The 57,671-nt window shown below is 37.7% G+C and carries 53 protein-coding genes and 1 tRNA gene (2 of these 54 only partly in view); 37 read left to right on the top strand and 17 right to left on the bottom strand.

Going from position 1 to position 57,671, the window contains the following annotated elements; genetic code table 11:
- From NDQ75_RS03935 to NDQ75_RS03905, 7 genes are all read left to right on the top strand, one after another.
- A protein-coding gene (locus NDQ75_RS03935; protein ID WP_202028070.1) for an FdhF/YdeP family oxidoreductase crosses the window boundary here: on the top strand, positions 1–454 show its end. 1,853 nt of this gene lie to the left of the window's left edge; the window shows 454 of its 2,307 coding nt (coding positions 1,854–2,307); its start codon lies off the left edge, out of view; its stop codon occupies positions 452–454.
- Between the two features lie 3 nt (positions 455–457).
- On the top strand, positions 458–1,096 hold the full coding sequence (gene pdeM, locus NDQ75_RS03930) for a ligase-associated DNA damage response endonuclease PdeM (RefSeq protein WP_202028069.1): 639 nt from the start codon (positions 458–460) through the stop codon (positions 1,094–1,096).
- A gap of 702 nt (positions 1,097–1,798) precedes the next feature.
- Positions 1,799–2,938: a radical SAM family heme chaperone HemW gene (gene hemW, locus NDQ75_RS03925; protein ID WP_202028068.1), complete on the top strand. Its 1,140-nt coding sequence runs from the start codon at positions 1,799–1,801 to the stop codon at positions 2,936–2,938.
- A gap of 15 nt (positions 2,939–2,953) precedes the next feature.
- Positions 2,954–3,706: a cyclase family protein gene (locus NDQ75_RS03920; RefSeq protein WP_202028067.1), complete on the top strand. Its 753-nt coding sequence runs from the start codon at positions 2,954–2,956 to the stop codon at positions 3,704–3,706.
- 10 nt (positions 3,707–3,716) lie between these two features.
- Entirely contained in the window at positions 3,717–4,064 is a 348-nt protein-coding gene (locus NDQ75_RS03915) for a DUF4260 domain-containing protein (protein WP_202028066.1), read from the top strand.
- A 1-nt stretch (position 4,065) separates the two neighbouring features.
- Positions 4,066–4,710 carry a DUF4230 domain-containing protein gene (locus NDQ75_RS03910; protein ID WP_202028065.1) on the top strand — a complete coding sequence of 215 codons (645 nt, stop codon included), beginning with the start codon at positions 4,066–4,068 and terminating at the stop codon, positions 4,708–4,710.
- A gap of 129 nt (positions 4,711–4,839) precedes the next feature.
- Positions 4,840–5,844: a DUF4421 family protein gene (locus tag NDQ75_RS03905; RefSeq protein WP_202028064.1), complete on the top strand. Its 1,005-nt coding sequence runs from the start codon at positions 4,840–4,842 to the stop codon at positions 5,842–5,844.
- Between the two features lie 105 nt (positions 5,845–5,949).
- Here NDQ75_RS03905 and NDQ75_RS03900 read toward each other — a convergent pair whose 3' ends face one another.
- The gene (locus NDQ75_RS03900) at positions 5,950–6,558 is read right to left on the bottom strand and encodes a superoxide dismutase (protein ID WP_202028063.1); all 609 of its coding nucleotides are present in this window, start codon (positions 6,556–6,558) and stop codon (positions 5,950–5,952) included.
- Positions 6,559–6,679: 121 nt separating this feature from the next.
- Between NDQ75_RS03900 and NDQ75_RS03895 the strand changes: the two genes are divergently transcribed.
- From NDQ75_RS03895 to NDQ75_RS03875, 5 genes are all read left to right on the top strand, one after another.
- On the top strand, positions 6,680–9,811 hold the full coding sequence (locus NDQ75_RS03895; protein WP_202028062.1) for a UvrD-helicase domain-containing protein: 3,132 nt from the start codon (positions 6,680–6,682) through the stop codon (positions 9,809–9,811).
- A 39-nt stretch (positions 9,812–9,850) separates the two neighbouring features.
- Entirely contained in the window at positions 9,851–11,044 is a 1,194-nt protein-coding gene (gene kbl, locus NDQ75_RS03890; RefSeq protein WP_202028061.1) for a glycine C-acetyltransferase, read from the top strand.
- A gap of 109 nt (positions 11,045–11,153) precedes the next feature.
- Positions 11,154–12,506: an OmpA family protein gene (locus tag NDQ75_RS03885; RefSeq protein WP_202028060.1), complete on the top strand. Its 1,353-nt coding sequence runs from the start codon at positions 11,154–11,156 to the stop codon at positions 12,504–12,506.
- Positions 12,507–12,610: 104 nt separating this feature from the next.
- Positions 12,611–15,370: a PD-(D/E)XK nuclease family protein gene (locus tag NDQ75_RS03880; RefSeq protein WP_202028059.1), complete on the top strand. Its 2,760-nt coding sequence runs from the start codon at positions 12,611–12,613 to the stop codon at positions 15,368–15,370.
- Positions 15,360–16,196 carry an alpha/beta hydrolase family protein gene (locus NDQ75_RS03875; RefSeq protein ID WP_202028058.1) on the top strand — a complete coding sequence of 279 codons (837 nt, stop codon included), beginning with the start codon at positions 15,360–15,362 and terminating at the stop codon, positions 16,194–16,196. Before NDQ75_RS03880 ends, NDQ75_RS03875 begins: the two co-directional genes overlap by 11 nt.
- Positions 16,197–16,286: 90 nt before the next feature.
- On the opposite strand, the gene NDQ75_RS03870 is transcribed toward NDQ75_RS03875, so the two are convergent.
- The gene (locus NDQ75_RS03870) at positions 16,287–16,982 is read right to left on the bottom strand and encodes a hypothetical protein (RefSeq protein ID WP_202028057.1); all 696 of its coding nucleotides are present in this window, start codon (positions 16,980–16,982) and stop codon (positions 16,287–16,289) included.
- Between the two features lie 44 nt (positions 16,983–17,026).
- On the bottom strand, positions 17,027–17,734 hold the full coding sequence (locus NDQ75_RS03865) for a hypothetical protein (RefSeq protein ID WP_207190432.1): 708 nt from the start codon (positions 17,732–17,734) through the stop codon (positions 17,027–17,029).
- Positions 17,735–17,902: 168 nt separating this feature from the next.
- On the opposite strand from NDQ75_RS03865, the gene NDQ75_RS03860 reads away from it, so the two are divergent.
- A complete protein-coding gene (locus NDQ75_RS03860; RefSeq protein WP_202028056.1) occupies positions 17,903–19,630 on the top strand; it encodes a hypothetical protein in 1,728 nt (575 codons plus the stop codon).
- 100 nt (positions 19,631–19,730) lie between these two features.
- On the top strand, positions 19,731–20,108 hold the full coding sequence (locus NDQ75_RS03855; protein WP_202028055.1) for a hypothetical protein: 378 nt from the start codon (positions 19,731–19,733) through the stop codon (positions 20,106–20,108).
- Here the strand turns inward: NDQ75_RS03855 and NDQ75_RS03850 are convergent.
- The 6 genes from NDQ75_RS03850 to NDQ75_RS03825 all read right to left on the bottom strand — a co-directional run bounded on the left by NDQ75_RS03850 (position 20,098) and on the right by NDQ75_RS03825 (position 24,814).
- Positions 20,098–20,544, bottom strand: coding sequence for a GNAT family N-acetyltransferase (locus NDQ75_RS03850; RefSeq protein ID WP_202028054.1), 447 nt, complete (start codon positions 20,542–20,544; stop codon positions 20,098–20,100). The two genes, NDQ75_RS03855 and NDQ75_RS03850, sit on opposite strands and share 11 nt — an antisense overlap.
- A gap of 111 nt (positions 20,545–20,655) precedes the next feature.
- Positions 20,656–22,362, bottom strand: a complete 1,707-nt coding sequence (locus NDQ75_RS03845) for a GMC oxidoreductase (protein ID WP_202028053.1) — start codon at positions 22,360–22,362, stop codon at positions 20,656–20,658.
- Positions 22,355–22,909 carry a gluconate 2-dehydrogenase subunit 3 family protein gene (locus NDQ75_RS03840; protein ID WP_202028052.1) on the bottom strand — a complete coding sequence of 185 codons (555 nt, stop codon included), beginning with the start codon at positions 22,907–22,909 and terminating at the stop codon, positions 22,355–22,357. Before NDQ75_RS03840 ends, NDQ75_RS03845 begins: the two co-directional genes overlap by 8 nt.
- A gap of 223 nt (positions 22,910–23,132) precedes the next feature.
- Positions 23,133–23,203 (bottom strand) — tRNA-Cys (locus tag NDQ75_RS03835).
- A gap of 59 nt (positions 23,204–23,262) precedes the next feature.
- The gene (folB, locus tag NDQ75_RS03830; protein ID WP_202028051.1) at positions 23,263–23,619 is read right to left on the bottom strand and encodes a dihydroneopterin aldolase; all 357 of its coding nucleotides are present in this window, start codon (positions 23,617–23,619) and stop codon (positions 23,263–23,265) included.
- Between the two features lie 331 nt (positions 23,620–23,950).
- Positions 23,951–24,814 carry an aldo/keto reductase gene (locus NDQ75_RS03825; RefSeq protein ID WP_202028050.1) on the bottom strand — a complete coding sequence of 288 codons (864 nt, stop codon included), beginning with the start codon at positions 24,812–24,814 and terminating at the stop codon, positions 23,951–23,953.
- Positions 24,815–24,992: 178 nt separating this feature from the next.
- On the opposite strand from NDQ75_RS03825, the gene NDQ75_RS03820 reads away from it, so the two are divergent.
- The 13 genes from NDQ75_RS03820 to NDQ75_RS03760 all read left to right on the top strand — a co-directional run bounded on the left by NDQ75_RS03820 (position 24,993) and on the right by NDQ75_RS03760 (position 39,959).
- Positions 24,993–26,063, top strand: a complete 1,071-nt coding sequence (locus NDQ75_RS03820; protein WP_202028049.1) for a DUF4382 domain-containing protein — start codon at positions 24,993–24,995, stop codon at positions 26,061–26,063.
- Between the two features lie 151 nt (positions 26,064–26,214).
- Positions 26,215–27,216 carry an AAA family ATPase gene (locus tag NDQ75_RS03815; protein WP_202028048.1) on the top strand — a complete coding sequence of 334 codons (1,002 nt, stop codon included), beginning with the start codon at positions 26,215–26,217 and terminating at the stop codon, positions 27,214–27,216.
- 73 nt (positions 27,217–27,289) lie between these two features.
- Entirely contained in the window at positions 27,290–28,156 is an 867-nt protein-coding gene (locus tag NDQ75_RS03810; RefSeq protein ID WP_202028047.1) for a DUF58 domain-containing protein, read from the top strand.
- Positions 28,157–28,226: 70 nt separating this feature from the next.
- Complete coding sequence (locus tag NDQ75_RS03805; protein ID WP_202028046.1) at positions 28,227–29,885, top strand: BatD family protein; 1,659 nt, start codon at positions 28,227–28,229, stop codon at positions 29,883–29,885.
- A gap of 2 nt (positions 29,886–29,887) precedes the next feature.
- Complete coding sequence (locus NDQ75_RS03800; protein WP_202028045.1) at positions 29,888–30,889, top strand: vWA domain-containing protein; 1,002 nt, start codon at positions 29,888–29,890, stop codon at positions 30,887–30,889.
- A 9-nt stretch (positions 30,890–30,898) separates the two neighbouring features.
- Entirely contained in the window at positions 30,899–31,957 is a 1,059-nt protein-coding gene (locus tag NDQ75_RS03795; protein WP_202028681.1) for a VWA domain-containing protein, read from the top strand.
- Entirely contained in the window at positions 31,947–32,882 is a 936-nt protein-coding gene (locus NDQ75_RS03790) for a tetratricopeptide repeat protein (protein WP_202028044.1), read from the top strand. The genes NDQ75_RS03795 and NDQ75_RS03790 overlap by 11 nt, the downstream gene beginning before the upstream one ends.
- 6 nt (positions 32,883–32,888) lie before the next feature.
- Positions 32,889–34,670 (top strand): BatD family protein, encoded by a 1,782-nt coding sequence (locus NDQ75_RS03785; RefSeq protein ID WP_202028043.1) that lies wholly within the window; start codon positions 32,889–32,891, stop codon positions 34,668–34,670.
- A 2-nt stretch (positions 34,671–34,672) separates the two neighbouring features.
- Complete coding sequence (locus tag NDQ75_RS03780; protein WP_202028042.1) at positions 34,673–35,452, top strand: tetratricopeptide repeat protein; 780 nt, start codon at positions 34,673–34,675, stop codon at positions 35,450–35,452.
- A gap of 63 nt (positions 35,453–35,515) precedes the next feature.
- On the top strand, positions 35,516–35,827 hold the full coding sequence (locus tag NDQ75_RS03775) for a hypothetical protein (RefSeq protein WP_202028041.1): 312 nt from the start codon (positions 35,516–35,518) through the stop codon (positions 35,825–35,827).
- Positions 35,828–36,091: 264 nt separating this feature from the next.
- Complete coding sequence (locus tag NDQ75_RS03770; protein WP_202028040.1) at positions 36,092–37,672, top strand: SulP family inorganic anion transporter; 1,581 nt, start codon at positions 36,092–36,094, stop codon at positions 37,670–37,672.
- Between the two features lie 79 nt (positions 37,673–37,751).
- The gene (locus tag NDQ75_RS03765; protein ID WP_202028039.1) at positions 37,752–38,378 is read left to right on the top strand and encodes a carbonic anhydrase; all 627 of its coding nucleotides are present in this window, start codon (positions 37,752–37,754) and stop codon (positions 38,376–38,378) included.
- A 156-nt stretch (positions 38,379–38,534) separates the two neighbouring features.
- On the top strand, positions 38,535–39,959 hold the full coding sequence (locus tag NDQ75_RS03760) for an SDR family oxidoreductase (protein ID WP_202028038.1): 1,425 nt from the start codon (positions 38,535–38,537) through the stop codon (positions 39,957–39,959).
- Positions 39,960–39,962: 3 nt separating this feature from the next.
- On the opposite strand, the gene NDQ75_RS03755 is transcribed toward NDQ75_RS03760, so the two are convergent.
- The gene (locus NDQ75_RS03755; RefSeq protein WP_202028037.1) at positions 39,963–40,451 is read right to left on the bottom strand and encodes a CvpA family protein; all 489 of its coding nucleotides are present in this window, start codon (positions 40,449–40,451) and stop codon (positions 39,963–39,965) included.
- Positions 40,452–40,564: 113 nt separating this feature from the next.
- Here NDQ75_RS03755 and NDQ75_RS03750 point away from each other — a divergent pair, with 113 nt between their 5' ends.
- From NDQ75_RS03750 to NDQ75_RS03710, 9 genes are all read left to right on the top strand, one after another.
- Positions 40,565–40,921, top strand: a complete 357-nt coding sequence (locus NDQ75_RS03750) for a hypothetical protein (protein WP_202028036.1) — start codon at positions 40,565–40,567, stop codon at positions 40,919–40,921.
- A gap of 158 nt (positions 40,922–41,079) precedes the next feature.
- On the top strand, positions 41,080–42,099 hold the full coding sequence (gene pheS / locus NDQ75_RS03745; protein ID WP_202028035.1) for a phenylalanine--tRNA ligase subunit alpha: 1,020 nt from the start codon (positions 41,080–41,082) through the stop codon (positions 42,097–42,099).
- Between the two features lie 6 nt (positions 42,100–42,105).
- On the top strand, positions 42,106–42,501 hold the full coding sequence (locus tag NDQ75_RS03740) for a hypothetical protein (RefSeq protein ID WP_202028034.1): 396 nt from the start codon (positions 42,106–42,108) through the stop codon (positions 42,499–42,501).
- A gap of 168 nt (positions 42,502–42,669) precedes the next feature.
- Entirely contained in the window at positions 42,670–43,869 is a 1,200-nt protein-coding gene (locus tag NDQ75_RS03735; protein ID WP_202028033.1) for a pyridoxal phosphate-dependent aminotransferase, read from the top strand.
- A gap of 202 nt (positions 43,870–44,071) precedes the next feature.
- The gene (locus NDQ75_RS03730) at positions 44,072–44,584 is read left to right on the top strand and encodes a GbsR/MarR family transcriptional regulator (protein ID WP_202028032.1); all 513 of its coding nucleotides are present in this window, start codon (positions 44,072–44,074) and stop codon (positions 44,582–44,584) included.
- A gap of 2 nt (positions 44,585–44,586) precedes the next feature.
- Positions 44,587–45,708: an efflux RND transporter periplasmic adaptor subunit gene (locus tag NDQ75_RS03725; RefSeq protein WP_202028031.1), complete on the top strand. Its 1,122-nt coding sequence runs from the start codon at positions 44,587–44,589 to the stop codon at positions 45,706–45,708.
- A gap of 6 nt (positions 45,709–45,714) precedes the next feature.
- Entirely contained in the window at positions 45,715–48,864 is a 3,150-nt protein-coding gene (locus NDQ75_RS03720) for an efflux RND transporter permease subunit (RefSeq protein ID WP_202028030.1), read from the top strand.
- A 4-nt stretch (positions 48,865–48,868) separates the two neighbouring features.
- Positions 48,869–50,266 carry an efflux transporter outer membrane subunit gene (locus tag NDQ75_RS03715; RefSeq protein ID WP_202028680.1) on the top strand — a complete coding sequence of 466 codons (1,398 nt, stop codon included), beginning with the start codon at positions 48,869–48,871 and terminating at the stop codon, positions 50,264–50,266.
- Between the two features lie 103 nt (positions 50,267–50,369).
- Positions 50,370–51,065 carry a Bax inhibitor-1/YccA family protein gene (locus tag NDQ75_RS03710; protein WP_202028029.1) on the top strand — a complete coding sequence of 232 codons (696 nt, stop codon included), beginning with the start codon at positions 50,370–50,372 and terminating at the stop codon, positions 51,063–51,065.
- An 8-nt stretch (positions 51,066–51,073) separates the two neighbouring features.
- On the opposite strand, the gene NDQ75_RS03705 is transcribed toward NDQ75_RS03710, so the two are convergent.
- The 3 genes from NDQ75_RS03705 to NDQ75_RS03695 all read right to left on the bottom strand — a co-directional run bounded on the left by NDQ75_RS03705 (position 51,074) and on the right by NDQ75_RS03695 (position 53,597).
- Positions 51,074–51,976: a 3-keto-disaccharide hydrolase gene (locus NDQ75_RS03705; protein WP_202028028.1), complete on the bottom strand. Its 903-nt coding sequence runs from the start codon at positions 51,974–51,976 to the stop codon at positions 51,074–51,076.
- A gap of 29 nt (positions 51,977–52,005) precedes the next feature.
- Positions 52,006–52,500, bottom strand: a complete 495-nt coding sequence (locus tag NDQ75_RS03700; protein ID WP_242513653.1) for a c-type cytochrome — start codon at positions 52,498–52,500, stop codon at positions 52,006–52,008.
- A 140-nt stretch (positions 52,501–52,640) separates the two neighbouring features.
- A complete protein-coding gene (locus tag NDQ75_RS03695; protein WP_202028027.1) occupies positions 52,641–53,597 on the bottom strand; it encodes a YheT family hydrolase in 957 nt (318 codons plus the stop codon).
- A 302-nt stretch (positions 53,598–53,899) separates the two neighbouring features.
- Between NDQ75_RS03695 and NDQ75_RS03690 the strand changes: the two genes are divergently transcribed.
- The gene (locus tag NDQ75_RS03690) at positions 53,900–54,379 is read left to right on the top strand and encodes an acyl-CoA thioesterase (protein WP_202028678.1); all 480 of its coding nucleotides are present in this window, start codon (positions 53,900–53,902) and stop codon (positions 54,377–54,379) included.
- A gap of 468 nt (positions 54,380–54,847) precedes the next feature.
- Here the strand turns inward: NDQ75_RS03690 and thiH are convergent, their stop codons facing one another.
- The 4 genes in view from thiH to NDQ75_RS03670 are tightly spaced (each overlapping or abutting the next) and all read right to left on the bottom strand, a layout consistent with a single transcriptional unit that may run on beyond the window.
- Complete coding sequence (gene thiH / locus NDQ75_RS03685; protein WP_202028026.1) at positions 54,848–55,960, bottom strand: 2-iminoacetate synthase ThiH; 1,113 nt, start codon at positions 55,958–55,960, stop codon at positions 54,848–54,850.
- Positions 55,953–56,732: a thiazole synthase gene (locus tag NDQ75_RS03680; RefSeq protein ID WP_202028025.1), complete on the bottom strand. Its 780-nt coding sequence runs from the start codon at positions 56,730–56,732 to the stop codon at positions 55,953–55,955. Before NDQ75_RS03680 ends, thiH begins: the two co-directional genes overlap by 8 nt.
- A complete protein-coding gene (locus NDQ75_RS03675; RefSeq protein WP_202028024.1) occupies positions 56,729–57,373 on the bottom strand; it encodes a thiamine phosphate synthase in 645 nt (214 codons plus the stop codon). The genes NDQ75_RS03680 and NDQ75_RS03675 overlap by 4 nt, the downstream gene beginning before the upstream one ends.
- Positions 57,370–57,671 carry the end of a hydroxymethylpyrimidine/phosphomethylpyrimidine kinase gene (locus tag NDQ75_RS03670; protein ID WP_202028023.1) on the bottom strand. The gene runs 442 nt beyond the window's last position, so 302 of the gene's 744 nt are visible here — the last part of the coding sequence; its start codon lies beyond the right edge, outside the window; it ends in the stop codon at positions 57,370–57,372. The genes NDQ75_RS03675 and NDQ75_RS03670 overlap by 4 nt, the downstream gene beginning before the upstream one ends.

Raw genomic sequence — 57,671 nt, 5'->3', positions numbered from 1 at the left:
CTTGCCAAACAATGTGCGCGAACTAGATTTTAGCCATCTGCCGGAGGGGAAAGCACAGTTTAGTAATTGCGAGCTTCCTGAGCATGAATTGGCAGAAGACGAATTTTTGCTGATGACCATACGTTCTCACGACCAGTTCAATACCACTGTTTACGGACTCAATGATAGGTATCGTGGGGTTTACAACGAACGAAGGGTAGTTTTTATGCATCCTTCCGACATGAAAAAGATTGGAGTAGAGCGTTTGGAAAAAGTGAATCTTATAAGCAATTACGACGGAAAGCGGCGCGAAGCATTGCAGTTTTTAGTGGTTCCGCATAAAATTCCGAAAGGTAATTTGGCGGCCTATTTTCCAGAAACCAATGTGTTGGTGCCTTACAATCATTACGCCGACAAAAGCTATACGCCCATTAGCAAATCTATTAAAGTAACCGTAGAAAAATCGGTAGTGTAGTTTATGACCCAAACCATCGAAATCAGAAAGAATCATTTTGTTTTGCACCCCTTGGGCGGGGCGTACTGGCAGGAGAAAGAAATGTTGCTCATCGCCGATGTGCACTTAGGCAAAGCCACGCATTTTAGAAAAGAAGGGATTGCCATTCCGCTAAAAACAATGCATAAAAACTACTTCAATCTGGATAAGCTTATTGAATATTTTAAACCGAAAACAATCTGTTTTTTGGGAGACCTTTTCCATAGTAAAATCAACAAAGAGTGGCTGTATTTTGAAGATTGGTGCAGCGAAGTTTCTGCAAAACTGATTTTAATAAAAGGAAACCACGATATTATTGCTGAAGAAAAGTTTAAAAACTTAGATATTCTATTGATGGAAGACTGGCAATTAGACGCTTTTTTTCTTACACACCATCCGGAAGAAGCAGAAAACGTTTTTAATATTTGCGGACATGTGCATCCGGGAATTCATTTAAAAGGCCCCGGAAGACAAAAACTGAAATTGCCCTGCTTTTACCAAACCGAAAATCAACTTATTTTACCTGCTTTTGGCGATTTTACAGGTAATTTTAGCCTAAAACCGACCAAAAAAGACAAAGTTTTTGCCGTTACCCCAGATGAGGTTATTTTGGTTTCTGGGTGATGTAAGGTGTGAAGGGCACCAATAAAGTGACTAAAAGGAACTCCAAAAGGCACTTTAAATGTTACTGACTGTATTTTCCTTTCTTTTTATTTCAATATATATTTCACCAACTAAACTATATATTCCAGCGATTGCACTATATATTCTCGCAGTTGCACTTTACTTTCTTGCGACTTGACTATATATTGGAGCGATTGCACTATATATTAGAACGATTGTACTTTATTTTTTTGCAACTTGACTATATATTGGAACAATTGTATTTTATATTCTTGCTATTGCACTTTACTTTCTTGCGACTTGATTATATATTTGAGCGATTGCACTATATATTCTTGTCGTTGCACTTTATACTCGAACGACTGGACTTTATATTCTTGTCGGGGAAAAGTATATTCTTACGAGGGAACTTCATATTCTTGTCGGGGAAAATTATATTCTTGCGAGGGAACTTCATATTCTTGTCGGGGAAAATTATATTCTTGCGAGGGAACTGTATATTCTAGTCAGGGAAAAGTATATTCTTACGGGGGAACTGTATATTCCTGTCAGGGAAAAGTATATTCTTGTGAGGGAACTGTATATTTTTGTCGGGGAAAAGTATATTCTTGCGAGGGCATTTTATATTCTTGTCAGGGAAAATATTCTTGTGAGACTTGGATTTTAATAACGTAGATTTCCACAAAGTAATACCTTTGTGCTATGGCGGGAATTTATCTCCATATTCCTTTTTGCAAGCAAGCTTGTCATTATTGCGACTTCCACTTTTCTACTTCCCTAAAAAAGAAAGATGAAATGTTGCAAGCATTGGCAAAAGAATTGGTGTTGCGTAAAAGGGAACTTAATGAGCCTATAGAAACCATTTACTTTGGTGGGGGAACGCCCAGTGTGTTGGCTACTGAAGAAATCAATTTTTTAATTGAAACCGTTTATAACCATTACGAGGTGATTTCGGAACCCGAAATTACGCTCGAAGCCAATCCCGACGACCTTTCCAAAGAAAAAATTATTGCCTTAGCCGAGAGCCCGGTTAACCGCTTGAGTATTGGCATACAATCTTTTTTTGAAGAAGATTTAAAACTGATGAACCGTGCGCACAATGCTGAAGAAGCAGAGAAATGTTTGGAATGGGCTACGCGGTATTTTGCCAATATTTCCATCGACCTTATTTATGGCATTCAGCACATGAGCGAAACCTGTTGGATAGCGAATATTGAAAAGGCGTTGGGTTTTGGTGTGCCGCATATTTCTTGCTATGCACTCACCGTAGAGCCAAAAACCGCATTGGCTTCTTTCATTGATAAAGGCATTATAGACGATGTGGACGATGCACTTGCAGAAAAGCATTTCGACATCTTGGTAGATACACTAACAGCAGATAATTTTGTGCATTACGAGCTTTCCAATTTCGGGAAAGAAGGGTTTTTCAGCAAAAATAATACTGCCTATTGGTTGCAAAAAAAGTATTTAGGTGTCGGTCCTTCTGCACATAGCTTCAACGGTACGCACCGTAGTTGGAATATTAACAACAACAGTAAATATATTGCCGGAATTGCTTCAGGAAAAGTGCCAAGCGAGGTAGAAAAACTGTCCAAAACGGACCGTTACAACGAAGCAGTTATGACAGGTTTACGAACTATCTGGGGTGTTTCCCTTCATCAAATAGAAGAAGATTTTGGGGAGCGTTATAAAATGTATTTACTTCAACAGGCCGAAAAATATATCCACAAAGGATTGTTGGAAATTACCTCCGAAGAAAATAATGAAGTCCTCACTACTACTAAAAAAGGGAAATTTCTAGCCGATGGAATAGCATCCCATCTTTTTATGCTAAATTTATAAGGATTTTCAACAGGCATGAAGACGATTATTGATTATAAAAACAAGACGTACCAAATAGACCTCGCCAACCCTTTGGATATTTCTATTCCTTTGCGAGACGATAAAAACAACCCAACCGCTTGGTATTTAAGTCCGCCAACCATAAGTCCGGTTAAAGACGGGGACTTTGTGGGGAGTATAAAGAGAGGGGCTTCTACAAACTTTAATAGCATACTTTTTAATCCGCATGCACATGGTACCCATACAGAATGCATTGGCCATATTACCGAGGATTTTTACAGTATAAATGATTGTTTAAAGCGTTTTTTCTTTTATACTGAAGTCATTTCTGTGTATCCTGAGAAATGGAAAGAAGACAGTGTTATCACCAAGCAGCAAATTGAAAAAGCCTTGAAAAATCCGTCGGTTGACGCTTTGGTTATACGTACGTTGCCAAATGAACGCGATAAGCTCACCAAGCAATATTCCCATACCAATCCGCCTTATCTTTTGGAGGGTGCGGCAGCATTTATCAGGGAATGTGGTATTAAACATTTGTTGATCGATTTGCCTTCCGTAGATAAAGAAAAAGACAATGGAGCATTGTTGGCACACAAAGCTTTTTGGGATTTTCACAGGGAAAAACGTTTGGATGCTACCATTACAGAGTTCATTTACGTGCCGAGTATCATTTTAGATGGAATGTATTTTTTAAATTTACAGATAGCTTCTTTTGTAAACGACGCCTCCCCCAGCAAACCTATTTTGTATAAAGTATTGAGTCCTTAAAACCGAATAGATGAAGACATCTTTAAAAATTGAAGAATTGGCCATGTTCCTTTTGGGGATTTTTCTTTTTACTGAATTACATATCAGCTGGTGGTGGTTTGTAGGATTGTTTTTGGCACCCGATATTGGTATGTTGGGATATCTTTTTAACCCCAAAATAGGTGCCGTTACCTACAATATATTTCATCATAAAGGTGTTGCGGTAGGTTTGTATTTACTTGGAACTGTTAGTGAAAATGAAATTTTGCAATTTGTGGGAATCTTACTCTTTTCCCATGCTAGTTTTGATAGGACATTGGGCTACGGATTAAAATATAATAGCGGATTTAAAAACACCCATCTAGGGAAAATTGGTTAATATGAACGATTTAGTTGAAATAATTATAGGTTTACTTTTAGGGGTATTGGGAAGTTATTGGCTGGTTTCCGTGTTTTGGAAAAAGCGGTCTTCGGAAGACACCGAAAAACAATCTATTATCCTTCTGGAGAAAATTAGGAATGTCTATAAGCTCATTACTGTGGAAGGTGAGTTCGCGGAAATTTATCAATACCAAAATGTGCGTGGGCGTTTTTGGAAACTCATCAGCAGTAAAAAGAAAGCGTTGTTGATTATTAATGCCAAGGTGAATGTTGGGTTCGATTTAAAGAAAATTGAAATGCATGCCGATGCAGCGTCCAAAAAGATAATTCTGGCGTCTTTTCCGCAACCCGAAGTGTTAAGTATAGAGCCCGATGTTAAATATTATGATATTCAGGAAGGATTGTTCAATTGGTTTAATTCTGAAGACCTTTCTGAAATTAATAGCGAAGCGAAAGCACATATTTTGAAGAAGATTCCAGAGAGCGGCTTGATGGAATCAGCCAAAAAGGAAGCTTTAGACGCCGTTTTAATGATAGAAAACATGGTGCAAGCCATTGGTTGGAAACTCGATTACAAAGCGTTGGAGCTTAATTTAATTCCGGAAAGTAAGCCATCCGAGCTAAAAGGTGAAAAAATAAAATAAACTTCAAATGCTTAGAATTCTTACATTTACATTGCAAAAGGAGATTAGTATATCTCATACAAAACAGCTCTCTTTTTAATAGAAACCGATTTTACCGAACATTGCTTAGCTAACGAAACAACCAACCAAGTGAAACCAACTAAAATAACTTTTTCGGTACTTTTTTTTATTTGTCTTTTAGGGTTTTCCCAAGACCAAGAAGTAGATACTACAGCTTCGGAAATTGTGTACAAAAAACAGTATCCTAACAGGATTACGTTTAGAGTCGGATTAACAGACGATTTTAATTCCTACGAAATCTCAAACCCCGATACAGGTTTGGATGTGCTTTTAGGGCCCAATCAAGAGATCCGTTCTACTTTTTCGCTATTGTTTCGTTTTGTCGAAATAAATATTGGTCACACACCCAAGTTCATAAAATTTAATGATGATAACGATGAGAAAGGGGAAACCAGCTATTTTCATTTCGGAACCCGCTTTTATATCAAGAAATGGATGCAAAACTTCGAGTGGACCAAAACACAAGGGTATTTTGTGGACCTTAGAGATTTTGGAGGAGAACAGGATTATTTAATATTCCCCGATTTTAAAGTCACACGGGTTGGAGGAAATACAGCTTTTGTCTTCAATGAAAACTTTTCTTTTAGAACCATTTTCAAGCAAAACGAATGGCAACAAATAAGCGCTGGAAGTTTTGTGCCTACCTTGAGTTACTATTATTCAAGAATTTCCAATGGTACTCCAGAAAAAGACAAGGTTTTTGATATTACCGTGGGACCCGCTTATTTTTATAATTGGGTGATAAATAAACAATTTATTGTCACTTCTGGCGCCCATGCTGGGATAGGCTACACCACGATAAACACCTACGATGGAAATCATTCCGACGGTGTGAACTATCAAACGGAATTAACCTTGGGGCTTGGGTACAATCGAGATGGCTTTTTTACAGGAATCAATGCCAATTACCGTGCTTTTTACCATAACACTTCTGAGAACTTTGACTTAAAAGATCAGCACAGCTTTTTGGAATTCCACATTGGGTATCGCTTCAAAGCCCCCAAAATTATTATCGATAAAACCAATCAGTTAGAAGAAAAGGTAAATAATTTGGTAAAACCTAAAAAGGATTAATAATTAAAAGAAAAAGGCTTTAGGTAAGAATCAAAAAAAACAGCTACCAATTGGCAGCTGTTTCAAAATAACGTTTTTTAACCTATAAAATACTCGTTATTCTAATTATTTGTGCTTTGCATATAGCTCAGAAACTTTATCCCAATTAATTACATTGAAAAATGCATTAATATAATCAGGACGCTTGTTTTGGTAATTTAAGTAATAAGCGTGTTCCCAAACGTCTAAACCTAAAATTGGTTCTCCGCCACATCCTGTATCCGGCATAATTGGATTGTCCTGGTTTGGAGTAGAGCAAACTTCTACTTTACCTCCTTTATGAACACATAACCATGCCCATCCAGATCCAAAACGGGTTGCAGCGGCATTCGAAAATTCGTCTTTAAACTTATCAAATGATCCAAAAGCAGCATCTATTGCAGAAGCAAGTTCGCCGCTTGGTTTTCCACCACCGTCTGGAGACATAACTTCCCAGAATAAGCTGTGATTGTAAAAACCACCACCGTTGTTTCTAACAGCGCCATTACTCATGTCTAGATTCTTAAGGATGTCTTCAATAGATTTTCCTTCTAAATCCGTCCCTTCAATAGCACCATTCAACTTGGTAGTGTATCCTTGGTGGTGTTTTGTATGATGTATTTCCATAGTGCGCGCATCAATATTTGGTTCTAATGCGTCGTATGCATACGGTAACTTTGGTAATTCAAAAGCCATTTGTATATCTTTTTTAGTTAATAATTTTAGTTTCTCAAATTTAAGTAAAACCTATCGAAATCATGATAAGAATTTGTTAATAACCGATAGACTTTCCTTATTTTGCAATAAAGATTTTTAAATGAACGCAGCTCCCTTTCAAATTTTCAATGCTTCAGCAGGCTCAGGAAAAACGTTTACGCTGGTAAAAAGGTATTTATCAATTCTTTTAGGGAGTAGCAATCGCGATGCCTTTAAACAAGTTTTGGCAGTTACATTTACCAACAAGGCGGTGAATGAGATGAAAGAAAGAGTGCTAAAGAATTTGCACGAATTTTCTTCCGAAGAAATCTTAAATAACCCTACCGATATTTTTTCTTTAATTGCTGAAGAAATTGGCGTTTCTCCGAAGGAATTGCATGAGCGTTCCAAAGCTGTCCTCACAAGGATTCTACATAATTACGCTTTTTTTGATATCGTTACGATTGATAAATTTAACCATCGGTTATTGCGAACCTTTGCTTTCGATTTAAAACTACCCACCAATTTTGAAGTTTCCCTAGATGAAGAGGCGCTTTACAATGAAGCGGTTGACAATCTTATATATCAAGCCGGAGAGGACCCCCTTTTAACAGAAGTTCTCCTGAATTTCGCTTTGGAAAAAACCGACGATGATAAAAGTTGGGACATAGCGCGTGACTTACGTGAGATTGCCAAGCTACTCTCCAAGGAAGAATATTTGGAACATGTAAAGTTCTTGGGCGATAAAAGTCTCGAAGATTTTAAAGAGCTAGGGATTTTGTTGAAAAAAATGAGTCGGCAACAAGAAGAAGCATTGGTGGAAAACGCTCAAGGTTTGTTGGATTTGTTTTCTGAAAAAGGATTGGAAAGACTTGATTTTAATAGCGGACGGCTGCCTGATAGATTAAAAAAGATTGCTGAAAAAAGTTTTTCGCACAACTGGAGTGCTGGGTGGGTTGAAAACATTGATTCGAAACCATTGTATGCGGGTAAAGTCCCCAAGAATAATCCGGCTACCGCCGCTTTATTGGATGAGCTGCAACCCAAAATTGCTTCAGAATTTATCAAAATAAAAGAAGGTGTAATTCAGCTGGAATTTCTAAAAAACTTTTACAAGAATTTAGTGCCATTATCGCTTTTAAGCGCCATTAATTCGGAAGTAAAAAAAATAAAAGAAGATAGAAATCAATTACTCATTTCCGATTTCAACCGATTGATTTCTTCCGCAATTGCCAAGCAACCGGCTCCATTTATTTACGAGCGTATCGGCGAAAAGTACAAGAATTATTTTATTGATGAATTTCAAGACACCTCCACCATGCAGTGGGAAAATATGCAGCCGTTGGTGTCTAATGCTTTGGAGACTGAAATTTCCAGTGGCAAAACTGGCACGCTGCTAATTGTTGGCGATGCAAAACAGGCCATTTACCGTTGGCGCGGTGGAAAAGCAGAGCAGTTTATAGAACTTTATAACCAAAACAGTCCGTTTCAAACCCAACCGCATGTTGAGCCACTGCCAAGGAATTTTAGGAGTTGTGATGAGATTGTTGAATTTAATAATCGGTTTTTTGCGCATGTTTCCCAGTTTTTAAACAACGAAACTTATCGGGATCTTTTCAAAAACCACAGTCACCAGCAAACCAATGAAAAGCAGGGAGGTTACATCGATTTTACTTTTATAGATAAAGCCGAAAATAAAGAAAGTGAAGAAGATCTTTACTGCAAAGCGGCACTCGAAACCGTAATTTCTTCTATTAAAAACGGCTATTCCTACGGAGATATTTGCATTCTTACCCGTGCCAAAAAACAAGGCATCAAAATAGCTGATTACTTTTCTGAACATGAGATTCCGATTATTTCTTCGGAATCACTTTTGCTGAAGAACGATAAAAAAGTAGCTTTTCTCATAGATTTGCTTTCCTATTTTGTCCAACCCGATGATTTAGAGGTACAATGGAAAATTCTTCGGTTTCTGGCCGATGAAAAGCAGGTGGAAGATTACGATACGTTTTTTAGGAAGTTTTTAAATAATATGGACTTTCTCTTTTTGGAAGAAAATTTTCATTCGGCTTATTTTTTAGAACTTCCGTTTTATAACGCCATGGAATACGCTATAAATTCTTTCAATCTGGCAGGGACTTCCGAAGCGGCGTTGGAGTTTTTTTTAGATGAGGTTTTGGACTTCACGCAGCAGCAGAATGGAAGCATCCAAAGTTTTTTAAGTCATTGGGACCATAAAAAGGATAGTCTAAGCATCGTGGCGCCTTCCTCCTTGGATGCTGTTCAGATTATGACTGTCCATAAATCCAAAGGCTTGGAATTTCCGGTGGTTATTTTTCCCTATGCGGACACAGACATTTATCGGGAGATGAATTTTCAAATTTGGTTTCCCGTGGATAAGGATCTATTCGGGATAGACTATGCGTTGTTTAGTAGTAAGAATGTGGTAAGTAATAGCAGTGAAACAGGGAAACTGCTTATTGAAGCCCATGAACAGAAGCAAGAGCTAGACCAAATAAACATATTGTACGTGGCATTGACTCGTGCAGCAGAGCAACTGTACATTATTTCCAAAAAGGATATTAAAGCTAATGGTGTTGAAAATGAAAAAACCTTTAGTGGAATGTTCATTGGCTTTTTAAAGGAAGAGGGCAAATGGACAGATACAGAAAACCATTATTCGTTTGGGAATCCTAAGAGGCAGGTTGTTAAAAACACAAAAAAAACAACCGTGTCCAAATCGCTTCCGTTTATTAGCAATACGTCCTTTGGGCAATCTTTTCAATTGGTTACAAAAGCAGGCTCCCTTTGGGGCAGCAAACAACAAATGGCAATCGATAAAGGGAATGTATATCATCATTTGTTAGCCTCAATCTACACTGAAGATGATATTGCCAATGTGATAGAAAATGCCATAAATAATGGATTAATTTCTTCCGAAGAAGAAAGTACTTACAGCGGCTACTTGCAAAATTTAGTCACGCATCCCGGACTCAAAGAATATTTTTCCGAGGATTATGAAGTGTTTAATGAGCGGGAAATAATTACTGCTGAAGGAATTCTTTTACGCCCGGATAGATTCGTGGTAAAAGGGGAAGAGGCCGTAATTATCGATTATAAAACGGGAACGCCTTCAGAAAATCATGCCTTCCAAATACAAAGGTATGCCCAAGCACTAACAGAAATGGGTTATCAAGTTAAGAAAAGGATTTTGGTTTACATTAATGAGAATATTCAGCTTATAGACGCTTAATTTTAACAATCCTGATTAACTTTGTAAAAAATAGAACAGATGTACGGAAAAATAAAAGAACATTTACAGCAAGAATTAGAAGAAATAAAGAAAGCGGGCCTCTACAAAAAAGAGCGAATTATTACATCTCAACAAGGTGCCGAAATTACAATTAGCACTGGAGAAACCGTCATAAATTTTTGCGCCAATAATTACTTGGGACTTTCATCGCATCCAGAAGTGATTCAGGCAGCAAAAGATACCTTGGACTCTCACGGCTTCGGGATGTCTTCGGTACGTTTTATCTGTGGAACACAGGATATTCATAAGGAATTAGAGCAAAAAATAGCTGATTTTTACGGGACTGAGGATACTATTTTGTATGCCGCAGCATTCGATGCGAATGGAGGTGTTTTTGAGCCTTTGTTAACTGCGGAAGATGCAATTATTTCGGACTCTCTAAACCACGCATCCATAATTGATGGTGTTCGACTCTGCAAGGCGAAAAGGTATCGTTACCAAAACAGCAACATGGAAGAGCTGGAAACTCAGCTAAAAAAGGCCAATGAAGACGGTGCACGATTTAAAATAATTGTAACCGATGGTGTTTTTTCCATGGATGGTTTGGTAGCGCCGCTGGATAAAATTTGCGATTTGGCAGATAAATACGATGCAATGGTGATGATAGACGAATGTCATGCCACTGGATTTATTGGCGAAACCGGAAGAGGTACCTTGGAAGAAAAAGGTGTAATGGATCGCATCGATATCATTACGGGAACATTAGGAAAAGCTTTAGGTGGAGCAATGGGTGGATACACTACGGGTAAAAAAGAAATTATTGAAATTCTACGCCAGCGGTCAAGGCCTTATTTGTTTTCAAATTCATTAGCTCCGAATATTGTGGGAGCATCCATAAAAGTATTCGATATGTTGTCTAACAGTACCGAACTTCGTGATAAGCTTGAAGAAAATACTAAATATTTTAAGGAAGGAATGAAGAAAGCAGGCTTTGATATTATTGATGGAGACTCTGCTATTGTACCCGTTATGCTCTATGATGCCCAATTATCGCAGAATATGGCCGATGCGCTATTAGAAAAAGGTATCTATGTTATAGGATTTTTCTACCCTGTTGTACCCAAAGAAAAAGCGAGGATTAGAGTGCAATTATCGGCTGCGCACACCCGAAAACACTTGGATAAGGCCATTGCCGCTTTTACAGAAGTAGGTAAGGAGTTGGGTGTGGTTTAGATAATATATCTTTTCATTTTAACTAAAAAATTATATATTTGTTTTTGTTAATAAGTTGTAACAACTTACATTTGTCTTTAAATTAACACTTAAAATTAAATAATTGAACATGAAACATCTTAGCAAATTACTAGTTGCTGCGTTCCTATTTGTAGGGATTAGCAACATGAATGCTCAAGACCAGAACAACCCATGGCAGATCAGTTTTGGTGTGAATGCAGTTGATGCATATCCTACTAACTCTGATAGACCTTTCGCTTCAGAAGCATGGTTCGACGAGTATTTTAATGCATCAGACCACTGGAACATCCTTCCTTCTATCTCTTACGTTGGCGTTTCTAAATACGTAGGTAGTGGAATATCTTTAGGTGTTCGTGGATCTTTAAACAAAATTGATAAGCTTGGAGACACTGAAGTAGATGATTGGTCTTACTACGGTGTTGATGGTACTATCAAGTACAATTTCGTACAAGGTCGTGTTTTCGATCCTTTCATCGAGATTGGTGGGGGTTACACTTGGGTAGACGAGATTGGAGCTGGAACTCTTAACGGAGGTGTAGGTTTCAACGTATGGTTTACAGACAACTTAGGTCTTACTTTACAGTCTGCTTACAAGCACGTTTTCGAAGATTACAACACTCCTCACTTCCAGCACATGGCTGGTTTAGCTATCAAATTTGGTGGAACTGACACTGACGGTGACGGTATCTACGACAAAGATGATGCTTGTCCAGAAGTACCTGGTTTAAAAGCTTTCAACGGTTGTCCTGATTCTGACGGTGATGGTATCGAAGATTCTAAAGATGCTTGTCCTAATGAGCCTGGTACTGCTGAAATGAACGGTTGTCCTGATTCTGATGGAGACGGTGTTGCAGATCCTCAAGATGAGTGTCCTGAAACTCCAGGTCTTAAAGAATTGGCTGGATGTCCAGATTCTGACGGTGACGGTGTAGCTGATAAAGATGATCAGTGTCCAGATGTTGCTGGTCCTGCTGCTACTAACGGTTGTCCTGATAAAGATGGAGACGGTGTACTTGACAAAGATGACGAGTGTCCTGAAACTGCAGGTACTGTAGCTAACAACGGATGTCCTGAGTTATCTCAAGCAGTTCAAAAAGCGCTTAACGATTACGCTAAAACTATCTTATTCGATACTGGTAAAGCTACAATTAAGCCACAGTCTGAGAAAGTATTAGAAGACATCATCGGAATTCTTAACGAATATCCTAACGCTAAGTTTACTGTAGACGGTCACACAGATAGCACTGGTAGTGATAAACTTAACCAAAGACTTTCTGAGTCTAGAGCACTTTCTGTGAAAGAGTACTTAGTATCTCACGGAATTGACGGATTCAGATTATCTTCTGCTGGTTACGGTGAAACTAAGCCAATCGCTTCTAACGCTACAAGAGACGGTAGAGCTCAAAACAGAAGAGTTGAAATTAACTTGGTGAAAGACTAAGTAAATTCCAAACATATATAATGAAAACGCTCCGAATTTCGGAGCGTTTTTTATTTTATACTACCTTGTATTTTGCTAATTTAGAATTTTAGGAAAACACTTTTATGAAATCATTCCTTGCACAAGTTGCAGCTGAAATTTATGCGAAACATACTAAAAGTCTAGGGGAACTTGTGCTAGTTTTACCCAGTAAAAGAGCAGTTACTTTTTTAAAAAATGAGCTTCAAAATCTGGTTGAAATGACAACCATTTCTCCTGCGATTGTAAGTATTGAGGAGTTTATTCAGGATTTGGCAAATTTAAAATTAGCTTCCAACATACAGCTTTCTTTTGAGTTTTATGAGGTATACAAAGAGATTACTCCAAAGGAGGAGCGTGAAGACTTCTATTCTTTTACTACATGGTCTCAAACGGTCTTGCAGGACTTCAATGAAATAGACCGCTACCTTATCGACCCAAAGAGTTTCTTTACGCATCTCTTTCATATCAAGGAGTTGGATCAGTTTCATTGGACAAATTCAGAAAATAAAACTGATTTACAAAAGAATTACCTTTCGTTTTGGAAACGACTCTATCACTATTATGAAAAATTCAATGAGCATTTGGTGAGAAAAGGTATTGGCTACCAAGGGATGCTTTATAGGGAAGCCAATGAAAATGTTGAGTTTTATGTTCAGAATAATAATCGAACACACATTTTTATCGGGTTTAATGCTTTAAACGAAGCGGAAAAGAATATTTTTCAGGAGTTTTTAAGCCAGCCAAATACTGCTATTTATTGGGACATAGACGAAAAATTTATGACGGAAAAGGAGCATGATGCTGGACTTTTCCTTCGTAAATATCAAAAGGAATGGCCGTATTTCAAGAGCAATCCGTTTAACATTATCAGCAATGATTTTTCTCAGGAGAAAAACATTCATATTATCGGCGTGCCCAAAAATGTGGGGCAAGCAAAATACGCTGGCAGTATACTAAAGGAAAATGAAAAATATGTTTCTAATACAGCGGTGGTCTTAGGAAATGAAAGTCTTTTAGGTGCATTGCTAAACAGTATTCCTCCTGAAATTCAAACGGCAAATATTACGAGTGGGTTTCCTTTGCATTTGTCTCCGTTTGCTTCTTTTTTCGAGACGTTACTAGATGTTTGGAGCAAAGCATCTGATACAAAGTGGTATTATCAAGATGTGATTAATGTCCTGGCTTCCCCAATTGCGCATACTTTGTATAAAAATAATTCAGAAGAAGTTCTTGAGTTATTACAAAAGGTTCGTTCGCAAAACCTTATCTATGTGGAACACGAGCTTTTGGAATCCATACAAATTAAAGGGACATCTTTGTTTTTCAGCCAAAAGGAAAGAAATGTAAATACGGTAATACAGAACTGCATCGATATTGCGCTGGGCCTCAAAAAAGCATACAATGAGGAGTCCGTTAAAAACTCACTTTTTTTGGAGTATCTATATCGCTTCTACGAAGTTTTTAATCAGCTAAAAACATTTAACGCTTCCTACGGAACTATTACAGATTTAAAGTCCTTAAAAAAGGTGTATGCTGAATTACTGTCGTTGGAAACGGTTGATTTTAAAGGAGAACCGTTGCAAGGCTTGCAAATAATGGGAATGTTGGAAAGTAGAAATTTAGATTTTGAAAATGTTATTTTAACATCCGTTAATGAAGGAATTCTTCCGGCAGGAAAAACTAGTAATTCTTTTATTCCGTTCGATTTGAAGATAGCGTTTGGTTTGCCTACCTATAAAGAGAAGGATGCCATTTATTCTTATCACTTTTATAGGTTGCTTCAAAAAGCAAAGAACATTTATTTATTATACAATACAGAAGCAGACGTTTTAGAGGGCGGGGAAAAGAGCCGCTTGCTGCAACAACTCGTTATGTTGAAAGAGGAAAAGCATACTATTCACGAATATATTGCGAGTCCGACCATTAAAAATGCTCCTGTAAATCTAGCTGAAATACCGAAAAATACGGCTATTTTACAAAAATTAAAAGAAGTCGCTAACAGAGGTTTCTCACCAACGTCACTAAGTAACTATATTCGAAATCCCATTGATTTCTACCAAAAATCGGTGTTGGGAATCAAAGAGGTGGAAGATGTTGAGGAAACCATAGCAGCTAACACTTTGGGAACCATAGTCCACGATACATTAGAAACCTTTTATAAGCCTTTGGAAGGAACGTTCCTAACTATAGAGCATATTAAACAAATGAAAGATTCCTTAAATGGTACCGTGAATCTTCATTTCTCTAAAACATATACGGAGACGAAAACGTTGCGTGGAAAAAACTTAATTGCTTATCATGTAGCGAAAAGATATATTCAAAATTTTTTGAGTTTTGAAGAGCGCCGTTTACAAAAAGGAAATCAAATAAAAATCATACAGATCGAAAATAACCTAAAGGTTCCTATTGAAATACCTGAATTGAATTTTCCTATTTATTTAAAAGGGAAAGTGGACAGGGTTGAAGAGGTTAATGGAGAAGTAATTATTGTTGATTACAAAACGGGAAAAGTAGAAAAGAAAGATGTAACTATAAGTGATTGGGATACCTTAACGGACGATTATAAATACAGTAAAGCGTTTCAAATTTTGTGTTACGCCTATATGATGAACCAGAACACACCCTTTAATAATTTTGAAGGAGCTATTTTGTCTTTTAAAAACATGGGATCAGGCCTTTTGAAGTTCTCGACAAAGGAAGGAGCAATTGTATCGGATAATCCGAATGCTATTAATGCTGAAGTTTTAAAAGTGTTTCAAGAAAGATTAAAAGGCCTACTATTAGAAATTTTTAATACTGAAATTCCGTTTCAGGAAAAAGAAATTATAAAAAATGGATATTAAAAGAAATATAATTTTAGAAGGAAAACACAATCGGCCCATCTTAGCCGATGTGTATGTGAATCAAGATAAAAAGAATGCTCCCGTTGCCATTTTTGCACATGGATACAAAGGTTTTAAAGATTGGGGGTTTTGGGATTTGGTAGCCAAAGAATTTGCAAAAAACGGCTACTGTTTTGTTAAATTTAATTTTTCCCATAACGGTGGAACGGTTGAACAGCCTATCGATTTTCCAGATTTGGAAGCTTTTGCCCTTAATAATTTCACCATTGAATTGGATGACTTGGATACGGTTATCAATTGGGTTTCCTCTGATGAATTTGACTTTTCAGAAAGTGTGGATATTCAGAAAATAACATTGATCGGACATTCGCGAGGGGGTGGAATTGCCGCAATTAAAACTGCCGAAGATAAAAGAATCACCAAACTTATTACTTGGGCGAGTGTGTGCGATTTTAAAGCGCGTTTCGCCGATGAACAAGCAAGGGCATTTTGGAAAGCCCAAGGTGTTATTCATGTGGAGAACAGCCGTACCAAACAGCAAATGCCTCATTATTATCAATTTTACGAAGATTTTGTGGCCAACGAAGAGCGATTAACAGTGAAGAGAGCGGTTCAGGAAATTTCTGTTCCACATCTCATAGTTCATGGTACCGATGACCCAACGGTGGCGTTGCAGGAAGCAGAAGCGTTATATAAATGGAACCCAAACAGCAAATTAGTCGTTATAGACAATGCCGATCATGTTTTTGGAGGAAAACATCCGTGGGAAGAAGAAGAGTTGCCAGCACATATGAAAGAAGTGGTTGAGGCCTCGATTGGATTTTAATCCCTCATTGAGAGTTTAATCTTACTGAATTACCTCAGGTAAATAGGTTTCCTAATGTTCTGCCTCATGGCAAGCGTTTCACCAGATAGTTTATTCTGTCTCTATTTTCTGCGAAAGAAATTGTAAATAATTCTGCCTTAAGATTAGTTCTACTTTTTTTGGGTCCTCAACTTTATAAATACCCTCATTATGGTCTGCTACAAAGTAGGTAAAAGAACCAAAATCTTGATGTGGAACTTCCAGTTGTTTCAGAATAAATTCTTTAAAGTTCCCTTCAAGGAAAATTACATCAAAAGAGGCTGTTTCGCCTTTGAGCCTATTTTTCAATTTCTTGGTCCTTCCGCTTATAGCATTTAATAAAGGATCTAAACTTAAAGACAAGCCATCTCCAGGATAATACATTTTCGTAGCGGTTTTAAGTCTTCTTTCCGCAGGGGTGTGTGTTTTGGGAATGTAATCGGTGAAGGTTCCGTATGATAATTTTTGGTCGGTAAGTACAATTTCTTCCAAAGGAATAACTTCTTTATCAATGTTGATTTGCAAAAATTCTTTTTTAAGTTCCTCTGGGGTAACGGTGAGATAAAAATTATCAAATTCATTAGAAGATATGTATAATTCGTCCCCTATCAATACATTTATTATGTAGTAATTTTCTTCTCTCCACCCTTCTTTATTGTTAGAAAAATTAACCACAGTGTAGCCCTTAAAAATGACATCGCCTTGATAAATCATTATTTTTAGTGGACGTTCTTGTTGTGCATGCAATGCCTTCACGCTAAATAGCATGCTTAAAATTGAAATAATGAAAAGATATTTTTTCAATTCTGTATTTATTGTTCGGCGGGATCTTTTACAAAATCAAAATAGGCTTTTCTAAGAAGGTACTCTACCCGTTTTCTTGCTAGACCCTTGTTAATAGCTTTGTATCTATCAGACACAAAATAACAAAATAGTCCGATATGCTCCTCTGGAACTTCCAGTTCATTCCTTATGTAATCTATGTAATTGTCCTCTAAAAACTCTACAATCAAGCTTTTAGTTTCTGCTTTTACCAATTTTTTCAGCTTTTTGGTTCGACCACTAATCATATTGATGATGGGATCTAGAGACAGCCCCGAAGTAGCTGCATTTAAGCGTCGTTCAGCAGGCGTATGTGTTTTAGGAATGTAATCCGTAAAAGTTCCGTAGGAAAGTTTTTTATCAGTTAAAATTACTTCGTCCAACTCAATGACGCCTTCTTTAGTGTAAACTTCTATTTTTTTGGTGATTATATGTTCCGTGGTAACCAATTTGTAAAAGTTTTTAAAATCTGAAGATGCAAAAAAGAGTTCGTCTCCTTCCGAAGCGGTTATGGAGTGGTATCCATCTTTAAATTCACCCTCTGCTTTGGTAGTTAAATTTGCAATGCCAAAATTTTCCACCGCTTTGCCATCTTTATAGATAAAGACATTTATTGTGGTTTCTATTTGAGAGTGAATTAGAAAAGGAACAATCCAAAAGGCAAAAATTAAAAGAAGTCGGTGTAGTAATTTTTTCACATGTAATAGGCGTTAGTTAGCGCAATATATTTTATTTGAAAACAGGTATATTGTTGTTTAACAGAAGTTTCACGACAATTTGGGATAGTTTTTGTAGTCTTTAGTATAGCATAAGTAGTTTTTAATAATTCTGTATCTTTCATCTCAACAAAATTTAAATCAATAAACATGCCCAAATCATTTAAATTGTGTTTAACCATGGCAGGAGCCGTATCAGCAGGTTCTTATACGGCTGGCGTGCTTGACTATTTAATGGAAACGCTCTCCTTGTGGGAAAGTGCCAAAGAAAAAAATAGAAAATTGGGAGTTTCCCATCCTGATTACGATTTCTCTGTGCCCATGCATGAGGTGGAAATAGATGTGCTGAGTGGAGCTTCGGCAGGGGGAATAACCAGCACACTTACGCTGATGAGTTTGTTGAATAGTAAGCATAAACCTGTAAATCGTTTTAACCAAAAAGGTGAGGATAACTTATTTTACAAGTGTTGGGTGGATATGGCAGACGATGAAAAGGAAAAAACACTTGAAAAGCTGTTGGATACTGGTGACCTTTCTAAAGATAAAACACCAGAATCTCTTTTAAATAGCAAAGCTATCGATGTCATTGCGAAAGAAGCGCTTACCATAAATACCGATGTTTCTTATCCGCCATATGTTTCTAAAAACCTCGATTTAATTTTAACAACCACCAATTTACGAGGACTCAATTTTAAGGTTGATTTTAGTGGCGACAGTAAAACGAATTCTGCGAATATAATTACCAATCACGGTGGATTCTTTAGGTACAAGGTAAAGAATGAATTGTTGGAAAGAGGTGTTCCGGAGGATGATAGCGCCCTGTACTATGTTTTGGACCTTAACGAAGTAAAGGATATAAACTATTTAAAGGACGCTACCTTGAGCACGGCCGCTTTCCCTATCGGTCTTAAATCCCGAGAAATTGAAATTTCAAAAAAGTATATTGAACGATACCCTAATTATTTATTCGGAAGAAGAAGCGGAATAGAGCCATTGATTTTGGATAATGAAGATAGTTATAAATTCAACTCGATTGATGGAGGGTTAATTAACAATGAGCCTTATGGAATTGGAATTAAAGTGCTGAATGAAAAAAATGAAAATCTTAAGGAAAAGGATAACTATGCTGTTGTAATGGTAGATCCTTTCCCCAATCAAGATAATAACCCGTCTCTTTTCAATCCTGAAAGAAATATTTGGAGTGTTGCCAAAGGCATGTTCAAGGCATTGAGAAACCAAGTAATGTTTAACCAAGATGGTATTTTTGATGCACTATCTTTAAGCGATCGTACTAAATTTTTAGTGGCGCCGAGTAGAAAAACCATGATTAATGGAGAGGCGATTAGGGAGCAGCATCATTTGGCATCTTCTCCCATAAGTGGTTTTGCAGGTTTTATGGATAAAAAATTCAGGAAACATGATTTTGAACTCGGCAGAAAAAATTGTCAAGATTTTTTGCGCTATCATTTTTCTGTGGTCATGGATAATGCCGAAAAGCGATTGGATAGTACAATAACTTCGGAAGCAATGGATAGGTTTTCTTATGCGAATCCGCCCAAAGATCCAAATGGAGCACGTTTTTTTCCTATTATACCCGACATGAAAACCAAAAAAGCATTCTCTCAAGATTTTGATTTTGAAAACTTCGGAACAGATGCTGCACTGAGTTATCCAATCTATCCTAAAATAGATCTTGAGCTTTTTGAAAAAGCCTATAAATCGATTTTTAAGAAACGGGTTAGAACATTAGTGAGAAGTATTTCGGGCAGCACGATTTTAACCCTTGGATTTCGTTTGTTTTATCAGCGCAAAGCATATCAATTTATTATGGAAACCATTCGTAAAAGTTTACATGAAGCCGGATTGGTGGAGCGGTAAGAGGAATACCAAAAGAATGTCGGAATAATTAGTTTGCAGGCTTAACACTATTTAACTATCTGATAATTGGATATTTACGTGAAAATTTGTATAATACATTATGATAAGCATTGATAAAGAGAATTATACAGATTTTTTAACCAGATCGGTTAATTATTTAGAGAACAGAGGGTTTAACAATATAAAAGCTGACCTAGAAGGCTATGAAACCCCAAAATCCTTTATAAAAAAGGGGAGTGATGTCACTATTACCCCCGATATTGTTGCTGACAAGAATGGGATTAAACATTTTTTTGAAATTAGTGTAAAGTCTGAAAAACCACATCTTTTAAAGTCCAAGTGGATGTTTTTAGATGTATTGAGTAAGATGAAGTCGTACCGATTTAAAATTATCAGTACTAAAGGGCACTATAAGTTTACAAATACCATGCTTGACGATTTGAATATGGATAAAAAGATGATCAAGATCAATCCTTGATCATCTTTATATGTGGTATGCCATCCTCTAGGTAACCTTCACCGATTTCCTGAAAGCCATGCGATCTATAAAACTTATCAAGATAGCGTTGGGCTGATATTTCTATGCGCTGTTTTCCGTAACTTTTATAAATAGCTTCAATTGAGGCTTTCATAATTTCATGTCCGAAGCCGTACTTTCTTTCCTTTTTTCTCACCACCACTCTTCCAATACTTGGATTGTTAAAATATTCCCCAGCATTAAAAACACGTGTGTAAGCCACTAAAATTCCTTCGTGAAAACCCAAAACGTGCAGCGCTTTTTGGTCTTTATAATCAATATCTTGATAAACACAGTCCTGTTCCACCACAAAAACTTCACTGCGCAATTGAAGTAATGCGTAGAGTTCATTGGTATCAAGTTCAGAAAATGTTTTTATATGTATTTGCAATTTCATTTCATCAAGTTAATTGCAAATGTAAAAATCTGTAATTTAAAAAGTGATGTTTGGGGAATATTCATTCAGTGTAATTAAATTATCTTACAGAACGGTTATTGCCTCTGAATATTATTTCTTTGATTCCTTAACCGCATGGTCGCAAGCCCGAGCCGTAAGTGCCATATACGTTAAAGACGGATTTTGGGTAGCGGTAGAAGTCATACACGCCCCATCCGTTACATATACATTCTTGCATGCGTGCAATTGATTCCATTTGTTTAGCAATGATGTTTTCGGATCGTGACCCATTCTTACGCCGCCCATTTCATGGATATCAAGTCCAGGTGCTTTTTTGGAATCATTGGCTTTAATATTTTTAAATCCGGCCACTTCAAACATTTCGGTAAGCTGCTCAACATAATCCAGATTCATTTTTTCATCATTTTCATCGTAATCCAAATTAATGCGTAGCTGCGGAATTCCATATTGATCCACTTTCTCCGTATCTAAGCTAAGCGTGCTCTCTTCTTTCGGAATGGTTTCTCCCATCATGTGAGAACCAACACGCCAATTTCCATATTCGGCGGTGTTCAGGTTTTCCATTAAATCAGGACCAATAGCATCTGTCTCTTGCTCAACAATTCTATTCGCATAAAATCCAGCAGCATATCCTCTTAGAAAATCGGTTTCTTGCTTGTAGACATTTCTAAATCTTGGAATGTAGCCGCTCGTAGGTCTTCTCCCAACGGTAGTTTTGTCTAAGTTTCCATCAAATTCTGCGCTGATGTTCATTCGGTAATTATGAAAAGCGATGTATTTTCCTAGAAGTCCGTTATCGTTTCCTAATCCGTTCGGGAAACGATTGGATTTCGAATTCAGCAATATCATATTGGTGTTAAAGGCACTCGCATTTACAAAAATTACGGGTGCAAAATATTCTGTGGTTTCTTTTGTATTGCCATCAATTACACGAACTCCAGTAGCTTTTTCTTTTTTGTCATCATAAATAATAGAATGTACCACGGCATCGTGTTTCATGGTGAGGTTGCCTGTTTTAGCGGCCCAAGGAAGGGTACTGGAATTGCTGCTGAAATAGCCGCCAAACGGACAACCACGTCGGCATAAATCCCTTGTTTGACACATTCCACGTCCTTGTTGTATAAAAATATCTTTGGTTTCTGTAATATGGGCGCAACGACCATAAATTACGTGTCGCTGATTCTTGTATTTTTCAGCAATTACTTTTTTAAAGTATTCTTCTGTGGCGTTTAGCCCCATTGATTTTAAGAATTCTCCGTCGGGGAGTACATCCAGTCCATCATATTCACCAGAAATACCTACAAATTTTTCAACATAGCTGTACCATGGGGCAAGGTCTTTATACCGAATCGGCCAATCGACTGCAAACCCGTCTCTTGCAGGGCCTTCAAAATCGAAATCACTTAAACGTTGTGTTTGGCGTGCCCATAACAAAGATTTTCCTCCCGTTTGGTAGCCCCGAATCCAATCAAATCGCTTTTCCTGAATGTAAGGCTGTTCTTTATCTTTTGTGAAGAAATGTTGGGAATCCTCTTTAAAATTGTAACAACGAGCCGCGATGGGATTTTCTTTCTTTATTTTTTCAGGAACAACATTGGCATGTTTTAGTTCCCAAGGCATCAAATTCGTTGTCGGGTAGTTTTCCACATGACTTACTTCCCTGCCACGCTCCAACACAAGAGTCTTGAGTCCTTTTTCTGTAAATTCTTTTGCCGCCCAACCGCCGCTCATGCCCGAACCAATAACAATGGCGTCAAAACTGTTTTTTTTAGTACTGTCTATGTTAAAATTAGGCATTGATATTGATTTTTTCGTTAGGGTCAATCGTTTTTGTTTTATAAGAAAAAGCACCGGGAATAAGGTTGTAAGGCATAACTTCGCTTAGATAGTATTCACTATTTTTATAGCCCCAGATTGCGGTATGCTTCGTGGTATGTAAAAAAGCAATCAAATCTGTATTCAGACTTTCATTGTTTAGCATGTTGGTTAAAGCGGTATATTTTTCTTCGGAAGAAAGGCCTTCAAAATCATCTCCGTAAGATTGTTTCACGGTAGTATTAAAAAGCCGTAACCCATTTAAAAAAGTGTCTTGTTTCTTTTTCTCAGCGCAATCGTCTAGCATTACCCAAACAAAGTTTTGAACGCCCAGAGATACACCGCCCTTTAAATTATCTTCCGGAAGGATAACAGCTATCAGTTGCTCCATTAACTCCTCTTCTTCGATTTTTATCTGTAAATTATTTAGGGCAATTGGGGTGCGTTTTTCCAAAAAACTACAAGAAGGCATCAGCATAAGTCCGCCTGTAAGTAATCCTAAATTTTTAAGGACGCTTCTTCTCTTCATATTTTCACTAATAAATTACTAAAACGAGATTGGTGTAAGGACTGGCTTTAGATCGAACAAATATATTTACAGGTGATTAATAAACACAAAGAGCGCATTTGTTTTTTGTTAAAATGATAAAATAATAGAAGTATTTGAAAAGATTCTTTTGAAGGATTTTTGTAAAGTGGAAGTTGTGAAAAAATAAACCCCAAAGTTTTTAAGAACTTTGGGGTTTTGGTTGAGGCATCGAGCGGATTCGAACCGCTGTACAAGGTTTTGCAGACCTCTGCCTAGCCACTCGGCCACGATGCCCTTTTGCGGAGCGCAAATGTAATAAAAATATTGTTCTTAATCCAAAAAGGATGTTTAAATTATCTGCTAAGTGTCATTTGAATGGTCACCTGTTCCACATTCCCTCCGATGGGTGGGTTGATTTTGGAAACTTCTACAGTCACTTCGTTGGCGATGGCAATTTCTGCCAAAATGCGATCGATAATCCGTTTCGCTACATGTTCCAATAATTTTGAGCGAACCGCCATTTCATCTTTTACAATTCGGTTTATTTGAACATAATCTACGGTATCTTTTAATTGGTCACTTTCCGCAGATGGTTGTAAATTCGCTTTAACCTCCACATCAACGCGGTAATCGCTACCTATTTTCCCTTCCTCTACCAAACATCCATGGTATGCATACACTTGAATATTGGTTACTTTTATTATTCCCAAAATCGTTTTCTTTTAAGAATGCAAAAATAAAGTTTAATTCATTAAGACTGAAATTTAGTAGTTATGAATGTTGTGGTTGCTGGATGATGGGTGTTTATTTGTTAAATCGACTAATTTAAATTTTTCGAGCTTCTGTCTCCCGTCTTCTAGCCTCCAGCCTCTATTGTTGATTCGTTAAGTTGATAAGTCGTAAAGTTGATAGCTGCTCGATTTTCTTGAATGACCTGATATCCCTGCCAACTGAACACTGACCACTGACCACTGGCTACTCTAACTAACCTCTAGCGTCTGGTTTCCAATACCTAAAACCCAACATCCAACACCTAAACCCCTAAGGAACCTTATGTCCTTGGCTTTCTACTAGCAGTGAAAACCAATCTTCACGGTCGAGTTCGATGTCTAGCGCTTTTACCGAATTTGTAATACGCTCTTTATTGGTCGTTCCAATAACAGGGTGTATTCCGGAAGGATGTTTTAAAATCCAATCCAATAAAAGTTGGTCTGCCGTAGCATGGTATTTTTCAATAAGCTCAAAAAGCTTGTGTTTTATTCGCAATGTCTGGTCTGTAGACTGTTTAAAAATAAGTCCGAGCGGACTCCATGCCATTGGCTTAATGTTGTTCTGCATCATATAATCCAAATCGCCATTCAACATGGCATCAAAATGAGTTATCGAAAACTCTATTTGGTTAACGGCGACTTCCGTTTTGTCTTTAATTAGAGCTGTTTGGGAGGGTGTAAAGTTAGAAAGTCCGAAATGGTTTATTTTTCCTTGTTTCTTAAGCGCTGCAACGGCCTCTGCAATTTCATCGGGTTGCATCAGCGGGCTAGGTCTGTGGAGCAATAAAAGATCAATATAATCAGTTTGTAAATTTTTTAAAGATTCATCTACCGACCAAATGATATATTCCTTGGAAAGATTGTAATGTTTTATCTTATTGTCCCTATTCTCGCAAACGTATTGAATTCCGCATTTGGTAATAAGTTGTACTTCCTCCCGGTTTAAGCCACTATCCTTAAAGGCAGCTCCAAAAGCTTGCTCGGTAGTATATCCGCCATAAATATCAGCATGGTCAAACGTAGAAATTCCTTCCTTAAAACAATGAAGAATAAGATCTTTCATCTCATTTTTTTGGAGTGATTTCCCCCAACTTCCCCATGTCATGGTACCGGCAATTATTTTTGAAAAATTCATTGTATTTAGATAGGTTAAATTTGCAAAATGAAAATAATGTAACTGTTCAACACAATAAAGAGATTTTTAAACATTAACATTCCTTAACATCTGGTTTTTAAAATGGGCACGTAATTATTAATAGTACCTCACGCTTGAGGGATTAAAACAAATACTAATAAATTAAAAACACCTATTTATGAAAAATCTGAAAAGAATATCAAAAATTACATGTCTAGCATTGGCTACTTTATTCTTGACTATTAGTTGTAGTGAGGACGATACAAATACTGATATGCCTTCTGAAGACATGGCGAAAGTAAAAATTAATCTTGTGGATGCTCCAGGAGACTATGAGAAAGTGAATATAGACATTCAAGATGTATTAATTAACCGTTCTGATGATGAAGAAGGTGGATGGGAGAGTGTTGGAGAAGTAAATACAGGTGTATACGATTTGTTGGAGCTAACCGGCGGTGCCAGTGTAGTATTGGTAGAAAATGAAATATTAGAAGGCGATATAGAGCAACTTCGATTGGTGTTAGGAGAAGAAAACTCCGTGGTTGTCGACGGGGAAGAGTATCCTTTAGACACACCAAGTGCTCAGCAGTCAGGTTTAAAAATAAAATTTGATGACGTTGAATTGGAAGGTGGTTTTACATATGAGATTACGCTCGATTTTGACGCTGAAAAATCTGTTGTAGATGCTGGGAATTCAGGGAAATACATTCTAAAGCCAGTTATAAATGCAAGTACGGAAGTAAACTCTGGAAAAATTAGAGGGGCTGTAACGCCAAACGATTATCAAGTATTGGCATGGGTAGTTGCAGATCAAGACACTATAACTACATATACAAACGACGAAGGTATATATGTATTAAGTGGTGTTCCTGCTGGTACATACGATGTTATGCTTACCCCTGATGAAGCATCTGGATTGGCAAACGCTACTATAGCAGATGTGGTAGTAGAAAATGGAGCTGTTACTGATGCCGGAACCGTAGAACTAATGGCAATTTCTGGAGGAAACATTACAGGAACTGTAGTAAATGCAGATGTTGTTGTAACTGCATCTATAATGGTAGGTGAAGAAATGGTTTCGGCTGATATTAATGAAGAAGGTATGTTTACATTGGAAAATATTCCGGCTGGCACATATATTTTAACCCTAACTCCTGGTGAAGGTTCTGCATTTGGAATTAAGGAGGTTGCTGATGTGGAAGTAGTTGAAGGAGAGATAACTGCGTTGGGAGATATTACCTTGGAATAGTTAAAAAGACATAAAATATATTAAGAGTGCCCTAATGTTCAGGGCACTCTTTATTTTTTAACCAATTGTTAACAGCGGTAGTCTAAATAAATTTTCAATTTGCGTCCTATTATAGATGGTGTTATATTGATGCCTCAAAAAATTAACATAAATGGAGCAAAATACTACGTTGGATATTAACGCTATTAACGAAAAAATTGAAAAAGAAAGTGCTTTTATCGATGTACTAACTTTAGAGATGAATAAAGTTATTGTAGGGCAAAAGCACATGGTAGAAAGATTGTTGATTGGTCTCTTAGGGCAAGGACATATTTTATTGGAAGGTGTACCCGGTTTGGCAAAAACCTTAGCCATTAACACCCTTGCAAAAGCAGTACACGGGAGTTTCAGCCGGATCCAGTTCACCCCCGACCTTCTACCTGCAGATGTGGTGGGGACGCTTATCTATAACATGAAAGTAAACGACTTCTCCATAAAAAAAGGACCTATTTTTGCCAATTTCGTGTTGGCAGATGAGATCAACCGAGCCCCTGCAAAAGTTCAGTCGGCTTTGTTGGAAGCCATGCAGGAAAAGCAAGTAACCATTGGTGATGAAACTTTTATCCTTGAAAAGCCATTTTTGGTAATGGCAACTCAAAACCCAGTGGAACAGGAGGGTACTTACCCGTTACCGGAAGCACAGGTAGACCGTTTTATGCTGAAGACCGTAATTGATTATCCAAAGCTGAACGAAGAACAACTTATTATTCGTGCTAACTTAAAAGGGGAATTCAATAAAGTAAATCAAGTAGTTTCCATAGATCAAATTTTAAGGGCACAAGCTTCGGTTAGAGAAGTGTATATGGACGAGAAAATAGAAAAGTACATTCTGGACATCATTTTTGCTACCCGTTATCCTGAAAAATATAATTTATCAGACCTTAAACCTCTCATTAGTTTTGGAGCTTCGCCAAGGGGAAGTATTAATTTGGCAACAGCAGCAAAATGTTACGCCTTCATCAAAAGGAGAGGTTACGTAATTCCAGAGGATGTAAGAGCTGTAGTACACGATGTGTTACGCCACAGGGTTGGTATTACCTACGAAGCAGAAGCGGAAAATATTACTTCCGAAGAAATCATCAACAAAATAGTAAACGAAATAGAAGTGCCATAACGGTTTAAAGTTTCACGTTCAAAAGTTTAAAGTTACTTGAACACATAACATTAAACTAAACTTTGAATTTACTATGGATACTAAAGAGTTACTAAAGAAAGTAAGGAAAATTGAGATAAAAACCCGCCGATTGAGTGATCATATCTTCGGAGGGGAATATCATTCTACCTTTAAGGGTCGGGGAATGACATTTAGTGAGGTGCGCAATTACCAATTTGGGGACGATGTAAGAAATATAGATTGGAACGTAACTGCCCGCTATAACGAGCCTTTTGTAAAGGTTTTTGAAGAAGAACGCGAACTTACCATGATGTTAATGGTAGACGTCTCAGGCTCTGAATTCTTCGGTACTACCCAACAGTTTAAAAAAGATATTATCACTGAAATTTCTGCTACATTGGCTTTTTCTGCCATGCAGAACAACGATAAAATTGGACTTATTCTGTTTTCAGACCAAATAGAACTTTACATTCCGCCTAAAAAAGGGAGATTTCACGTATTGAGGATTATTCGTGAGCTGTTGGAATTTAAACCAGAAAGTAAAAACACCGATATACAAGGAGCGCTTAAGTTTATGTCGAGCGTAAGCAAGAAAAGAGTAATTGCCTTTTTGCTCTCTGATTTTATGGCCGACAACTACGAACATTCGCTTAAAATTGCGGCAAACAAACACGATATTACGGGAATTCGCATTTACGATGAAAAAGAAGAGAGCATGCCTAATATTGGTTTTGTTCAAATGGAAGATGCTGAGACTGGTGAGCTTATGTTGGTGAATACCAAAGCAAAAAGTGTTCGAAATCAATACGCCAAGTATTATTTAAATCGCGTGGATTATTTCCAAAATACGTTCTCCAAAAGTGGAGCGGGTGTTATTAGCAGCCGTGTAGATGAAAGTTATGTGAAAAAGTTATTAGGGTATTTTAAACGAAGGGGATAGCCCACAATTATCGCTGGGCACTATTGTTTGTTAGGAGCCCAAATAAACAGTGAGATTACGAAAATAAAAAATGACAGATTTAATCTTAACAAATACATTTATCGCATCAATCAATAAAAAAGCAAGTATTTTACTATTGCTTTTTTGTTGTTTGTCCTTTTGTGGGTTAGCCCAATCTACACCCACTGTAAAGTCATCGGTAGATTCTACTTCGATAAAAATAGGGGAGCAAATTCATTTTACTTTTGAAGTGGAAGCAGATACCGCTTCACAAGTTATTTTTCCGGAAGGGCAAACTTTTATGCCTTTGGAAGTAGTGGAAGCTTTGCCAACCGATACGATTGTAAATCAGGATAAATTCAACTTAATCAAGAAATATGCCCTAACCCAGTTTGATTCTGGGAGCTACACTTTGCCGCGTCAGCAGGTTATGATTAACAACAAACCGTATTTTACAGATTCCCTTAAGATTGAGGTAAATACAGTAGTGGTTGATACAACCAAACAAAAAATGTACGACATCAAAGCGCTGGCTGAGGTTGAAAAACCTATGGGCGATTGGTGGAAATGGTTGCTGGGAGGATTGTTGGTTGCTGCTTTGGTAGGCGGATTGCTATACTGGTTTGTCTTCAGAAAAAAACCACTTACCGAAGAAGAAAAAATTGCGTTGTTACCGCCGTACGACCGCGCTTTAGCGGAATTGAAGAGATTGGACGAATCGAAATACTTAATTCAATCGGAATACAAAGAATACTATTCTGAACTGACCAATATTGTACGTTCATACTTGGAGGAAGATGTGCATATTTCAGCATTGGAAAGTACAACGGATGAGTTGATTACAAAAATGGAAATGCTGCGTGATTCTGGAAGCCTTAAAATAGATGATGATACTATCAAGCAGTTTAAAAACGTATTGCAAACAGCTGATTTGGTAAAATTTGCTAAGTCAACACCTGAAAATTCGGTGATTGATCGCGACAGAAAAACCATTGAACAAATTGTGGTAAAAACTAAAGAAGCGTTGCCAGAACCTACCGAAGAAGAATTGATGGAGCAGGAAGAGTATGTGGAGGAGTTTAAGCGTAAGAAAAGACATCAACAGATAAAATACGCGATAGCAGCGGGCGTTGCGGTATTGGTAATTACAGCTGGAGTTTTTACCTACAAATATGGCTTTAGTTCCGTAAAAGACTCTGTTTTTGGCCATCCTACCAAAACATTATTGGAAAATGAATGGATTGGAAGTTCTTACGGATTTCCAGCTATTTATTTAGAGACCCCAGAGGTTTTAAAAAGAGATGAAGAAATTGCTTCCAATGAAATGACGGGCACTAGTAGTCATCAAGAGTTTTCGTACGGAGAATTGGGAAGTAATTTCTATATAAAAACCAGTATTTCCACTTACAATAAAGAAGCCGATTTTGATGCCAAAAAAGCCATCGATGCAGCTTTAGAGCAAGTAGAAAAAGCAGGTGCAAAAAATATGATTGTTAAGCAGGAAGATTTAACAACACCAACAGGTAAAGAAGGCAATAAAGTATTCGGTACACTGGAAATTGAAAACCCAGAAACCAATAAAGTACGTGAAGAAGCGTATGTTATTTTAAGTTTTGTGCAAAATGGAGGTTTTCAGCAAGTGATAATGGTGTATGAGCAAGACGATCGATATGCGAAAGAAATTGTTGAAAGAGTTACGAATTCTATTGACTTTAAAACGGAAAGCTAATTATGTTTGAAAATATACAATTCGCAAATCCACAATTTTTCTGGTTGTTTTTACTACTACCAGTAGCGATTGCATGGTATTTTTTTAAGCGTAAAAAACAAACCGCTTCTTTAAAAATATCAAGTATAAAAGGGTTTAAAGGTACGCCATCTATTTTGGCAAAACTTCAGCCAGCACTATTTGTGATGCGTCTTTTAGCATTGGCGGCGTTAATTGTAGCCATGGCAAGACCGCAGACTGAAGATATTTCCACGCGTACGAAAACTACAAGGGGAATCGATATTGTTATGGCAATAGATGTTTCTTCCAGTATGCTGGCGCGCGATTTAAAACCGAATAGATTGAGTGCCTTAAAGAAAGTGGCCGCAGAATTTATTAAAGAGCGCGTTAACGACCGAATTGGTTTGGTGGTGTATTCTGGGGAAAGTTTTACGAAAACCCCAATCACCAGCGATAAAGCTATTGTTTTACGTTCTTTGAACGATATTAAATATGGGCAATTGGAAGATGGAACGGCTATTGGAATGGGCTTGGCAACATCCGTAAACCGATTGAAAGATAGCAAAGCGAAAAGTAAGGTAATTATTTTACTTACTGACGGAGTTAACAATAGCGGATTCATAGAACCACAAACCGCTGCTGGATTAGCCATTGAATATGGTATTAAAACATACACAATTGGTTTGGGTAGTAATGGAATGGCATTGTCGCCCATTGCCTATAATCCGGATGGAAGCTTTAGATATGGAATGAGTAAAGTGGAGATAGATGAAGCCCTGCTGAAAGATATAGCCGATAAAACAGGTGGAAAATACTTTAGGGCAACAAACAATGAAAAGCTTTCCGAAATCTATGAAGAGATTAATAAACTGGAAAAAACAGATATAGAGGAGTTTAAATATTACAATTACGAAGAGAAATTTAGAGTATTTGCCCTTTTAGCATGCGGACTGCTATTGTTGGAATATTTGTTGAGGTACACTGTTTTTAGAAGTTTTGTTTAGACTATGGATATTTATCAATTAGACGAAAAAATATATTTCTATGTGCTGACTTTATTGCCAGTGCTGTTATTGTTGTTTCTAGCCTTTAAGTTTTGGCAAAAGCGTGCACAAAAGCAATTTGCGGATGCAGACTTGTTGGATAGACTAAGTCCCAACCGTTCAACATTTAAATCGGCCTTGAAATTAATTGTAGTTATGCTTGCTTTGGCAAGTTTGGCGATTGCTTTGGTAAATCCTAAAATCGGAACCAAGCTTGAAACGGTGAAACGGGAGGGAGTAGACGTTGTTTTTGCTATTGATGTTTCCAAAAGTATGGCTGCGGAAGACATAGCGCCTAACCGATTGGAAAAAGCCAAGCGAATAGTATCCGAAATCATTAATAACTTGGCGAGCGATCGTATTGGAATCATAGCCTACGCAGGACAAGCTTTTCCACAATTGCCCATTACAACCGATTATTCCGCGGGGAAAATGTTCTTACAGAGCATGAATACCGATATGATGTCCTCCCAAGGTACGGCCATCAACGAAGCTATAGATTTGGCGACTACGTACTACGACGATCAAGATCAAACGAACCGCGTATTGTTTTTAATTTCTGATGGGGAAGATCATTCGGATATGGCAATAGAATCTGTTGAAAAAGCCAAGGACGAAGGGATTAAAATTTTTACTATCGGAGTGGGAACAGCAAAAGGAGGCCCTATTCCTTTACGGATAAATGGAATTATAGATTCCTACAAAAAAGATCAGAATGGAGAGGTGGTTATTACCCAGCTGGATGAGAATATGTTGAGTAGCATTGCTTCCGAAGGTGGCGGTGAATACATTAACGGTAGTAACACCGAAGAAGTTGTTGATTTTGTAACCGATACCTTGAACACTATGGAAAAAACTGAATTTGAGTCCAAGCAATATGCAGATTTCAAAGATCAGTTCCAGTGGTTTGTTGCCATCGCAATTGCCTTATTGTTTTTAGATATTTTCTTATTGGAAAGAAAAACGGTTTGGATTCAACGATTAAACTTGTTTAACGAGAAAGCAAAAGGAGGGGAAGATGAAAACTAATCAAAATTCAAAAAAAGGATTTAAAGAGTCTAACTTAGTTTTTTTAACTATTTTGGGGCTTTTTTTAGGGATAAACGCACAAGCACAAGATTCCGAAGCGTTGGAAAGAGCTAAAGAAAAGGCGCTTTCGGTTTCAAAAGAATATACGTTCCAAGGGAATGAGATTCTTCAAGAAAACAATGATGTGGTAGAAGCGGAAGCAGCGTATAGAAAGGCGATTGCCAAAAGTGGTGAAAATGCCAAGGCAAAGTACAATCTTGGCAACGTTTACTACAATGAAAACAGCATGGGGGAGGCTTTCATGAGATTTAAAGAGGCAGGCAATACGGCTAAAACTAAAGAAGAAAAACATAAGGCATACCACAATTTGGGGAATGTTTTTATGAAAAATAAAGAATACCAAAAAGCAGTGGAGGCTTATAAGGAAGCATTGCGTAACAACCCTAAAGATGAAGAAACACGGTATAATTTAGCCTTGGCTAAAGAAATGTTGAAAAAGCAACAGGAAGAGAACCAGAATAATCAAGATCAAAACCAAGATCAGGATAAAGACAATCAAGACGAAAATAAAGATAACCAAGATCAGCAGGATAAGAAAGAAGGAGACGAAGGGGAAGAGAAAGATGATGATCAAGGAGATCAAAAAGATGATAAAGGAGAAAATAATGACGAAGAGGGAGAAAACCCTGAAGATAATAAGCAAGATGAAGGGAAAGAAAATCCCGAGGATCAACAAAAACAAAATCAAGGAGATAAGCCACAAGATCAGCAGCAGCAACAGCAGCAGCCAAGACCAAATCAGCTATCGCCTCAGCAGATAAAAAACATCTTGGAAGCGATGAACAATGAAGAAAAGAAGGTTCAGGATAAAATAAATGCTGAAAAAGTGAAGGGAGTTCCTGTAAAATCTGAAAAAGATTGGTAAAGAAACATGAATATTAGATTATTAATAGCGACATTTTTAATACTGCTTACGGGAATTTCGCATGCCCAAGAAGAGGGTGTGCAGTTTGAAGCCAAAGTAAGTAAAGATAAATTGGGCGTTAATGAACGTTTGCGTATAGAATTCACTATGAATAAGGATGGCGATAATTTTACGCCACCTAATTTTAATGGATTTAGGGTGGTTATGGGGCCAAACCAATCCATAAGCAATTCTTGGGTGAACGGAAAACGAAGCTTTTCTAAATCGTATTCCTATATTCTAACGCCAAATTCAAAAGGGACATTCACCATCAATCAGGCAACGGTAGAAATAGCAGGGAATGTATATAAAACGCAACCAGTACGAATAGAAGTAACAGAGGCTGTAAACGATCCCAACGCGCCACCTTCCGCAGATGACATCGCTGATGATAATCTACATTTGGTTGCCGAAGTATCTAATGCGAATCCGTATTTAAATGAGGCGGTGAGCGTGGTGTACAAATTATATGTGAGTCCGCGTATAAACGTTTCCAACTTTCTCCCAAAAGCAAACCCTAAATATAATAATTTCTGGTCGCAAGATATTAAAGTGACTCGATATCAAGTAGAAAATGGAACCTACCAAGGGAAACAATATCGTTATGTAGTTTTAAAGAGAGTTGTTTTATACCCTCAAAAGACGGGCAGTTTAGAATTGGAGCCACTTGCATTGGACGTAACTGTAGACGTGCCTACGAATAGAAGGGATATTTTTGGTGGACGATTATTCACCCAAACAAATAAAACTGTTACAGCAGGAAAGCGAACCATTAATGTAAAACCATTACCAGAGCAAGGAAAGCCAGCAGGTTTTACTGGTGCTGTAGGTCAGTTTGATTTTGATGTGGTATTGTCCAAAACCGATTTAAAAGCGAATGAGTCGTTAACCGCAAAAGTTAAAGTTAGCGGAAATGGAAATTTAAAACTCTTTAACCTTCCAAAATTAACGTTGCCGAGTTCTTTGGAGGTGTACGAACCGGAATTTGAAGAGAATATTAGCACTTCTATTTCTGGGATGAAAGGAAGTATAACCGATAACTATACGATCGTCCCGCAATACCGAGGGAAATACCCAATACCAACGGTTGCTTTCTCCTATTTTGATCCTGAAGAAGAAGAATACAAAACAATCACCTCGCAACAGGCATTGGTTAATGTGTACGAAGGGCCTTCGAGCGCTTCTGAAGTAGCTTCGAATGCAGATACCAATACGAGTGCCAAACAGCCCGTTGCGGTTACAGGGAATCAATTTCGATTTATAAAATTGACTACCGATTTATTCCCGAAAGAGTCATCGGCTTTCTTTGGTTCAACGTTGTTTTATTTATTGTTATTGCTTCCACTTCTATTTATTCCTATAGCAATCTTCATAGGAAAAAGAAGAGCCGCGATGGCAAGTGATGTCATAGGAAACCGAGTGCGCAAGGCGAATAAGTTGGCCAAGAAATATCTTTCCGAGGCAAAGAAAAACCTTGGTGATAAAGATGCGTTTTACGAATCTTTGGAAAGAGCTCTACACAACTATTTAAAGGCTAAGCTGAAGATTGTAACATCAGAATTCAGTAAAGAAAAAATAAGTGAATTGCTGCTTTCTAAAAATGTAGAACCGCAGGTAGTGGAAGATTTTATTACGCTGCTAAAGAATTGTGAATTGGCGAGGTACTCACCAAGCACTATGGCAGAAATGGAAAGGGATTATAATAAAGCGGCAGAAGTGATTTCTTTAATTGATAAACAATTGAAATGAGGATGAGGCATAAAAATATATACAGTCAGTTTTATGTATGGGTTGTTTTTACCCTTTTCACTTGTTTAGCTTTCGGACAAAATGAAGCATTGTTCGAAAAAGGAAATAGCTTTTACAACAACGGTAAATACCAAGAAGCCATTGAGTCATATTTGCAGATTGCTGAAAACGGTGAACATTCGGCGGCGCTTTACTATAATTTGGGAAATAGCTATTATAAATTGAACCAAATAGCTCCGAGTATTTATTACTACGAAAAGGCTTTGTTGCTAGACCCTGATGATCAAGATGTTTTAAACAATTTGCAGTTTGCCAAAAACATGACCATAGACGCGATTGATGTAATGCCGCAAACAGGGATTGATAAGCTTTTTGAAAACTTTATAGGAAGACTGTCTTATAATTCCTGGGCTATATTGGCCATCGTTGGTATGATATTGTTCGTAATATTATTTTTACTGTATTATTTTGCCGCGTTTAGCACTAAGAAACGAATTTACTTCGGCTTGAGCGTTCTTTTGCTTATTATTTCCGTTGCCAGTTTTGGTTTTGCTTATCAGCAATACGATTTGGAGCAAGGAAAAAGGCCTGCCATTATTTTTTCTAAAGAAACTTCCATAATGTCCGAACCCAATATGGGAAGCAACGAAGTTTTTAAATTACACGAAGGCACAAAAGTAAATGTGTTGGAAGTGTTAGGCGAATGGAATAAAATAAAACTTGCTGATGGTAAAATTGGTTGGTTGCCAAGTAGCGAACTAAAAGAGATTAAAGACTTTTAAGCTTCCTTAACAAAAAGTTCTTCAAAAAACAGTATATTTAACTGTCTTATAAAAAGATTGTTAGTGTTAAATACGAATAAGAAAATATTTATTTGCTTCTTTTTGCTGGTTTTCTGCTTTTTTTTAATAGCCCCAACTATTATTACGGTTGTTGAAAAAAATGCGGAGGTTTCTGTTTTTTACAACTTAGCTGAAGAAGAAAAAAATGATGTTGGTAATGAGCTCAAAGAAATTAAGCAGCTTACTTCATCAAGCAATACTAGCTTTCCCATTAATGCAATTATTAAGAAAAGGGAAAATTATCACTATCATATTTCCCATCATTACGAGCAAGTAATAGATGTAATAATTCCTCCACCAGAATTCATTTCTTGAATACTATTCATGTTGTAGATTTTGATGTAGCTGTGTTTTTAAAGCAAATGATCCATATCTACTTTATTCCAATTATCTTATTAGAATTTAATTTTTCAACCAAAACCATCATAATGGTCGTTTTTAAGGGGATAACACAAAGTTCTGTATTAGGTTTCTAAATGCATAAGCTCTGTTGAGTAGGACAGAAAGTTATAAAACGTAATAAGAACTGGTTATCCAATCAGCAATAAACCCGACATTGTGAAAAAATAAAATAGAATTATGTTTAAACATTTAAAGAAAGATTTACCAGCCAGTATAGTAGTGTTTTTTGTGGCACTGCCACTTTGTTTAGGAATTGCTTTGGCAAGTGGAGCTCCTCTTTTTTCTGGACTCATAGCAGGAATTATTGGTGGTATCGTGGTAGGTAGCATTAGTGGATCTCAAATTGGAGTTAGTGGTCCGGCAGCTGGATTGGCGGTTATTGTTTTAAGTGCCATTGCTACTTTAGGCTTCGAAAACTTTTTGGTTGCTGTTGTAATCGGTGGTGCCTTACAAATAATCCTCGGACTTTTAAAAGCTGGAATTATTGGGTACTACTTTCCTTCATCGGTAATCAAGGGGATGTTGGCAGGTATCGGTATAATCATTTTTTTGAAGCAAATCCCTCATGCCTTTGGGTACGATAGTGATTACGAAGGGGATCTTAATTTTTTCCAACTTGACGGTGAAAATACATTTTCTGCATTGGGCGAGATGTTTAATTATATTTCACCGGGTGCTTTACTGGTTTCCAGTATTTCCTTAGGAATTTTATTGCTTTGGGAACTTGTACTTGTAAAGAAAAGCGATTTTTTTAAAATTGTACCAGGTCCTTTGGTAGCAGTAGTTTTCGGAGTGTTATTTTATGTTTTGGTCGATCCGTCTTCAGTTTTAGCTATCGCAAAAAATCATTTAGTATCGGTTCCGGTTCCAGAGAGCACAGACGATTTTATAGGGCAGTTCACCTTTCCTAATTTTGCTGCAATTACCAATCCGCAGGTGTGGATTTCAGGTTTTACCATTGCCATAGTAGCTAGTTTGGAAACACTGCTTTGCGTGGAAGCAACTGATAAACTTGACCCCGAAAAAAGAATAACCCCAACCAATCGCGAATTATTTGCACAAGGTACCGGTAATATGGTTTCTGGCTTTATTGGTGGATTGCCTATTACGCAGGTAATTGTTAGAAGTTCTGCTAATATTCAATCAGGGGCAAAAACAAAACTTTCTGCCATTATTCACGGTTTCTTCCTATTATCTTCCGTGATATTAATTCCAACGCTCTTAAATAAAATTCCTTTGGCCGTGTTAGCAGCCGTACTTTTAGTAGTTGGATATAAGCTTGCAAAACCATCTTTGTTTAAAAAAATGTTCAGCTTAGGAAAAGAGCAATTTATTCCTTTCGTAGTGACCGTTTTAGGGGTAGTGTTTACCGATCTTCTAATGGGAATTGGTTTGGGATTGGCCGTAGGGATTGCAATCATTCTTATTAATAATTATAAGAATTCTCATTTTCTTCATATTGAAAAGAAAGAGAGTGGCGGGCATTATGTTAAGATGACCTTAGCGGAAGAGATTTCTTTTCTGAATAAAGGCGCGATTTTAAAAGAGTTAAACGATCTTCCAAATGATACTTTGCTTGAATTGGATGTAAGAAAAACCATTCGATTGAACTATGATATTCTAGAAATATTGGACGATTTCGTGTTGAAAGCAAAGGAAAAAAATATTGAAGTAAAGTTGATTTCAGAGAAAGGGGTAATACACAATCCGCCCAGTTTTACAGCAATATTTAAGGGGAAGGATAAATCGGCAGCATAAATTAAGTATGATTTGTTATAAAATTTGATGGCAGGCGCTGAACCAATTAAAAAGTTTAATTTTAAAAAAAATTATTACCATGCAATTAGATAAAGTTTTTGAAAACAATAAAAAATGGATAGCTTCTAAACTGGAGGTAGATGCTAACTATTTTGAAGAATTAGGAAAAGGGCAAAGTCCAGAATTACTATATATAGGTTGTTCGGACAGTAGAGTTACAGCAGAAGACCTTATGGGCTTGGGCCCAGGAGATGTATTTGTACATAGAAACATAGCCAACATGGTGGTGGGCACAGACCTAAACTCAATGTCCGTTATAGATTATGCAGTAAACCACTTAAAAGTGAACCATGTAGTTATTTGCGGGCATTATTCCTGCGGAGGTGTGAAAGCCGCCATGCAATCAGCAGATTTAGGGTTGTTGAACCCATGGTTGCGAAATATTCGTGATGTGTACCGTTTGCATAAAAAAGAACTAAATGCAATGGAAGATGAAGAGAAGCGTTACGAACGTTTGGTGGAGCTTAACGTGCAAGAGCAGTGCGTTAACCTAATTAAAACCGCTACGGTTCAAAAAGCAGTGCGAAATAGAGGCTTGCAAGTTCACGGTTGGGTGTTTGATATCCACACAGGAAAACTTATCGATCTTAAAATAGACCTTGATGGAATCCTTAAAAATATCATGGAAATCTATCATTTGGATTAATTTCCTTTAAAAATCTATTCATTAAAGATCCCAACTTTGTTTGGGATCTTTTTTTTTTCGTGCTTTCTTGAGAATGAAATATGAACACTTGCTGACTGATGAAGATTTCAGCTTGGTTTTTCGTATCTTAAAGAAAAAAAGATTGCTGTACGAAAAATGAAAAAAATTCTACTTACCGGAGCAACGGGGTATATAGGGAAGCGATTGCTTATTGCTTTGTTGGAAAACGATTATTTCGTGGTTTGCTGCACGAGGGACAAAATACGGTTCGAAATGCCCACGGGCGAACTGGCAAAGAACATTGAAGTGATTGAAGTGGATTTCCTGGAAGAAGAAACACTTACTGCTATTCCAAACGATATCGATGGGGCTTATTACTTGATGCATTCCATGAGTAAATCGGGGAATTACCAAGAAAGAGAAATTACTTGTGCTGAAAACTTTAAGAAGTATGTTTCAAAAACCAATGTCGATCATGTTATTTATTTAACCGGGATTGTAAATACCGATGAGCTTTCCCATCATCTGGAATCTAGATTACAGGTTGAAAAAGTACTTTCTGACGGGGATTACAATTTTACGGCTTTGAGGGCTGCTATCATTATTGGTTCGGGAAGTGCTTCTTTTGAAATTATTCGCGATTTAGTGGAAAAATTACCGGCGATGATTGCTCCGCGGTGGGTCGAAACAAAATGTCAGCCCATTGGAGTTGCTAACGTGCTGGACTTTTTAGTAGCAACACTTTTTAATGAAAAAACCTACAATGCCAATTTTGATATTGCCGGCCCCGATGTACTTAGCTATAAAGAAATGTTGCTGCAGTATGCCGAAGTACGCGGATTGAAAAGGCATATTTACACCGTTCCTGTAATGACGCCAAAATTATCTTCCTACTGGTTGTATTTCGTGACTTCAACCAATTACAACCTAGCCATTTCTTTGGTGGATAGTATGAAGGTTCCTGTGGTGGCTAGAAATAGTAAAATCAACCAAATTACTGGGGTGAAGCCCTTTCCGTATAAAAAAGCCTTACAACGCACACTTTCTAAAATAGAAGCCGATGAAATAATTTCTGGTTGGCGAGATAGTTTTGTAAGCAGTAGAAAAGACGATAATCTTGCTCAATTTATGGAGGTGCCCAGACATGGGTGTTTTGTTGATAAAAGAAAGCGGGAATATGACGACCGTGAAAAATGCATTCAAAGAGTTTGGCAACTGGGTGGCGACAACGGTTGGTATGCCGATGGACTTTGGAAAATTAGAGGATACATGGACCAAATGGTGGGGGGTGTCGGACTCAAACGGGGGCGTACCCACAAAAACTTTTTACACGCTGGCGATGCCATCGACTTCTGGCGGGTGCTATACGCAGATAAAGAGAAAGGAAGATTACTTTTACTCGCGGAAATGAAACTCCCCGGAGATGCGTGGCTCGAATTTAGAATTGAAGAAAATATGCTGGTTCAAAAAGCCATTTTCAGACCCAAAGGAATTTGGGGAAGATTGTACTGGTATTCCGTTTTTCCTTTTCACGGAATTGTTTTTAGCGGAATGTTGAAGAGATTGGCGGTTGGGAAATAAATGTTAAGCGGTTTCCCGTAAGACCCAATCAAAAATAAAATTACCAATATCTTTTACAGGTTGATAGACTACGGAACTCTCCAGCGCTTTTTGGTCTATAAACCCGAATGTTTCATTGCCACGGTCTAAAAAAACTAAAACAGCCCCCAAAATAATCGCTATTTTAAGTGCACCAAATACAGCGCCCAGTATCCTATTTAAAAATCCAAGTGCAGCTAGGCTCGCAATTTTGGTGAGTAGTTTGCCCAGTAAAGAAACGGCTAGGATAATGATGATAAAAGTAACGGCAAACGCAGTAAGGTTAATATATTTCGGTTCCCAATCCACTTTTTCAACAAGAAAATCGCCCACAAAATAAGAGAAATGAATGGCGCCATAAATTCCAACAACCAATGCCAATAGGGACGCCACTTCAATAAAAAGACCTTTCATAAAACCACGAACCAACCCAAAAAGTATTAGTCCGCCCAAAACAATATCGATGTAATTCATTTAAAGGATAACATTTAAACAAATATACATGTTTGTAATCGAATCTACTTTTATAGGTCGTGACTTATCTTCAGAAGTAATAATCTTTCTATTTTTGCATAAAAATATATCAAGTGGCTAGAGACGAGGTTTTAAAAATGAAATGGGAAACGTTGGTTGAAAAGTTGTCCCAACAGTTTGCAGATGGAGACGAACTGGAATTGGATGCCATTATTTATTTAATTGGGGTACAGGAGCTTGGTCAGCTAAACCGAAAGTTTAAAAAAGACGAAAAGCTCAATCTCATGCACATTGCCATTTGCAGATTACTGGAGCCATACGGGTACTACGAGTTCGATTTTTACGATGACGACGGATGGCCACATTATACTATGAAAGAACAATTGCCCATTCTAAAAGCAGGTGAGCAATCTATTTTGATGAAAGAAGCTATTGTGCAATATTTTTCTGAGGGAGGCTACTTGGAGTAAAGTGCTATTTCTTTTGTTGCTGTTAGTAATCTCTAAACAAAATGCCTAGCGACGGTCAAGTTGTAAATCTCACTTAGTGAGTAAAATCATAAAAGTTGAGAAACTGCAATATTTTCTTCAGAAATCTGTAAATTTGCGCTTCCAAATAAAAATGGGTTATGATTGATACAATTAAAGGGCATATTGAAAAGGTAAATGCTTTTTCGGCTAGTACTTTAGATGAAGTTGAGGCATTCAGAATTGAATATTTAGGAAAAAAAGGATTGCTAAACGATTTTTTTGCTGAATTTAAAAATGTTCCTAACGAACAAAAGAAGGAATTTGGACAAGTTATCAATCAGCTGAAAGGCGCTGCTCAAGAAAAAGTAGCTTCGTTAAAAGAGGCTCTTAGCAATAATACAGCTTCTGCCCAAAAATATGGCGATTTAACCCGCCCTGCAATGCCATTGGAATTAGGAGGAAGACACCCAATTTCCATCGTCAAAAATCAAATTATCGATATTTTCTCTCGAATAGGATTCAATGTTTCCGAAGGACCGGAAATTGAAGACGATTGGCATAACTTTACTGCTTTAAACTTACCTGAATATCACCCAGCTAGGGATATGCAGGATACTTTTTTTATACAAACCAATCCCGATGTTTTATTGCGCACGCACACTTCATCGGTACAAGTGCGTTACATGGAGGGAAATAAACCGCCTATTAGAACAATATCTCCGGGACGTGTTTTTAGAAATGAAGCCATTTCATCACGTTCGCACTGCTTTTTCCACCAAGTAGAAGGATTGTACATTGATAAAGGCGTTTCCTTTGCCGATTTAAAGCAAACACTTCAGTATTTTACGACTGAAATGTTCGGGAAATCCAAAATTCGCTTACGTCCGTCGTACTTTCCATTTACCGAGCCAAGTGCTGAGGTGGATGTGTATTGGGGACTGGAAACCGAAACAGATTACCGTATGACTAAAGGTACGGGTTGGTTAGAGATAATGGGCTGCGGAATGGTAGACCCAAATGTTTTGGAAAATTGCGGAATCGATTCCAAAGAATATTCCGGATTCGCATTCGGTATGGGAATAGATAGGATTGCCTTGTTGCTGCACCAAATTTCTGATATTAGAATGTTGAGTGAGAACGATATCCGTTTCTTAAAGCAGTTTAAATCGGTTTTATAAGTTGTTATGAAGAAGGATATTGAAATTCCGATTGCAAACGATGTCTACGTGGCCGCGGTAAACGAGTGGGATGAAAAACACCTTGCCAAAACTTGGTATGTTTATCTTATTAATAACAGGGATGAAGCCATTGAAGCCACTATTCTAGTTTCCAAAGGATATGGCGAAGGAATGCTAACGTCCACCATGCGTCATGGTTTGGGCACATTGGAAGCCAAATCTTACCGAAAGGTGGAAATTATTCAGGAAGATGTTTTTAAGTTGACAAACGAGTATTTCATTACTTTTTTTGCTGAAAACAAACTGTTTGAGCGTAAATTCCTATTTGATCCACATCAAATTTCAGAAAATAACGCCACCACTATTCCATTAATGGAGGTTGAAGGAGTGCTTGCCAAGTAACTTCGCACAGATACATTTCATTTTAACATTTTTGCTTAGAAAAAGGATGGAATCCATCCTGTAAAATGATTGATTCAAAAATTTACTGGATAGGTTTTGTGATATTCTTATTGCAATCTTTGCAATTCTGTGGTAACTTACACAATGCAATTTCACAAACTTGTTACCATGAAAAACCCGAAAAAAGTAAGCAGAAGAGAGTGGTTTAAAACCGGAGCCTTAGTTGCAGGCGCCATGGCTTTAAATCCGATGGAACTTTGGAGTCATTCTGTTGAAAACGCCATTGGAAACAACAATGCGTTTGTGTTTAGTAACAGCTACGAAGGATTTAATGAATTTACACCACCAAAGTTTCCCGACTTAAGTACGCTAAAGGCAAGATTACTTTGGAATGAGAATCCGTACGGACCTTCGCCAAAGGCAGCCGAAGCATTTAAAAATGCAGTAGTAGAAGGAAACCATTATTCATGGAATTCTTTAAGTAAATTGGTAGCTAAAATTGCAAAGAATGAAGGGGTAAATACCAACCAGATAATGATGGGCCCTGGATCTTCTGATTTACTCGAGAAAACCGCGATGGTCTATTTTAAAAATGGAGGAAATGTAGTTTGTGGAGACCCTTGTTATATGTCTTTAATTCAAGTGGCGAAAGCTTCCGGAGGAAACTGGAAACCCGTAAAACTTACCAAGGATTTTCAGCACGATTTAGATGCGATGGAAGCGGCTATAGATAAAGATACCAAACTTGTCTATATTACGAATCCGAATAATCCTACAGCAACACTTACAGATACAAAGAAGTTATACGATTTTTGTGAGCGTGTTTCAGAAAAAGTGCCAATTTTTATTGATGAGGCATACATAGAACTCTCAGAAGGAGGATTGAAGAATAGTATGGCTCCATTGGTAGCTAAAGGAAAAAACATTTTTGTGGCGCGGACTTTTTCCAAAATTTATGGGATGGCCGGACTACGAATAGGATACATGCTGGGGAATGAAACGTCACTTGATAAAATCAATGAAATAACCCGGGGCGGAATGGGAATTACCGGTCCGTCAATCGCAGCGGCAAATGCAAGTTTGGACGACACTGAATTTATATCCGATTGTAAAGTAAAAATTGGGAAAGCCAAAAAGACTACTTACGAACTGCTAAAAGCTAAAAACATTCCATATCAACCCTCCCAAACAAACTTCATACTTTTCCCTATTCCGATGGAAGGTGATGCGTTTTTGGAAAAAATTTATGAGCATAAAGTAGCGGTAAGAACTTTTAAGTTTTGGGACCAGCACTGGTGTCGAGTAAGTATGGGAACCGAAGAAGAGATGAAACACTTCGCTACAGCAGTAGATACTATTTTAGTTTAATAAATACAGAATTCCTAAGTCCTCACCAAAGTCAAGTAATTAATACTGAGCTGAACGGCTCAGATTAAGTCCTTCTCGATAATTTATGCTCCTTTTGTGGGCTTTATGCGGTGGGGCGGTTTCCCAATTAACGTTACTTTAACTTCTATTTGGTTCGGTTTTTACCGAACTAAACGTAGCTTTGATTTTTTTATTGGATTTTATGATTAAGGAGTTAGAAATAAGTAACCAAAAGAGCAAGATTATTGAAGAAATGGGCGTCTATTTTGAATGTCAAGATGGAATGTCCCCACTATCCTCGAGGATTTTTGCGCTGTTGGTTTTAGAAGGAAGTAAAGGAGCTACTTTTGAAGAAATCGTGGAGGCGTTGGAGATAAGTAAGAGTTCGGCTTCAACAAATTTGCAGTTGCTTCAATCCATGGGGCGCATAAGCTACTATACCAAACCAGGCGATAGAAAACGATATTTTAAGGCTTCTGTCAATAGTTTGATCAATCGCTTGGATGACAAAATAGAAGCTTGGAAGCGAGAACGTTGTCTTCATGAGAGAGTCGCCTCTTACCGAAAGAATGTCATCACATTAACAGATTTGGATAAAAAAGAAGTGGAAAAGGACTTGTCTTTTAATCTTCAGTATATAGAGTTTGTGGATGTGATGATTCAAAATTTAGGCAAACTGAAAAACAATATTTTACAAACCGTCAATCAAGAATAAATATGAGTTTTAAATTCTATTCTAAACTAACCGTTGTAATTTCAGTCTTCTTTTTACTAACAGGCTGTGCCGAAAAGAAACAACAACAGGAACAACAACCCATGCCATTTCCTACGGTGAAGATTGAAAAAAGGGATGTTACAACGTATAAAAGTTACCCAGCGAGTATTCAAGGAGAAGTTAGTAGTGAAATAAGGCCTAAAGTTTCCGGGTACATTCAAGATGTCTTGGTAGATGAAGGTGAAAAAGTCAAAAAAGGACAGTTACTTTTCCGACTTGAAACGGAAAGCCTCACCCAAGATGCTGATGCCGCCAAGGCAAGTGTGGATGTTGCCCAGGTTGAGGTAGACCGACTCAAGCCTCTCGTAGAAAAAGGAATTATCAGTAAAGTACAATTGGAAACAGCTAAAGCCAATTTGGCGCAGGCAAAAAGCAATTACAACAGTATAAATGCCAATATAAACTATGCTGCTGTAAAAAGTCCAGTCGATGGAGTTGTAGGCTCCATCCCTTTTCGTCGTGGAGCTTTGGTAAGTGCCACCAATCGAGTGCCTTTAACTACAGTTTCAAGCATTGAAAGAGTCTATGCTTTCTTTTCCATGAATGAAAAAGACTTTATTTCCATCATAAGAAATATGAAAGGAGAGACTTTAGATGAAAAAGCAAAAAATACCAATAAAGTGAGCCTGATTTTAGCAGATGGTTCCACTTATGAAGAAGAAGGAACCGTGGAAACCATAACTGGGAATATCGATCCGCAAACAGGTACCGTTTCCTTTAGGGCAACTTTTGAAAATCCCAAAGGTATTTTAAGAAGCGGAAGTAGCGGAACCATTAAAGTGCCGCAAATTTATGAGTCGGTTTTAGTGGTGCCGAGTTTATCCACTTTTGAACAGCAAGGAAAGAAGTTTGTTTACAAGGTAGCCGAAAACGATAGCCTTTATGAAGCTTCTATAAAAAGTATAGATGAAACCGATAAGTTTTTGGTAGTAAAAGAAGGAATAGAAGAAGGAGATGAAATCTTGGCCAAAGGGGTAGGCAAGGTGCAATCAGGTATGAAAATTGTTCCGCAGCCAACCTCATTAGACAGTATTTTTAATTCTTTCGACACCGTATTTAAATAATCAAACATGTTAAAAGTATTTATAGAAAGACCGGTTTTATCTACCGTAATATCTATTGTAATTACCATCTTGGGGGTGTTGGGTATATTGAGCCTTCCGGTAACTCAGTATCCAGATATTGCGCCTCCTACTGTTCAGGTAACTGCCTCTTATCCGGGAGCCAATGCTGAAACTATTTTAGAGAGTGTAATTGTTCCTATTGAAGAGCAGATAAATGGTGTGGAAGGAATGACTTACATTACTTCTACCGCCAGTAACGATGGAAGTGCATCCATTACGGTTTATTTTGAACAAGGATACGACCCCGATATTGCGGCGGTAAATGTACAGAACAGGGTAGCACGAGCCAACGCTTTATTGCCTTCGGAAGTAATTCGTTCTGGTGTAATTACCCAAAAGCAGGAAAACTCTGCTTTAATGTATGTGGCTTTGTATTCCACTAATAAGGATTACGATGATGTTTTCCTTCAGAATTATTTAAATATCAATGTCCGACCCGAAATTCTTCGTATTAAAGGAGTTGGTGCGGTAAACGTATTTGGTGCCAAGGAGTATTCCATGCGAGTTTGGATAGACCCTGATAAAATGGCGAACTATTCTCTTACCAGTAACGATGTTATTGGCGCCATTAACGAGCAAAGTTTAGAGGCTGCCGCGGGTTCTATTGGTCAGAATGCTGGAAAATCTTTTGAATATGTTATAAAATACAAAGGCCGATATAAAACAGCTCAAGATTATGAAAACATCATTATAAAATCTTTGGGTAATGGCAGATATTTACGATTGAAGGACGTTGCTAAAGTAGAACTGGATGCCCTTTCCTACGCTTCTTTATCGAGGTCTAAAGGAAATCCGGGAATTAACTTTGGGGTTTTCCAAACCCCGGGCTCCAACGCGCAGGAGATTATCAATGAAGTCTATAATAAATTGGATGCGTTGGAAAAAGACTTCCCAAGCGGTGTTGAATATTTGGTGAATTACGACACCAATAAATTTTTAACTGCATCCATAGACAAGGTGAAGCATACACTTATTGAGGCTTTTCTTTTGGTGTTTTTAGTTGTATTTGTCTTTCTTCAAGATGTAAAATCAACTTTAATTCCGGCTATTGCGGTGCCTGTTGCAATTATTGGAACGTTCTTTTTCTTACAGCTTTTGGGCTATTCCATTAACTTGCTGACACTTTTTGCACTAATTCTCGCCATTGGGATTGTGGTAGATGATGCCATTGTGGTGGTGGAAGCTGTCCACGCAAAACTGGAAGGAGGCTACGATAATGCCAGAAAAGCGTCCATTTCGGCAATGAGTGAAATTAGTGGGGCGATTATTTCCATAACATTGGTAATGGCAGCCGTTTTCATTCCAATTACATTTATTCAAGGTCCTTCCGGGGTGTTCTATGAGCAATTTGGAGTGACTCTGATTATCGCGATTTTGATTTCCGCAGTAAACGCCCTAACGCTGAGTCCGGCGTTATGTGCCATTTTCTTGAAACCCCATAAAGAAGATGGGAAAAAGAAAAAGAATCTAATTCAGCGTTTTTATAGTGCTTTCAATGCAGGTTTTGAAGCCACTACCCATAAGTACACAAAATCATTAGGTTTTTTACTGAAGCACAAATGGATCACTGGAATTATTTTAGTGGCTGCCGTAGCTGGGATATTCTGGGCAAGTAAAACGACAGCAACAGGTTTTGTTCCTACGGAAGATAGAGGAGTTATATTTGTAAATATAGATTTACCGCCAGGATCTTCATTAGACCGAACTTTTAAAACTACGGAAGAGCTTTACGATATTATTGAAGATATTGAAGGTATTCGAACGGCTTCCCTCATTTCTGGAAGTAATTTCTTCTCGGGTGCCGGAAGTTCCTATGCATTAGGATTTATAATTTTAGAAGATTGGGATGAACGGACTACCGATGCTACTTCCATGGAAGGAATTACGGCTCAACTTTATCAAAAAACAGCTGGGTTAAGCGATGCAAAACTTATTTTTTTCCAACCGCCTAGTATTCCTGGCTTTGGTTCTTCAGAAGGGTTTGAGGTACAGTTGCTTGATCGCGTAGCGCATTCCTTGGAAGATTTGGATAAAGTGGCCAGCGAATTTGCTGGTGCTTTAATGCAGCATCCGGAAATTGGTTTTGCCAATAATTCCTTCAGCACAAATTTCCCACAATTGGAAATGGACATCAACATCGCGAAGGCCAAAGAGGCAGGTATTTCTGTGAGCGATATTATTTCTACTCTTCAAGGATATATTGGAGGATTTTATGCGGCGGACTTTAGCCGATTTGGTAAGCAGTACCGTGTTTTTGTACAGTCAGAACCAGAAGACCGTTCTGAGGTTAGTAGCTTGAACAGTATTTACGTAAGAAATAATGAAGGTGAGATGGCTCCAGTATCCTCTTTTGTTACCTTAAAACGTGTGTACGGACCACAGTCAGTAAACCGATTTAACTTGTTTAATGCGGTTACCGTAAATGGGTCGGCTGCGCCAGGTTTTAGTTCCGGGGATGCCATAAATACCATTAACCAAGTTGCGGAAGAAACACTTCCGAATAATTATGAAATTGCTTATTCGGGCTTAACAAGGGAAGAGATTGCGTCTACTGGACAGTCGGGATTAATTTTTGCACTTAGTATTTTGTTTGTGTATTTCTTTTTGGCGGCTCAGTACGAAAGTTATATTCTCCCATTTTCAATTTTACTTTCACTTCCAATCGGAGTTATGGGAGCCTTTCTAACAACGAAATTTGCAGGTTTGCAGAACAACATATATTTCCAAATTGCACTTATTATGCTTATCGGATTGTTGGCTAAAAATGCTATTTTGATTGTGGAATTTGCTCTTCAACGACGTCGTCAAGGTGTTGCATTGGTAGAAGCGGCAATCGATGGGGCTCGCGTTCGACTTCGACCTATATTGATGACCTCTTTCGCTTTTATCCTTGGTTTAATGCCCTTGGTATTGGCAAGTGGCGTAGGTGCAGAAGGAAACAATTCCATTGGGACAGGTGCCGCAGGAGGAATGTTAATTGGAACCGTGTTAGGGGTATTTGTAATCCCTGTATTATTTGTTGTATTTCAGTGGTTACAAGAAAAAATTAGCGGTGCTCCAACACCAAAAGTTGAACAAGAAAATAGTGTAGAATAGTATGATGAAAATTAATATACGACGTATACTTTTAATCGTTGGTATTCCGCTAGTGCTGCAATCTTGTTTTGTGGCAAAAAATTACGAAAGACCGGAAATTGAAACGGAAGATTTATATCGAACCGATAAAATTACTACCGACAGCACCTCATTGGGGATGCTTTCTTGGCGGGAACTATTTCAAGATCCTATTTTGGAGCGACATATCGATACGGCATTGGCAAACAACCTCGATATACGTATTGCCGTGCAACAAATTTTTGCTGCGGAAGCATATCTAAAACAAGGAAAAGCAGGGAATTACCCAACTTTAGGAATTAATGCAAATGTAACGAGACAGGTGAATTCTGAAAACTCCCAATTCGGGAGTATTTTTAGTGAACCTATTGAGCAGTACAGTTTAAGTGCAGACCTTTCTTGGGAAGCTGATATTTGGGGTAAAATAAGAAGCAACAAGCGTGCTTTTGAGGCTACCTATTTACAAACCATTGAAGCGCACAAAGCCGTGAAAACGGAATTGGTGGCAGCAGTGGCATCTACGTATTATCAGTTACTTTCCTTAGACGAGCAACTAAAGGTTACCAATAAAACAATAGTCACCAGAGAAGAAAGTTTGGAAACTACCAAAGCCTTAAAGGAAGCGGGAATGCTTACAGAAGTTGCGGTACAACAAACAGCAGCTCAACTTTACAATGCGCAAGTCATTAAAATAGACTTGGAGAATCAAATAAAATTATTTGAGAATACGTTTTCCATTTTGTTGGCGCAACCCCCTCAAGAGGTTGAGAGAAGTTTATTGGAGGAACAAGAACTTACTTCTGATTTGGTTGTTGGGGTACCTTATTTATTACTCCAAAACCGTCCGGATGTTGCTGCTGCGGAATACGGCTTAAGAAATGCATTTGAACTGACCAATGTGGCGAGAAGCAGTTTTTATCCTTCCATAACGTTAAGCGCAACGGCAGGGTTTCAAAGTTTACAGTTTGACAATTGGTTAGACGCAAGTTCTCTATTTAATACGCTGATAGGCGGTTTGGCACAGCCTGTTTTAAACGGAAGAAGGATACGTACGCAATTTGAAGTTTCCAAGGCACAACAGGAACAGGCTTTACTCAATTACAAAAGAACACTTTTGGTAGCAGGCAGGGAAGTTTCGGATGCGCTCTATCGATATGATGCAGCTTCAGAAAAAATAAAAGTTAGGGAAAAAGAGTTCGAAGCATACAGCAAGGCAACTGAATATTCCGAAGAATTACTTAACCAAGGTTTAGCAGATTATCTGGAAGTATTGAATGCTCAGGAGAATTCGTTGAGCACGGAACTTTTGTTAGTGGAAAACAAATTTTTGAAACTTAATTCCGTAGTAAATCTTTATCAAGCTCTTGGAGGTGGATGGCAATAATGCTAAATTTTATTACTAAAAAGTATACGAAAGTCCTCAATTTAGAGGACTTTTTGTTTTTTAACAATAAATAATGTTATTTAGCAAACCTAAACTATTTACTATGAATCTTGAAAATATTTCGCAAGAAGCGATTAGGGCCGAACAAGCTCGATTTATGACAAAGGTGTACGGCTGGATGTCGGGAGCCTTAATTTTAACAGGTGTAATTGCTGCATGGGTAGCGAATACAGAACAAATTGTAAACGTAATTTTTAGTAACCGTTTTTACTTTTACGGACTACTAATTTTGGAATTCGCCGCAGTAGCTTATTTAAGTGCGGCCATTAATAAATTAAGCGCAAAAGCCGCTATCGGCTTGTTTTTGGGATATTCGGCCTTAAACGGACTTACCTTTTCGGTTATTTTTTTGGCGTTTACGGCTTCATCAATAGCAACAACATTTTACATTACTGCTGGAACGTTTGGTGCGATGAGTCTTTATGGCTACTACACTAAAACCGATTTGACTTCCATTGGGAACATTGCCTTTATGGCGCTGATTGGTTTAATAATCGCATCCGTAGTGAATTTTTTCTTTCAGAATGAAATGTTGTACTGGATTGTAACGTATGCTGGAGTTTTAATATTTGTTGCGCTCACTGCTTACGACACTCAAAAAATAAAAAGGTTAAACATTATTGGTAATGAGGGTACAGAAGAAGACCAAAAAGAAGCACTAATGGGTGCTTTGACGCTGTATTTGGACTTTATCAACCTGTTTTTATTTCTGTTGAGAATCTTTGGAAGAAGAAAGTAGGGATAGATTTATTTTAACGTTATCTTTTTTTCGTTTTCCAGAATAGCTTCAACAGTAGCGTTTAGCTTTTCTTTATTGTTGTAGATAGGTGCTAAATCTATAATTTCTACTTTTCTAAATTCTACAGGGTGGCTTTCACTTTGAAGGGAAATATAGCCTTCCGTAAGTGGTTGGCCATCTTGTTTTTGTTCTAGGTCGAAGTTAATTACTCCTTCCCCTCCAATGGTAGGTTGGTAATATTCCAATACCGTTTTTCCTTCAACAATATGTTTTATTACAGAATCTTTTAAAACCAAGAAAGTACCGCGAACCCATTGATCGCCACGGTAGGTTTTAGAATTGGAAACGGTGCAATGGGGAGTAAAAAGAGAATCTTTATAAACTACATTGGTGCCTGGTGTACAAAGATTTAAAGTGGTTCGTTCTTCTTTGCTATCCATTTTCCCACCTAGAAATTGACCTTCAATACAAATAGGAAAATCTTGATCTTTTAGCATGGTTTTAGGGTCTTGGCAATGCAACATGGCACCGCTATTTCTCCAAGCCCATCCTTCTCCATCGGCTATTTGGTTTCCTGTAAAGCGATATTCTATCGCTAGAAAATAAGCTGAAAACGGTTTGTTGTAGAAAAGATGCCCATATTGTTGATTAAAAACGTTGTCATAACCGTCATAACCAACGGTTATTTTTCCGTCTTTTACTGAAAAGGTGTTTTGGTAATTTTCACCCGTTTCGTGTTTGGCAATTTTGGGTGTCCAATCGGAAAGGTCTTTGCCATTGAAAAGTTGTTGCCATTCCAATTCAATGGTATCATCAGCTTGTTTTACTGTTTCTTCTTTCTTTTGGTTGTTTTCCTTGCAGCCAATATTCAGAACTAATAAACACAATAAAACAAGCTGAGATAGTTTCATAAATTAAATTATTGAGATGAAAAAAGTTGTTATTCTACACTTCTAATATATTCAACAATAGCACGTGCTTCGTCTTCTTTTACATTTTGATTCAGCATGATGGCGTTGTTGTATTCTTTCATTAAAGCAATCGCTATAGGATCTTCTTTTAACATCTTATCCGGATTGATAATCATGTTCATCACCCAAGAAGGATTTCTTCTGTCTAATACGTCTTTGAGAGGTGGACCAATAAGTCGTTTGTCGATTACGTGACAAGCGGTACACTTGGTGTTAAAAATTTCTTTTCCTTTAGCTACCATTTCTTGGTCTATTTCCGCAGGAAGTTCAAGTCCGCTAACGGGTCCAACACCTTCATTATCCATGTCAACAGGCGTTCCGGCAGATTCCTCTTCCTTTTTAGACTTTTCAGGAGTATTGGTTTGGTACTGGAATTTCTCCTCTTTTTTCTCCTTTTTTCCATCACCACAACTCACGATGGCAAGTGCAAACATACAAGCTGCTATTTTACCGTATAAATTCATTATAAAAGTTTTATTAGTTATAGTGCTAATATAAGTATTTATTACACTTTAAAACGTGCTAAAACTTATAAAATTAGATTTATAACGCTTTTTCATTTTGCAGTGAAACATTGCAAATCTTGAGGCTTGAGGGATTAGTCTTACAGCGAGTTTAAAAACTCAATGGCTTTCTTTTCGTTGTAATAAATATTGTTGGAATCGTAAAAACCTACGTGTCCACCATATTTAGGAACTTCCAAAAAGAGAAATTTGTTTTCTTTCGCTTGCTTAAAGGGGTAGCAACTTTTGGATAAAAATGAATCGTTTTCTGCATTTAAAATAAGCGTTGGAATTGTAATATGCGGTAGAAATTGAAGCGAGCTACTTTTTTCGTAATAATCCAAAGCGTTGGCAAAACCGTGGGCTTGCGATGTGTAGAAATCGTCAAAATCTTTTAGGCTGATAATTTTTTTTACATCTTCATCCCGAATTTTGTCCGGAAAAAGTTTTTGTTTTTCTTTCAGTTTGGCAAGTAAAGAACGCTTAAACCGAAGGGCATACAGGTAATTTTTCTTTTTGTGGATTTCCAGCATAGAACCGTACAAATCGCAAGGGGCAGATACCGCTATGGCGGCTTTCACTTCTGAAGGAATTTGGTGTTCACCCAAATACTTTAGTGCTACATTCGCACCAAGACTAAAGCCTTTTAAGAATATTTGATTGTAATCGTATTCATCAATTAGGTATTTTATAATCCAAGCCAATTCTTCTGAATCTCCTGAATGATACGAACGGTATTTTTTATTTGATTTTCCGCTGCAACCGCGATAATTTAAAGAAACCACATCCAATCCGTTTATATTGAAAAGTTTGGCACTTCCAGTTATGTACGGCCTTTGCGCATTTCCTTCCAGCCCGTGCAGAATAATGGCCAATCGATGGGTTTTCTTTTGGGAATAACTCCAATCTAAATCAATAAAATCACCATCTGGCGTGGGAATCGTTTTTCTTTTCTGTTCAACGCCCACAACACGCCTTATTTTTCCTGAATAAATAGTAGAAAAATGACCATTTTTAAACAATAAAGGCGGATTGTAAGTTGAATTTATAAGTGGCATAAACAAGGAAGTGCTGAAATACGTTAAATATTATGCGTGCATAATATAAGTTTGTAAATTTGTGTTTCTTGAATGGCTAAATTTAGTAAAATTATACCATTCGAACTTAGAAGTTACGGTACAAGAAAATCAGTATTTTTTTCTTTATAGGAATTAGAAAAATAAAGCATAGCCTTAGTTACGGTTTCTTTTTATAATGAACTAGAAAGGAAAAAAGGCTGTTTTATTACAGTAAATTCTAAGTAAAAATGGTATTAACAGAACGAACTCGGTTTGCCAACCGATTTGATAAAAATAGAACTATGTACACAAAAGAATTTGAAATACGTTGGAACGACTTAGATGCTAATCGACATTTGGCGAACAAAGCTTATGTAGAATTTGCTGCTCACACCCGCATGTCTTTTTTAGTAGAAAACGGATTCGACCAACGTTTGTTGGCTAAACTTAATATTGGTCCGGTAGTGTTTTATGAGCATATCTATTATTTTAAAGAGGTGTTTTCTGGAAAACCAGTCAAGGTTTCTTTGGAATTAAAAGGGCTAAGCGAAGACGGAATGTTTTTCGAGTTTCATCATAATTATTATGATTACAAAGGAAGGAATGTGGCGCATTGCGAAATAATGGGCGCTTGGATTGATTTAGGATCAAGAAAACTAATTGGTTTGCCGGAAGAAGCCGCAGATTTATTTGATAAGGTAGAAAGAGCCAAAGATTTTCGAGTACTCACAAAAGAAGATACCCGAAAGTACGCCAAAAAACCGGTGGATCTGGAAGTGTAATTGGATGCTGGAAGTTGGAAGGCAGAGGTTGAAAGCCGGGAAAAGTAGGCAGTGGTAAATAAGCAGTAAAACTTTGCCTCTTTGAACCTTTTCAACTTTAAATCTTTCCAACTTAATAACTAAACGATTTAACAAATCAACAATAGAAGCTGGAGGCTGGAGGTTAGAAGAAGGGAGACAGAAGATTGTAAAATTTCAACTAGTCGATTCACCGATTTAACAGCGCAACAAATCAACAAAAGAAATCAACCTTTTCCTCTTTCACTCCTTACTTTTTTAATTATTTCCTCACTATAAAAACATCAATTAACCCATTTAACAATTAAACATGTTCACTTAGATGAAGGAGGCTAGAGACTAGAAGTAGTAGCCAGTATTCAGTTGGCAGTGATTTCAAGTTATTCAACAAAATCGAACAGCTAACAACTTTGCGATTTAACAACTCAACCACTTAACAAATCAACTAATTCACTCCCAATTGTTAGCCCAATCTTTCCAGACCACCTCTATGCCTTGTTCTGCTAGCATTTTTGTGATGACTTCCGTAGAACGTTCGTCAGAGATTTCAAATTGGTCCAGCGATTGTTTATCGACCACATATCCGCCGGGATTGGTTTTAGATTCAGCACTCATGGAGGTAATACCCAAATTAACAATATTGTTTCTAAACGTTTCACTTTCACGGGTGGAAATAGTCAATTCCACATCTTCTTCTAGCATTCTGTAGGCGCAAATAAGTTGCACTAAATCGGGGTCTGTCATTTCCACTTTTGGATCCAATCCGCCTGAAAATGGCCGTAGACGAGGAAAAGAAATGGAAAACTTGGTCTGCCAATACGTTTTCTTTAAATAGTGTAGGTGTAAAGCCGTAAAAAAGCTATCGGTTCGCCAATCTTCCAACCCGAATAAAGCTCCGAGACCAATTTTATGAATTCCAGCACGCCCCAATCTATCGGGGGTTTCCAATCGGTAGAAGAAATTTGATTTTTTCCCTTTCGGATGATGCTTCTTATACTCCTCTTGATGGTACGTTTCCTGATACACCAATACGCCATAAAGCCCGCTTGTTTTCAGCAATTCATATTCATCTTGATCCAAAGGTTGTACCTCAATACTAATATTAGAAAAATGCTTCCTAATCAATTGAATAGCATTGTTTAGATACTGGACTCCAACCGTGGTATTCGCCTCTCCAGTCACCAATAAAATATGATCAAAACCTTTGCTCTTAATAAAGTCAACTTCCTTTAAAATTTCCGCATCCGTTAAGGTTTTTCGTGGGATTTTATTGGTAAAACTAAAACCACAGTATGTACAGATATTTTGGCATTCGTTGCTTAAATACATGGGTGCAAACATCTGCATGGTATTTCCAAACCGCCGCTTGGTAATGCGTTTGCTTTCTTGAGCCATCCGTTCCAGAAAAGGTTTGGCAGAAGGAGAAATCAAAGCTTTGAAATCCTCTAAATCCCTTTTCGACTTTTCCAGTGCACGGATTACGTCATTTTCGGTTTTGGCAAGGATGCTTTGATGTATTTCATCCCAAGAATATTGTAAAAATGTGTCCTGAAAACTACTCATATAAAAAACTTGTTAGCGGACTGCTAGCTTCCGCATTTTTATTTATAGTTGCCAAGCTTGCTAAAAAGGCTTCGCGTCCAGCTTCTACTCCTTTTTTAAAAGCCTTGGCCATTATAATAGGGTTTTTAGAAACAGCCATGGCGGTGTTTACCAAAACGGCATCTGCACCCATTTCCATTGCGGCGGCGGCATGGGAAGGCGCGCCAATACCGGCGTCTACAATTACCGGAACGTTACTTTGTTCAATAATGATTTCCAGAAAATCCAATGTTTTTAGTCCTTTATTGGTGCCAATGGGAGCTCCTAAAGGCATGACACACTGCACGCCAACATCCTCTAGTCGCTTGCATAACACAGGGTCAGCATGGATATAAGGCATTACTACAAAGCCTTTTTTTACCAATTCTTCCGCAGCTTGAAGAGTTTCAATAGGGTCGGGTAACAAGTAATTGGGGTCGGGATGGATTTCCAGTTTAATCCAATTAGTTTCTAACGCTTCCCGAGCCAATTCCGCAGCAAAAATGGCTTCTTTCGCATTTCTAACTCCAGAGGTGTTAGGGAGTAAATTTATACGTTCGTGGTCTAGTCCGACTAACATATTGTCTTCTTCATAGCTGGCGTCAACACGTTTTAAAGCCACAGTTACCAGTTCACTTTCACTGGCCAAAACTGCCTCCCTCATCACTTTGGTGGAGCTGAATTTCCCAGTTCCCACAAACAGTCGGGAGGTAAATTCTTTATCCGCTATTTTTAAGGTGTCTGTAATGTTCATTCTTTTGTTATTTCTTGGTTCATCGCAGTTTCTATTGCTGCAATTCGTTCTTTTAGGTGTTCGTTTTCGGTTAGCCAGCCAGACATCGCTACGCCGTGTAGCCCTATTTCCGAAAGACTCAAAAGGTCTTCCTCTTTAATTCCACCAATAGCTATTATTGGAGTCTGTAGGCTTTGTGAATGATATTTTTCAAAAATCTCTTTGTAGCCTTCTAAGCCCAGAATCGGACTCAATTTTTCTTTCGTTTTTGTGAATCGAAATGGCCCCAAACCAATGTAATCTACTTTTTTTATTGTCAAGTTTTCAATGTCCCGCCATGTATTTGCGGTGCCACCAATGATTTTATTGGCTCCTAAAATTTTTCTTGCCACTGCAGGACACAAATCTTCTTTTCCCAAATGCACGCCGTCGGCATTTACTTCTTTGGCTACTTCAACGTGATCGTTTATCAAAAGTGTGGCTCCGTAGCGCTTACAAATGGCCTTTGCCTCTAAAGCGGTTTCTAGCATGTTTTTTTGGGTTTCATTTTTTAAACGTAGCTGAATCCATTTACCTCCATTCGCGCATACTTTTTCTAGGTTTTCAAGATGTTTTTCGGGTGTCGCCCCTTGTGTTATATAATGTAATTTGCTGACGTTCATAAATGATATGCTAGTTTCGTGGTGTTAGAGCATAATGCCTTTTCGGTATATTTTTTAGCCTTTTCACAAGTATTTTCCAGTGTTTCACCGTTTGCTAAATAGCTCGCCATAGCCGCTGATAAAATGCACCCACTGCCGTGTTTTTCATATATCTTTTCTTCGGAAGGATAAAAATCAAATTTTTGTCCGTTAGACAAATACAACCTGTCTTTTCCTTTTTCAGATGGATGATGCCCTCCCTTCAGAAAGAGATTAGTCTGATTTGTAATGGTTTCGATTTTGGAGTTCAACTCTTTTT

This window comes from Galbibacter mesophilus (assembly GCF_023721415.1).
In the GTDB taxonomy this organism is placed as follows: Bacteria; Bacteroidota; Bacteroidia; order Flavobacteriales; family Flavobacteriaceae; genus Galbibacter; species Galbibacter mesophilus.
The sequence above is the reverse complement of the archived record's forward strand: the minus strand, read 5'-3'. Positions and strand labels throughout refer to the sequence as shown.

Bases quoted from the DNA above. Each gene is read 5' to 3' on its own strand.
- pdeM (WP_202028069.1), top strand. From the start codon at position 458: ATGACCCAAACCATCGAAATCAGAAAGAATCATTTTGTTTTGCACCCC.
- hemW (WP_202028068.1), top strand. From the start codon at position 1,799: ATGGCGGGAATTTATCTCCATATTCCTTTTTGCAAGCAAGCTTGTCAT.
- NDQ75_RS03920 (WP_202028067.1), top strand. From the start codon at position 2,954: ATGAAGACGATTATTGATTATAAAAACAAGACGTACCAAATAGACCTC.
- NDQ75_RS03915 (WP_202028066.1), top strand. From the start codon at position 3,717: ATGAAGACATCTTTAAAAATTGAAGAATTGGCCATGTTCCTTTTGGGG.
- NDQ75_RS03910 (WP_202028065.1), top strand. From the start codon at position 4,066: ATGAACGATTTAGTTGAAATAATTATAGGTTTACTTTTAGGGGTATTG.
- NDQ75_RS03900 (WP_202028063.1), bottom strand. From the start codon at position 6,558: ATGGCTTTTGAATTACCAAAGTTACCGTATGCATACGACGCATTAGAA.
- NDQ75_RS03895 (WP_202028062.1), top strand. From the start codon at position 6,680: ATGAACGCAGCTCCCTTTCAAATTTTCAATGCTTCAGCAGGCTCAGGA.
- kbl (WP_202028061.1), top strand. From the start codon at position 9,851: ATGTACGGAAAAATAAAAGAACATTTACAGCAAGAATTAGAAGAAATA.
- NDQ75_RS03885 (WP_202028060.1), top strand. From the start codon at position 11,154: ATGAAACATCTTAGCAAATTACTAGTTGCTGCGTTCCTATTTGTAGGG.
- NDQ75_RS03880 (WP_202028059.1), top strand. From the start codon at position 12,611: ATGAAATCATTCCTTGCACAAGTTGCAGCTGAAATTTATGCGAAACAT.
- NDQ75_RS03875 (WP_202028058.1), top strand. From the start codon at position 15,360: ATGGATATTAAAAGAAATATAATTTTAGAAGGAAAACACAATCGGCCC.
- NDQ75_RS03870 (WP_202028057.1), bottom strand. From the start codon at position 16,982: ATGCTATTTAGCGTGAAGGCATTGCATGCACAACAAGAACGTCCACTA.
- NDQ75_RS03860 (WP_202028056.1), top strand. From the start codon at position 17,903: ATGCCCAAATCATTTAAATTGTGTTTAACCATGGCAGGAGCCGTATCA.
- NDQ75_RS03855 (WP_202028055.1), top strand. From the start codon at position 19,731: ATGATAAGCATTGATAAAGAGAATTATACAGATTTTTTAACCAGATCG.
- NDQ75_RS03850 (WP_202028054.1), bottom strand. From the start codon at position 20,544: ATGAAATTGCAAATACATATAAAAACATTTTCTGAACTTGATACCAAT.
- NDQ75_RS03845 (WP_202028053.1), bottom strand. From the start codon at position 22,362: ATGCCTAATTTTAACATAGACAGTACTAAAAAAAACAGTTTTGACGCC.
- NDQ75_RS03840 (WP_202028052.1), bottom strand. From the start codon at position 22,909: ATGAAGAGAAGAAGCGTCCTTAAAAATTTAGGATTACTTACAGGCGGA.
- NDQ75_RS03825 (WP_202028050.1), bottom strand. From the start codon at position 24,814: ATGAATTTTTCAAAAATAATTGCCGGTACCATGACATGGGGAAGTTGG.
- NDQ75_RS03820 (WP_202028049.1), top strand. From the start codon at position 24,993: ATGAAAAATCTGAAAAGAATATCAAAAATTACATGTCTAGCATTGGCT.
- NDQ75_RS03815 (WP_202028048.1), top strand. From the start codon at position 26,215: ATGGAGCAAAATACTACGTTGGATATTAACGCTATTAACGAAAAAATT.
- NDQ75_RS03810 (WP_202028047.1), top strand. From the start codon at position 27,290: ATGGATACTAAAGAGTTACTAAAGAAAGTAAGGAAAATTGAGATAAAA.
- NDQ75_RS03805 (WP_202028046.1), top strand. From the start codon at position 28,227: ATGACAGATTTAATCTTAACAAATACATTTATCGCATCAATCAATAAA.
- NDQ75_RS03800 (WP_202028045.1), top strand. From the start codon at position 29,888: ATGTTTGAAAATATACAATTCGCAAATCCACAATTTTTCTGGTTGTTT.
- NDQ75_RS03790 (WP_202028044.1), top strand. From the start codon at position 31,947: ATGAAAACTAATCAAAATTCAAAAAAAGGATTTAAAGAGTCTAACTTA.
- NDQ75_RS03785 (WP_202028043.1), top strand. From the start codon at position 32,889: ATGAATATTAGATTATTAATAGCGACATTTTTAATACTGCTTACGGGA.
- NDQ75_RS03780 (WP_202028042.1), top strand. From the start codon at position 34,673: ATGAGGCATAAAAATATATACAGTCAGTTTTATGTATGGGTTGTTTTT.
- NDQ75_RS03770 (WP_202028040.1), top strand. From the start codon at position 36,092: ATGTTTAAACATTTAAAGAAAGATTTACCAGCCAGTATAGTAGTGTTT.
- NDQ75_RS03765 (WP_202028039.1), top strand. From the start codon at position 37,752: ATGCAATTAGATAAAGTTTTTGAAAACAATAAAAAATGGATAGCTTCT.
- NDQ75_RS03760 (WP_202028038.1), top strand. From the start codon at position 38,535: ATGAAAAAAATTCTACTTACCGGAGCAACGGGGTATATAGGGAAGCGA.
- NDQ75_RS03755 (WP_202028037.1), bottom strand. From the start codon at position 40,451: ATGAATTACATCGATATTGTTTTGGGCGGACTAATACTTTTTGGGTTG.
- pheS (WP_202028035.1), top strand. From the start codon at position 41,080: ATGATTGATACAATTAAAGGGCATATTGAAAAGGTAAATGCTTTTTCG.
- NDQ75_RS03740 (WP_202028034.1), top strand. From the start codon at position 42,106: ATGAAGAAGGATATTGAAATTCCGATTGCAAACGATGTCTACGTGGCC.
- NDQ75_RS03735 (WP_202028033.1), top strand. From the start codon at position 42,670: ATGAAAAACCCGAAAAAAGTAAGCAGAAGAGAGTGGTTTAAAACCGGA.
- NDQ75_RS03730 (WP_202028032.1), top strand. From the start codon at position 44,072: ATGATTAAGGAGTTAGAAATAAGTAACCAAAAGAGCAAGATTATTGAA.
- NDQ75_RS03725 (WP_202028031.1), top strand. From the start codon at position 44,587: ATGAGTTTTAAATTCTATTCTAAACTAACCGTTGTAATTTCAGTCTTC.
- NDQ75_RS03720 (WP_202028030.1), top strand. From the start codon at position 45,715: ATGTTAAAAGTATTTATAGAAAGACCGGTTTTATCTACCGTAATATCT.
- NDQ75_RS03715 (WP_202028680.1), top strand. From the start codon at position 48,869: ATGAAAATTAATATACGACGTATACTTTTAATCGTTGGTATTCCGCTA.
- NDQ75_RS03710 (WP_202028029.1), top strand. From the start codon at position 50,370: ATGAATCTTGAAAATATTTCGCAAGAAGCGATTAGGGCCGAACAAGCT.
- NDQ75_RS03705 (WP_202028028.1), bottom strand. From the start codon at position 51,976: ATGAAACTATCTCAGCTTGTTTTATTGTGTTTATTAGTTCTGAATATT.
- NDQ75_RS03700 (WP_242513653.1), bottom strand. From the start codon at position 52,500: ATGAATTTATACGGTAAAATAGCAGCTTGTATGTTTGCACTTGCCATC.
- NDQ75_RS03695 (WP_202028027.1), bottom strand. From the start codon at position 53,597: ATGCCACTTATAAATTCAACTTACAATCCGCCTTTATTGTTTAAAAAT.
- NDQ75_RS03690 (WP_202028678.1), top strand. From the start codon at position 53,900: ATGTACACAAAAGAATTTGAAATACGTTGGAACGACTTAGATGCTAAT.
- thiH (WP_202028026.1), bottom strand. From the start codon at position 55,960: ATGAGTAGTTTTCAGGACACATTTTTACAATATTCTTGGGATGAAATA.
- NDQ75_RS03680 (WP_202028025.1), bottom strand. From the start codon at position 56,732: ATGAACATTACAGACACCTTAAAAATAGCGGATAAAGAATTTACCTCC.
- NDQ75_RS03675 (WP_202028024.1), bottom strand. From the start codon at position 57,373: ATGAACGTCAGCAAATTACATTATATAACACAAGGGGCGACACCCGAA.